General features: G+C 71.4%; 49 protein-coding genes (1 of these 49 only partly in view). 14 read left to right on the top strand and 35 right to left on the bottom strand.

Features of this window, described 5'->3' with window-relative positions:
* The 3 genes in view from ABD951_RS20485 to ABD951_RS20475 are tightly spaced (each overlapping or abutting the next) and all read right to left on the bottom strand, a layout consistent with a single transcriptional unit that may run on beyond the window.
* On the bottom strand, nucleotides 1-1,475 hold the 5' portion of the coding sequence (locus tag ABD951_RS20485) for a serine/threonine-protein kinase (protein ID WP_345349349.1). Its footprint begins 511 nt before the window's first position; the window shows 1,475 of its 1,986 coding nt (coding positions 1-1,475); the start codon lies at nucleotides 1,473-1,475; its stop codon lies beyond the left edge, outside the window.
* On the bottom strand, nucleotides 1,472-2,296 hold the full coding sequence (locus ABD951_RS20480; RefSeq protein ID WP_345349346.1) for a hypothetical protein: 825 nt from the start codon (nucleotides 2,294-2,296) through the stop codon (nucleotides 1,472-1,474). Before ABD951_RS20480 ends, ABD951_RS20485 begins: the two co-directional genes overlap by 4 nt.
* Nucleotides 2,293-3,600 carry a hypothetical protein gene (locus ABD951_RS20475; RefSeq protein WP_345349343.1) on the bottom strand — a complete coding sequence of 436 codons (1,308 nt, stop codon included), beginning with the start codon at nucleotides 3,598-3,600 and terminating at the stop codon, nucleotides 2,293-2,295. Before ABD951_RS20475 ends, ABD951_RS20480 begins: the two co-directional genes overlap by 4 nt.
* Before the next feature lie 334 nt (nucleotides 3,601-3,934).
* Between ABD951_RS20475 and ABD951_RS20470 the strand changes: the two genes are divergently transcribed.
* Genes ABD951_RS20470 through ABD951_RS20460 form a run of 3 tightly spaced genes read left to right on the top strand, consistent with a single transcriptional unit; the run spans nucleotide 3,935 to nucleotide 6,416 of the window.
* The gene (locus ABD951_RS20470; RefSeq protein WP_345349340.1) at nucleotides 3,935-4,570 is read left to right on the top strand and encodes an FHA domain-containing protein; all 636 of its coding nucleotides are present in this window, start codon (nucleotides 3,935-3,937) and stop codon (nucleotides 4,568-4,570) included.
* Nucleotides 4,571-4,625: 55 nt separating this feature from the next.
* On the top strand, nucleotides 4,626-5,117 hold the full coding sequence (locus ABD951_RS20465; RefSeq protein ID WP_345349337.1) for a MarR family winged helix-turn-helix transcriptional regulator: 492 nt from the start codon (nucleotides 4,626-4,628) through the stop codon (nucleotides 5,115-5,117).
* A gap of 45 nt (nucleotides 5,118-5,162) precedes the next feature.
* Complete coding sequence (locus tag ABD951_RS20460) at nucleotides 5,163-6,416, top strand: MFS transporter (protein ID WP_345349334.1); 1,254 nt, start codon at nucleotides 5,163-5,165, stop codon at nucleotides 6,414-6,416.
* A gap of 85 nt (nucleotides 6,417-6,501) precedes the next feature.
* Here ABD951_RS20460 and galK read toward each other — a convergent pair whose 3' ends face one another.
* From galK to ABD951_RS20405, 11 genes are all read right to left on the bottom strand, one after another.
* Nucleotides 6,502-7,689 (bottom strand): galactokinase, encoded by a 1,188-nt coding sequence (galK, locus tag ABD951_RS20455; protein ID WP_345349331.1) that lies wholly within the window; start codon nucleotides 7,687-7,689, stop codon nucleotides 6,502-6,504.
* Entirely contained in the window at nucleotides 7,686-8,813 is a 1,128-nt protein-coding gene (gene galT / locus ABD951_RS20450; RefSeq protein ID WP_345349578.1) for a galactose-1-phosphate uridylyltransferase, read from the bottom strand. The genes galK and galT overlap by 4 nt, the downstream gene beginning before the upstream one ends.
* A 90-nt stretch (nucleotides 8,814-8,903) precedes the next feature.
* Nucleotides 8,904-9,434 carry an orotate phosphoribosyltransferase gene (gene pyrE / locus ABD951_RS20445; RefSeq protein ID WP_345349328.1) on the bottom strand — a complete coding sequence of 177 codons (531 nt, stop codon included), beginning with the start codon at nucleotides 9,432-9,434 and terminating at the stop codon, nucleotides 8,904-8,906.
* Between the two features lie 59 nt (nucleotides 9,435-9,493).
* Nucleotides 9,494-10,096, bottom strand: coding sequence for a LemA family protein (locus ABD951_RS20440; RefSeq protein WP_345349325.1), 603 nt, complete (start codon nucleotides 10,094-10,096; stop codon nucleotides 9,494-9,496).
* 108 nt (nucleotides 10,097-10,204) lie between these two features.
* Complete coding sequence (locus ABD951_RS20435) at nucleotides 10,205-10,894, bottom strand: type III secretion system chaperone family protein (protein ID WP_345349322.1); 690 nt, start codon at nucleotides 10,892-10,894, stop codon at nucleotides 10,205-10,207.
* Between the two features lie 60 nt (nucleotides 10,895-10,954).
* Nucleotides 10,955-12,007 carry a hypothetical protein gene (locus tag ABD951_RS20430; protein ID WP_345349319.1) on the bottom strand — a complete coding sequence of 351 codons (1,053 nt, stop codon included), beginning with the start codon at nucleotides 12,005-12,007 and terminating at the stop codon, nucleotides 10,955-10,957.
* A gap of 137 nt (nucleotides 12,008-12,144) precedes the next feature.
* Nucleotides 12,145-12,849, bottom strand: coding sequence for a FadR/GntR family transcriptional regulator (locus ABD951_RS20425; protein WP_345349316.1), 705 nt, complete (start codon nucleotides 12,847-12,849; stop codon nucleotides 12,145-12,147).
* Between the two features lie 454 nt (nucleotides 12,850-13,303).
* A complete protein-coding gene (clpB, locus tag ABD951_RS20420) occupies nucleotides 13,304-15,856 on the bottom strand; it encodes an ATP-dependent chaperone ClpB (RefSeq protein ID WP_345349313.1) in 2,553 nt (850 codons plus the stop codon).
* A gap of 247 nt (nucleotides 15,857-16,103) precedes the next feature.
* Nucleotides 16,104-17,942 carry a hypothetical protein gene (locus ABD951_RS20415; protein WP_345349310.1) on the bottom strand — a complete coding sequence of 613 codons (1,839 nt, stop codon included), beginning with the start codon at nucleotides 17,940-17,942 and terminating at the stop codon, nucleotides 16,104-16,106.
* Nucleotides 17,943-18,032: 90 nt separating this feature from the next.
* On the bottom strand, nucleotides 18,033-18,725 hold the full coding sequence (locus ABD951_RS20410) for an alpha/beta fold hydrolase (protein WP_345349307.1): 693 nt from the start codon (nucleotides 18,723-18,725) through the stop codon (nucleotides 18,033-18,035).
* Nucleotides 18,726-18,751: 26 nt separating this feature from the next.
* Nucleotides 18,752-20,335 carry an AMP-binding protein gene (locus ABD951_RS20405; protein ID WP_345349304.1) on the bottom strand — a complete coding sequence of 528 codons (1,584 nt, stop codon included), beginning with the start codon at nucleotides 20,333-20,335 and terminating at the stop codon, nucleotides 18,752-18,754.
* A 160-nt stretch (nucleotides 20,336-20,495) separates the two neighbouring features.
* On the opposite strand from ABD951_RS20405, the gene ABD951_RS20400 reads away from it, so the two are divergent.
* Nucleotides 20,496-21,272: an FAD-binding oxidoreductase gene (locus ABD951_RS20400; protein WP_345349301.1), complete on the top strand. Its 777-nt coding sequence runs from the start codon at nucleotides 20,496-20,498 to the stop codon at nucleotides 21,270-21,272.
* Nucleotides 21,273-21,276: 4 nt separating this feature from the next.
* Here ABD951_RS20400 and ABD951_RS20395 read toward each other — a convergent pair whose 3' ends face one another.
* The 3 genes from ABD951_RS20395 to ABD951_RS20385 are packed head-to-tail and all read right to left on the bottom strand — an operon-like array spanning nucleotide 21,277 to nucleotide 23,882.
* Nucleotides 21,277-22,197, bottom strand: coding sequence for a pseudouridine-5'-phosphate glycosidase (locus ABD951_RS20395; RefSeq protein ID WP_345349298.1), 921 nt, complete (start codon nucleotides 22,195-22,197; stop codon nucleotides 21,277-21,279).
* Nucleotides 22,198-22,252: 55 nt separating this feature from the next.
* Entirely contained in the window at nucleotides 22,253-23,080 is an 828-nt protein-coding gene (locus ABD951_RS20390) for a mycofactocin-coupled SDR family oxidoreductase (RefSeq protein WP_345349295.1), read from the bottom strand.
* A 1-nt stretch (nucleotide 23,081) separates the two neighbouring features.
* Complete coding sequence (locus ABD951_RS20385) at nucleotides 23,082-23,882, bottom strand: mycofactocin-coupled SDR family oxidoreductase (RefSeq protein ID WP_345349292.1); 801 nt, start codon at nucleotides 23,880-23,882, stop codon at nucleotides 23,082-23,084.
* A gap of 146 nt (nucleotides 23,883-24,028) precedes the next feature.
* Here ABD951_RS20385 and ABD951_RS20380 point away from each other — a divergent pair, with 146 nt between their 5' ends.
* From ABD951_RS20380 to ABD951_RS20370, 3 genes are all read left to right on the top strand, one after another.
* Nucleotides 24,029-25,192, top strand: a complete 1,164-nt coding sequence (locus tag ABD951_RS20380) for a PucR family transcriptional regulator (RefSeq protein ID WP_425569897.1) — start codon at nucleotides 24,029-24,031, stop codon at nucleotides 25,190-25,192.
* A 189-nt stretch (nucleotides 25,193-25,381) separates the two neighbouring features.
* A complete protein-coding gene (locus ABD951_RS20375; RefSeq protein WP_345349289.1) occupies nucleotides 25,382-25,933 on the top strand; it encodes a nuclear transport factor 2 family protein in 552 nt (183 codons plus the stop codon).
* Nucleotides 25,934-25,959: 26 nt separating this feature from the next.
* Entirely contained in the window at nucleotides 25,960-26,244 is a 285-nt protein-coding gene (locus ABD951_RS20370) for a putative quinol monooxygenase (RefSeq protein ID WP_345349287.1), read from the top strand.
* 182 nt (nucleotides 26,245-26,426) lie between these two features.
* Here ABD951_RS20370 and ABD951_RS20365 read toward each other — a convergent pair whose 3' ends face one another.
* The 7 genes from ABD951_RS20365 to ABD951_RS20335 all read right to left on the bottom strand — a co-directional run bounded on the left by ABD951_RS20365 (nucleotide 26,427) and on the right by ABD951_RS20335 (nucleotide 34,927).
* The gene (locus tag ABD951_RS20365) at nucleotides 26,427-26,918 is read right to left on the bottom strand and encodes a nuclear transport factor 2 family protein (RefSeq protein ID WP_345349284.1); all 492 of its coding nucleotides are present in this window, start codon (nucleotides 26,916-26,918) and stop codon (nucleotides 26,427-26,429) included.
* Between the two features lie 108 nt (nucleotides 26,919-27,026).
* Nucleotides 27,027-27,755, bottom strand: coding sequence for an ABC transporter ATP-binding protein (locus ABD951_RS20360; protein WP_345349281.1), 729 nt, complete (start codon nucleotides 27,753-27,755; stop codon nucleotides 27,027-27,029).
* The gene (locus ABD951_RS20355; RefSeq protein ID WP_345349278.1) at nucleotides 27,752-29,599 is read right to left on the bottom strand and encodes a branched-chain amino acid ABC transporter ATP-binding protein/permease; all 1,848 of its coding nucleotides are present in this window, start codon (nucleotides 29,597-29,599) and stop codon (nucleotides 27,752-27,754) included. Before ABD951_RS20355 ends, ABD951_RS20360 begins: the two co-directional genes overlap by 4 nt.
* 1 nt (nucleotide 29,600) lies before the next feature.
* The gene (locus tag ABD951_RS20350; protein ID WP_345349275.1) at nucleotides 29,601-30,458 is read right to left on the bottom strand and encodes a branched-chain amino acid ABC transporter permease; all 858 of its coding nucleotides are present in this window, start codon (nucleotides 30,456-30,458) and stop codon (nucleotides 29,601-29,603) included.
* Nucleotides 30,459-30,523: 65 nt separating this feature from the next.
* The gene (locus tag ABD951_RS20345; protein ID WP_345349272.1) at nucleotides 30,524-31,741 is read right to left on the bottom strand and encodes an ABC transporter substrate-binding protein; all 1,218 of its coding nucleotides are present in this window, start codon (nucleotides 31,739-31,741) and stop codon (nucleotides 30,524-30,526) included.
* Between the two features lie 250 nt (nucleotides 31,742-31,991).
* Nucleotides 31,992-33,596 (bottom strand): flavin-containing monooxygenase, encoded by a 1,605-nt coding sequence (locus tag ABD951_RS20340; protein WP_345349269.1) that lies wholly within the window; start codon nucleotides 33,594-33,596, stop codon nucleotides 31,992-31,994.
* 167 nt (nucleotides 33,597-33,763) lie between these two features.
* Nucleotides 33,764-34,927: a globin domain-containing protein gene (locus ABD951_RS20335; protein ID WP_345349266.1), complete on the bottom strand. Its 1,164-nt coding sequence runs from the start codon at nucleotides 34,925-34,927 to the stop codon at nucleotides 33,764-33,766.
* Between the two features lie 236 nt (nucleotides 34,928-35,163).
* Here ABD951_RS20335 and ABD951_RS20330 point away from each other — a divergent pair, with 236 nt between their 5' ends.
* Nucleotides 35,164-36,303, top strand: coding sequence for a nitric oxide synthase oxygenase (locus ABD951_RS20330; protein ID WP_345349573.1), 1,140 nt, complete (start codon nucleotides 35,164-35,166; stop codon nucleotides 36,301-36,303).
* A 195-nt stretch (nucleotides 36,304-36,498) separates the two neighbouring features.
* On the opposite strand, the gene ABD951_RS20325 is transcribed toward ABD951_RS20330, so the two are convergent.
* Nucleotides 36,499-37,164 (bottom strand): response regulator, encoded by a 666-nt coding sequence (locus ABD951_RS20325; protein ID WP_345349254.1) that lies wholly within the window; start codon nucleotides 37,162-37,164, stop codon nucleotides 36,499-36,501.
* A 206-nt stretch (nucleotides 37,165-37,370) separates the two neighbouring features.
* Here ABD951_RS20325 and ABD951_RS20320 point away from each other — a divergent pair, with 206 nt between their 5' ends.
* Nucleotides 37,371-37,823, top strand: coding sequence for a hypothetical protein (locus tag ABD951_RS20320; RefSeq protein ID WP_345349251.1), 453 nt, complete (start codon nucleotides 37,371-37,373; stop codon nucleotides 37,821-37,823).
* A gap of 56 nt (nucleotides 37,824-37,879) precedes the next feature.
* Nucleotides 37,880-38,371, top strand: coding sequence for a hypothetical protein (locus tag ABD951_RS20315; protein WP_345349248.1), 492 nt, complete (start codon nucleotides 37,880-37,882; stop codon nucleotides 38,369-38,371).
* A gap of 76 nt (nucleotides 38,372-38,447) precedes the next feature.
* On the opposite strand, the gene ABD951_RS20310 is transcribed toward ABD951_RS20315, so the two are convergent.
* Genes ABD951_RS20310 through dnaK form a run of 4 tightly spaced genes read right to left on the bottom strand, consistent with a single transcriptional unit; the run spans nucleotide 38,448 to nucleotide 42,545 of the window.
* Nucleotides 38,448-38,849 (bottom strand): heat shock protein transcriptional repressor HspR, encoded by a 402-nt coding sequence (locus ABD951_RS20310; RefSeq protein WP_345349245.1) that lies wholly within the window; start codon nucleotides 38,847-38,849, stop codon nucleotides 38,448-38,450.
* Between the two features lie 50 nt (nucleotides 38,850-38,899).
* Entirely contained in the window at nucleotides 38,900-40,078 is a 1,179-nt protein-coding gene (gene dnaJ, locus ABD951_RS20305) for a molecular chaperone DnaJ (RefSeq protein WP_345349242.1), read from the bottom strand.
* Between the two features lie 32 nt (nucleotides 40,079-40,110).
* Nucleotides 40,111-40,710, bottom strand: a complete 600-nt coding sequence (grpE, locus tag ABD951_RS20300) for a nucleotide exchange factor GrpE (RefSeq protein ID WP_345349239.1) — start codon at nucleotides 40,708-40,710, stop codon at nucleotides 40,111-40,113.
* On the bottom strand, nucleotides 40,707-42,545 hold the full coding sequence (gene dnaK, locus ABD951_RS20295) for a molecular chaperone DnaK (RefSeq protein ID WP_345349236.1): 1,839 nt from the start codon (nucleotides 42,543-42,545) through the stop codon (nucleotides 40,707-40,709). The genes grpE and dnaK overlap by 4 nt, the downstream gene beginning before the upstream one ends.
* A 291-nt stretch (nucleotides 42,546-42,836) precedes the next feature.
* Between dnaK and ABD951_RS20290 the strand changes: the two genes are divergently transcribed.
* On the top strand, nucleotides 42,837-43,418 hold the full coding sequence (locus ABD951_RS20290; protein WP_345349233.1) for a hypothetical protein: 582 nt from the start codon (nucleotides 42,837-42,839) through the stop codon (nucleotides 43,416-43,418).
* 3 nt (nucleotides 43,419-43,421) lie between these two features.
* Here ABD951_RS20290 and ABD951_RS20285 read toward each other — a convergent pair whose 3' ends face one another.
* On the bottom strand, nucleotides 43,422-44,564 hold the full coding sequence (locus tag ABD951_RS20285) for a cytochrome P450 (protein ID WP_345349570.1): 1,143 nt from the start codon (nucleotides 44,562-44,564) through the stop codon (nucleotides 43,422-43,424).
* 303 nt (nucleotides 44,565-44,867) lie between these two features.
* Between ABD951_RS20285 and ABD951_RS20280 the strand changes: the two genes are divergently transcribed.
* The gene (locus ABD951_RS20280) at nucleotides 44,868-45,416 is read left to right on the top strand and encodes a TetR/AcrR family transcriptional regulator (RefSeq protein WP_345349230.1); all 549 of its coding nucleotides are present in this window, start codon (nucleotides 44,868-44,870) and stop codon (nucleotides 45,414-45,416) included.
* Between the two features lie 20 nt (nucleotides 45,417-45,436).
* Here the strand turns inward: ABD951_RS20280 and ABD951_RS20275 are convergent, their stop codons facing one another.
* Nucleotides 45,437-46,258, bottom strand: a complete 822-nt coding sequence (locus ABD951_RS20275) for an MHYT domain-containing protein (protein WP_345349227.1) — start codon at nucleotides 46,256-46,258, stop codon at nucleotides 45,437-45,439.
* 603 nt (nucleotides 46,259-46,861) lie between these two features.
* Entirely contained in the window at nucleotides 46,862-47,770 is a 909-nt protein-coding gene (locus ABD951_RS20270; protein ID WP_345349224.1) for a TetR/AcrR family transcriptional regulator C-terminal domain-containing protein, read from the bottom strand.
* A gap of 179 nt (nucleotides 47,771-47,949) precedes the next feature.
* Between ABD951_RS20270 and ABD951_RS20265 the strand changes: the two genes are divergently transcribed.
* Entirely contained in the window at nucleotides 47,950-49,164 is a 1,215-nt protein-coding gene (locus ABD951_RS20265; protein WP_345349221.1) for an FAD-dependent monooxygenase, read from the top strand.
* Nucleotides 49,165-49,301: 137 nt separating this feature from the next.
* On the opposite strand, the gene ABD951_RS20260 is transcribed toward ABD951_RS20265, so the two are convergent.
* The 3 genes from ABD951_RS20260 to ABD951_RS20250 form a co-directional block, all read right to left on the bottom strand.
* Nucleotides 49,302-50,762: a dynamin family protein gene (locus ABD951_RS20260; RefSeq protein ID WP_345349218.1), complete on the bottom strand. Its 1,461-nt coding sequence runs from the start codon at nucleotides 50,760-50,762 to the stop codon at nucleotides 49,302-49,304.
* Nucleotides 50,759-52,609 (bottom strand): dynamin family protein, encoded by a 1,851-nt coding sequence (locus ABD951_RS20255; RefSeq protein WP_345349215.1) that lies wholly within the window; start codon nucleotides 52,607-52,609, stop codon nucleotides 50,759-50,761. The genes ABD951_RS20260 and ABD951_RS20255 overlap by 4 nt, the downstream gene beginning before the upstream one ends.
* 89 nt (nucleotides 52,610-52,698) lie before the next feature.
* A complete protein-coding gene (locus tag ABD951_RS20250; RefSeq protein ID WP_345349212.1) occupies nucleotides 52,699-55,818 on the bottom strand; it encodes an IniB N-terminal domain-containing protein in 3,120 nt (1,039 codons plus the stop codon).
* 277 nt (nucleotides 55,819-56,095) lie between these two features.
* On the opposite strand from ABD951_RS20250, the gene ABD951_RS20245 reads away from it, so the two are divergent.
* The coding region (locus ABD951_RS20245; RefSeq protein WP_345349209.1) for an Hsp70 family protein at nucleotides 56,096-57,671 on the top strand (1,576 nt) is incomplete at its 3' end.

The following is a 57,671-nucleotide window of genomic DNA, read 5'->3' as shown; positions in this document are numbered from 1 at the left end:
ACGCTCAGCGTGACGGTGGCGGTGTCGCCCGCCACGGGCGCCGCCACGGTCACCGGCGCGGTCGCGGCCAGGTCCAGTGGGACGGGGTCGACGACGGCCGGATCCGCTCCGGCGACGGTCACCGCCCCCGGCGGTGGCGGCGAGACCGCCGGCGATCCGAGCCCCACGACCGCGACCAGCAGCGCGAGCACGGCCAACCCCACGGACACCAGCACCGGCACCTTCGCCGGGGGGACGGTGAACACGGACCGCACCGGCACCAGGTCGGTGTTCGCGACGTCGACGAGCCGGGCACCGCGGGTGTGCACGGTGATCGACGGTCGCACCGTCCTCCCGGCGGTCGCGGGCCCGGCCGGTGCGGTCGGCCCGGGGGCGGCGCGGGTGTCGGCGGGGCCGCCGGCGGCCGTGGACCGCGCGGTGACCGTGTCCCCGGCCGGCGCGGAGGGCGCGGTCGGCTGTGCGGTTGCGGCCTCGGCTTCCCGGCAGGCTCCGCCGTGCGGCCGGGTCATCGGCAGCGGCGGCTCCTCGTCACCCGACGGTGTCGGTCCCGCCACGCGGCCGAGACCGGCCGCGGTCACGATCGAATCCGCCCCCATCACCGGGATCCCCTCCGCGGCAAGCCATCCCGGACCCCACCGTCCGGTGGACGCACCGGCGAGCGCGATCCCGAACTCCTCGGCGGTGGCGTACCGGGCGCCCGGGTCGGTGGCCAGTCCCCGCATCACGACCTCGGCGATCGAGTCCGGCACCAGCGGTGCCGCCTCGCGCAGCGGTGTCGGATCGTCGAACGCGTGCATGAACAGCACCGCCATCGCGGAGTCGCCGGCGGGGAAGGGCAGCGCTCCCGACAGGAGCTCGTACAGCATCGTCGCCAACGCGTACACGTCCGTGGCGGGGGACAATTCGTTTCCCCGCGCCTGTTCCGGGGCGATGTACGACGGGGTGCCGAGAACGTCTCCGGTGCGGGTCGCGAGGGTCTCGTCGCCGCCGACCACCTTCGCGATGCCGAAGTCCGTCACCTTCACCGCGCCGGACGCCGCGAACATCAGGTTTTCCGGTTTGACGTCCCGGTGCAGGATCCCGTGGTGGTGTGCGGCGGTCAGACCGGCGGCTCCGGCCAGCGCGACCGCGACCGCGGAGTGCGCGTTGAACCCGACCGTGGTGAACCGGCTCCACACGGTCCCGCCGGGCAGCAGTTCCATCACCAGCAGGCACAGCCCGTCGTGTTCGACGAAGTCGTACACCGGCACCACGTGGGGATGGTCGAGCGAGGCGAGCAGGCGACCCTCGGCGGTGAACCGGCGTCGGACACCGGGGTCGGCCGCGAACGCCGGCGGCAGTTGTTTGATCGCGACGGGCCGATCGAGCACCCGATGTCGGCCGGACAGCACCACACCCCAGCCGCCCCGCCCGATCTCCCCGCCGACGTCGTAGGCGGGCAACGACTCTCGCACAAGATCCAGGTCGGAGGTCACGGCTGCTCCCGTCCCGTGTGCGGCCCGGTGCCGAGGTCGGCGTCCTCCGCGTCCTCGAGCGCCATCTCCTCCTCGTCCTCCTCGTCCTCCTCGGCGACCGGTGTCGGGGTGAAGTAGCCGACCAGGAAGAACCCGATCGCGAAGCCGGCGGCGACGAGGAGCCACTTGTCGGCGGTCGGCACCCAGACCCGCACCGCGGACAGGGTGAACACCAGCACCAGGCCGATGCCGACACCCGGTGTCAGGAAACGCATTCCGCGCCGCCATCGATTCGCCGGCAGGCGATGCCGGGCCAACGCGAGCGCGGTGTCGACGATGGCGAGCACGGTCAGCACCGCGATCGCGAGCCCGAACAGTCCGTACACCGACACCAGCGACCCGCGCACGTCGATGACGGTCGGGAGGTCGGCGATGTCGGCGCCGCCGTCCCCGAGCACTCGCAGGGAGCCGTTGATCAGACCGGTCGCCTGCCCGTCCAGCCCGGACAGGTCGAGGGCGTACGCAATGGTCTGCGTCGCTCCGGGAGCGACGGTGACGGCGACCGAGGTGTGGTACTCGAAGAAGCTCAACCCGAGGACGTGACCGGTCAGGTCGGTCGCCGCGACGTTCAGCGGTTCCGCGGATCCGTTGGTCAGCGTGATGCTCACCCGCGCTTCGGTGTTCGGATCCAACCGGACCGGGTTGTCCTGGCCGGCGCCGGCGACGTCCTGGCCGTTGATCGTCGCCGACATCTGCACACCCTCGACCGCCGCGGTCGCCGGGGCCTGGAATCCGAGCGCGGCGAGGATCACCACCAGGACTGCGAGCAGCGCGGGCCTCATCGTGACTCCACCGGCAGCAGTCGACGCCGGTACACCAGCAGTCCGACCAGGAGGAAGAACACGATCACGACCGCGGTCGACGTCGCGCCGCCGGAGCGGCTGACCAGAACCACGTCGAGCGGCGCGTTCCGAATCGCTCCACCGCAGTCCGCGGACACCTGGTAGCGACCGGTGTCCACCGACCCGGCCGACAGCGGCGCCTGGAACGCCCCCTTCTCGTCGGCGGTGACGGTACCGGCCGGTGCACCTCCGAAGGTCATCCGGACCGGTCTCCCGGGTGGGCATCCGGCACCGGCGACCGTGAGGCCGGCGCCGGGTTGCGCTGCGGGCGCGCTGAGCACCAGGCCGTTCGCCGCAGGCGGGACGGTCGGGTCCGGGACCGGGAGGGCGGCGGGGGTGCCCGGAGCCGGTGGGCCCGGGATCGCCGTCCCGTTCGCGGGCCGGCCGGCCGGGGGCGGCGGACACGTCGCCGGGTCCGCGGGGCAGGCCGTGCCCGCCACCGGCGGCGGACAGGTCGGTGGGCAACCCTCGATGCCGCTGGTCGGTGGCGCGCACAGGGGTGGGCACGTGACGGTCTCGGTGACCGGCGGCACGCACTTCGCCGGGTCTTGCGGGCACTGCAGCTCGGGTGTGGACCCGCACCCGGGCAGCGATGAACCGAGCCGGCACGGGTCGCACAGGGCCGGGTTCGTCTCGCACGAGTCGGGGACGGTGCGCCCGTCGGTCTCCCCGCCTCTGCAGTAGTTGTTGTCCGCGTTGCAGATCGGCCCGGGGTCCGGGACCGTGGGCACCTCCCTGCCCTTGCAGTAGTTGGTCTCCGGCCCGCAGATCGGTCCGGGGTCCGGGACCGTGGGGGCCTCCCCACCCCTGCAGTAGTTGTTGTCCGCGTTGCAGATCGGCCCGGGATCCGGTGCCGGACAGTCCGGTGAGGTGCCCGGGACACAGAGCGAACGACCCTCGGAGCCTCCACGATCCGGCCCGGGGTCGGGCCGGTCGTGGGTGCCCGGCGAGTCGTAGGTGCCCGGCGAGTTCTGCGGCAGACCACCGCCGCCGGGCGCTCCGCCCTCGGGGACGATGCCGCCCGGTGGGAGGTCGCCGCCGGGAATGCCGCCGCCACCGGGGAGCCCCGGAACGAACGCCTGGGCCGGAGGGACCGGAATCGGCCCGAGTTGCCCCGGACCGGCCGCTTCACGAGCCCCGGCCTGGGGCGCGAGCACGGCGGGACCGGAGACGATCCAGATCGCTGCCATCAGTCCGAACACCGCGCCGAGCGCGCGCCACAGCCGGGTCCTTCGGGGCCTCATCCACCCCACCCCCTCAGCTCCGCGCTGTGTTGCTCCAGTGTGCCCCGCCCGATGTGCGGGATCAACAGCGTCGGACGGCGATTCCGGCATGCGGTGGCCATGATGCCCTCGGTTTCCGTTCTCTTCCTTCACCATTCGAGATCACACCCGAGCACGGTGCGACACCAGCGTGCACCGGGCGCATCACCGGGACCACCGCCCCTGGGGTGGAAATCGTTCACCCCTCACGACCCTGGCCCGACGCCCACCGCGGAACTAGACTGAGCCTGCCGAGGCGGTTCCGACCCGGAGGCACCTCGACGGCTGAAGAGTGTTCGCCGACGGATCCGATGCCATGAATCATCCCGTGCCGCACCATGAGTACCTCCCCTCACTCCGCTACACCGACCTCGAGGGCCGACCGCACGAGAGGGCGTTGCCGGAGGACAGGCCGCAACTCACGCTCGGCCGGGCACCCGAAGCCGACGTCGTCCTGCACTGGGACACGAACGTGTCCCGCCTGCACGCGACGATCGAGCGGATCGCCGCGCAGTGGACCATCGTCGACGACGGACTTTCCCGCAACGGCACATTCGTCAACGGCGAGCGGATCACCGGCCGGCGCCGGCTGCGGTCCGGCGATCACATCCGGGTGGGGTCGTCGGTGCTGACGTTCCGGTTCCCCGAGAACGTCAGCGGCGACATGACCGGCGTCGCCGACGCGATGCCGACCCGGACGTCACTGACCGAGGCGCAGCGCGCGGTGCTGCTCGAACTGTGCCGCCCGTACAAGCGCCCCACGACCTACGCCAACCCCGCATCCAACCAGCAGATCGCGGCCCGGCTGTTCCTGTCCGTCGAGACGGTGAAGACCCACCTGCGGGCACTGTTCGGAAAGTTCGCCGTCGAGGATCTCCCGCAGAACGCGAAGCGAGCGCGGCTCGTCGAGCGGGCGATGCAGAGCGGCGTGGTCACGGATCGGGACCTGTAGGAGCCGGCCCATCGGCCTGTTTACATACATAGTTTACCTATGCAATAATTGCCGGGTGGCAACGACCAACGACCCCGAGACGAGTGCCGATCCCCACACCGGAGACGACACCGACCCGCGGCTACGCGTCGTCCTCGCGGAACTGGTCACCAATGCGTCCCGCCTGACGCGCCTCGCGTCGTCGATCGCCGGCGGCGACCGGCCCCGGCCCTGGTTGCGCGCACTCTCCCTCCTCGAGGAGTACGGCGGGCTGCGGATCAGCGAGATCGCCCGCCTCGACAGCTCGTCCCAGCCGACCGCGACCGCGTTGGTCAAGCAACTCGTCGACGCGGGGCTGGTCCGGCGTCAGCGCGACCCCGACGACTCACGCGCCGTCGTGGTCGAGATGACCGAGTCGGGCCACCACTGGCTCGCCGCGGCGCGCGACGACATCGGCGCATCCCTCGCCGAGCGCATGCGGGACCTCGACGCCGAGCGGATCGCACGGCTGTCCCGCAGCCTCCACGACCTCCGCGAGTTCCTGAAGGACCCGAGAACCAGCGGCTAACGAAAAATTATCGACACCAACCTATTTCACGTAAAGGAGGTGACCGTGACCACCACCGCCACGGCCCCCACGACGACGGAGAGTTCCAGCCTCTTGCACCAGCCCAAGGCGGTGTGGGCGGTCGCGTTCGCGAGCGTCATCGCCTTCATGGGCATCGGCCTGGTCGATCCGATCCTCAAGCCCATCGGCGAGGAACTGCACGCCACCCCGTCGCAGGTGTCGCTGCTGTTCACCTCGTACATGCTCGTCACCGGTGTCGCGATGCTCGTCACCGGCGCCATCTCGAGCCGGATCGGGCCGAAGCGGACGTTGCTGACCGGCCTGGCGATCATCGTGGTCTTCGCGGCGCTCGCCGGCACGTCCGACACCGTCGGCGGCATCATCGGCTTCCGCGCCGGGTGGGGCCTGGGCAACGCCCTGTTCATCGCCACCGCACTCGCGACCATTGTCGGTGCCGCCTCCGGCGGGGTCGCGAAGGCGATCATCCTCTACGAGGCGGCGCTGGGCATCGGCATCGCGACCGGCCCGCTGGTCGGCGGCGTGCTCGGCAACATCAGCTGGCGCGGACCGTTCTTCGGTGTCGCGGTGCTGATGGCCGTCGCCTTCATCCTGATCGTGGTGATGCTCCCGGCCACCCCCGCCCCGAAGTCCGGCCACACCTCGCTGGCGGCACCGTTCCTGGCGCTGCGCCATCGCGGCCTGCTCACCGTCGCGATCACCGCGCTGCTGTACAACTACGGCTTCTTCACCCTGCTCGCCTACACCCCGTTCCCACTCGACATGGGCACGTACGCAATCGGTTTCATCTTCTTCGGATGGGGTGTGGCGTTGGCGGTGTCGTCGGTGTTCCTGGCGCCGCGACTGCAGCGCCGGTTCGGCACCCTGCCGATGATGATGCTGGCGCTCGCCCTGTTCGCGGCCGACCTCGCGGTGATGGCGATGTTCACCGAGAACAAGACCGTGCTGATCACGTGCGTCGTCCTCGCCGGACTCTTCCTCGGCGTCAACAACACGCTGATCACCGAGACGGTGATGATCTCCGCGCCGGTCGAGCGCTCCACCGCCTCCGCGGCGTACAGCTTCGTCCGGTTCGCAGGCGGCGCCGCGGCTCCGTGGCTGGCCGGCAAGCTCGGCGAGCACCACGCGAACCTGCCGTTCTGGGTCGGCGCGGTGTGCACCCTCGCCGCGGTCGCGGTGCTGGCCACCGGACGCCGGGTCCTGGCGCACATCGACGACCACGACCCCGCTCCGCACAGCATCGAGGAGGCCACCGCCCTCACGGTCGGCGACGCCGACTGACCCCCACCTCCACCGTTGAACGGGGGTTCCTGTGCCAATCCGGCGGGCCGGACGGCACAGGAACCCCCGTTCACTGCATCGGGACTCAGCGGAGACGCGTCGCGGGGCCGCCGGCGACGTCGACGCACAGGAAGGCGGGGGAGACGAGTCCGCGCGACCGGGCCGCCGACGACACCTCGCAGGCAACCCGATCGACGTCGGACGCCTCGACGAGCGCGATCGCGGAGCCGCCGAATCCGCCGCCGGTCATCCGGGCACCGTGCGCGCCCGCGCCCAGGGCGGCGGTGACGGCGCTGTCCAGCTCCGGGCACGACACGTCGAAGTCGTCCCGCAGCGACACGTGCGACGCCGTCAGCAGGGGTCCGATCTCACGGAACCGACCGGACGCCAACAGGATCTGTGCCTGCCGCACCCGTCCGATCTCGGTGACGACGTGCCGCGCGCGCCGCACCAGCTCGGGATCGTCCAGCACGGCGACGTCGACCCCCTGGTCCGCGGCGACCCGCAACGAGGACACCCCGAGCGAGGACGCCGCCGTCTCCACCGACGTCCGGCGTCGCGCGTACTGTCCGTCGACGAGCCGATGCGGGGCCCGGGTGTCGATCACGAGCAGCGCCATACCCCGCCCCGCCAGGTCGAACGGTACCGGCGCCACCGAATCGTCCGCGGAGTCGACGAGCAGGGCGTGACCGGCGGTGGCGCGCAACGAGATCGCCTGATCCATTCCCCCGGTGGGGGCGAGCGCGATCTCGTTCTCCGCGGCCACGCAGCACGACGCGAGGCGCGCCCGCCCGCGGTCGTCGGTGGGCAGACCCGCCAGGTCGGCGACGGCGAACGCCAGCGCACACTCGAGAGCGGCCGAACTCGACAGCCCGGCCCCGATCGGGACCGCGGACACGACGGCGACGTCGACTCCGAAGTCACTGCCCAGAAGACCGTCCCGGTGCATCGCCCACACGACCCCGGCCAGGTACGCGGCCCAGCCCGGCGGGTTCCCCGGGGCGACGTCGGCGACGGCGCCGTCCCAGGGCGCCAACCCCGACCGCACCCGCAGCCGCCCGTCCCCGCGGCGGCGGACCGCGACGGCGGTGCGGTGCGGCAGCGCGATCGGCAACGACAGCCCACCGGCGTAGTCGACGTGCTCGCCGATCAGGTTGACGCGGCCGGGTGCCGCCCACACGCCGTCGGGCTCGCCGCCGAACTCGGCGCGGTACAGCGCGGTCGCGGCGTCGGCCAGACCGGCATCGGAGAGCGCGGCGAGCCAGTCCGTCACGGCGTGCCCCGATCGGGTGCGACGGCCCGGAAGCGGGCCGCGATCGCCTCCGGGGTGGTGTCGGAGATCCAGGCACCCATCCCGGACTCGGAGCCGGCGAGAAACTTCATCCGATGTGGGGCCCGCATCAGGGAGAACACCTGCAGGTGCAGCCGACCCAGGCCGCGGTCGGCCCCGATCGGCGCCTGGTGCCACCCCGCGATGTACGGCAGCGCGGTCACGCCGTCGAAGTAGCGGTCCAGCCGGGTCAGGATGTCGCGGTACAGGGCGGCGAGTTCGTCGAGTTCGTCGTCGGTCAGCTCGGTCAGGTCCGGGACATCCCGATGCGGCGCCAGGTGCAGTTCGACCGGCCAGCGCGCCGCGGCCGGCACGTACGCGCTCCAGTGCTCGGCCTCGATCACCATCCGGGTGCCGGCGCGCCGTTCGGCGTCGAGGACGTCGCGCAGCAGCACCCGTCCGGTTCGCCGGTGGTGCGTGCGCGACTGCCGCAGCAGCGCCTCGGTGCGGGCAGGCAGTGCCGGGTAGGCGTAGATCTGGCCGTGCGGGTGCCGCAGCGTCACGCCGATCTCCTCGCCGCGGTTCTCGAAGCAGTACACCTGGGCGATCCCCGGGAGGGCGGACAGGGCCCGGGTCCGGTCGACCAGCGCGGCCAGCACGGTCCGCACCCGCGACACCGGCAGCTGCGCGAGCCCGCGGTCGTGGTCGCTGGTGAAGCACACCACCTCGCACCGGCCCGCCGCCGCCCGCTGCGGCCACAAAGCCTCACCGTCGACGTGTTCGGGCGAGGGCGGCTGCGCGCCGAGCGCGAAGGAGGGGAAACGGTTCTCGAAGACCGCGACGTCGTAGTCGTCGGCGGGGATCTCGGTGGCGGGCCGGCCCGGCCTGGTCGGGCACAGCGGGCACTCGTCGGGTGCGGGCAGGAAGGTGCGGCTGTTGCGGTGGGAGGCGAGGGCGACCCACTCCCCGGTCAACACGTCGTAGCGCATCGTCCCGGTGACGGCGACGGGGGCCGGGTCGCGGCTGTCGCGCAGTTCCCGGGTCGCGGTCCCGCCGACGTACGGCGCGGTGTCGTCGAAGTAGATCAGCTCCCGACCATCGGCGAGCGTGGTCGTCGTCTTGCGGATCGGCACCGGCCCACGATAGGCGGCTGCGCCGCCCGTGACCGACTTTCACCCCGGTGGGGATACACATCACTCACGGGCGGCGGTGCCGCGTCAGAGTCCGATGTCGGCGAGGCCGAGGAGGGCGCGGTACTCGACACCCTCGGCGGCGATCACCTGGTCGGCGCCGGTTGCCCGATCCACGACGGTCGCGACACCGACGACGGTCGCACCGGCGTCGCGCAGCGCCCTGACCGCGGTGAGCGGCGAGTTGCCGGTGGTGGTCGTGTCCTCGACGACGAGGACACGCTTGCCGGTGACGTCGGGGCCCTCGATCTGCCGCTGCATGCCGTGGGACTTGGCCGCCTTGCGCACCACGAACGCGTCGATCGGCCGACCGGCCGCGTGCATGACGGCCAGGGCCACCGGATCGGCGCCCATCGTGAGGCCACCGACGGCGTCGAAGTCCCAGTCCGCGACCATCTCCCGGAGCAGTGTGCCGATCAGCGGACCGGCGCGGTGGTGCAGCGTCGCGCGACGCAGGTCCACGTAGTAGTCGGCCTCCTTGCCGGACGACAGGGTGACCTTTCCGTGCACCACGGCCAGCTCGCGTACGAGCCCGGCGAGCTCAGCTTTCTCGGTCATCGACCACTCCTCCTCGCGTGCGGTGTCGGCATACGAGCCTAGGGCACCGCGCGGCGGGTCTAGACCGCGGCGCCCTCGCCGGCCGGCACCGTCTCGACGCCGGGCTCGTCGGGGTCGGCGATGTCGAGGGCGACCGGAGTCGCCTCGAACAGCGGCGCCCGGTGCACACCGAGGATCCGGGCGACCGCACCGGCCGGCACCTTCCCGACCAGGACGTTGATCCGCGCGGCGTGGTCGTTGTAGACGCGTGCGGCCCCGGCGATCCGCTCCTCGGTGACCTGCAGGTCGAGCACCGGACGCTGAATGGTCCAGTCGTTCTTGTGCTTCGGCTCGTGCAGTGCCTCGATGATCACCCGGTGCAGCGCGACCGAGAGCGCGTTCTCCGACCCGGCCTGCTCACCGAGCGTCAGCCCCTGGTCCCGGACGCCGATCGCCAGCGACCGGGCACCGGCGAGCGGGGCGACGACCGCGGAGTCCATTCCGGCCGCGCGGGCGGCGGAGACGAGGCCGTCGGTCTGTGCGTAGCGGCGGGTGAGTTCGGTCTCGAGCAGGTGCCGGCTCGCGGCCAGGGTCGCCTCGGACCGGCGGAGCCGGCGGACGACCGCCGCGGCCCACCCGATGAGAACAACGGCAACAACAACCACTACCGCCACAACAGTCACGTGCGTGAAATCTACTCAGAACGGACCACTCACGCCACACGGACCCCGTGCGTCACACCCGTAGCCGCGGTCGTCCGGCCGAGGTCGGTGGATCGAGTGGAGTGCCGGTCAGTCGTCGCGCAGGTCGAGCGGATGCGGCAGCGGCCGGCCCGGGTCGTGCGCGGTGTCGGCGGGAATGCTCGCGGGTTCCGTGACCGGCGGGAGCACGTGCAGGATCCCGGACAGCCGCGACACCGCGTCGATCGCGGCGTCCCAGTCCCGCCCGGTGCTGGTGATCGGCAGCGACCCGAGAGTCCAGTCACCCTCGCTCCACAGCATCTGCACCTGCGGGGGCACCGTCTCGGTGAAGGTCACCATCCGCTGATCGCAGACGCGACGGGCGATGTCGAGATCGGTCGCGAACACCACCCGAGGACCGATCGCACCGAGCAGGTTCAGGTCGGAGTCCTTCGGCGGCGGTGTCGACTTCAGCCGCAGGTCGATGTCGACGTCCGAGCCGACGCTCCGCTGCACCGCGATGATCGTCGCGGCCTCCGGCAGATCGAACAGCACGAACGTCTCACCGCGGCGGGTGCCGTGGACGACGTCGACCGCACCGAGGTATTCCTGGCGCGCGAGTGCGGCGCGGTGCCAGTTCGACGGCAGCTGGTCGTCGGACTCGTTGTAGATGTACCCCTGGGCCTTCGCCCAGATCTGCCGAACGCGACCGTACTGCTCACGGCGACTGCGGTCGATGTACAGCAACACGATCGCGCCTGCGAGCGCGATCGCCGAGAGTCCGAACCAGATGAGCGTCATTGCACGTAACCATATCGAGCGGATCGCCCGCGCGCGGCACTCGGCTCGAAGTCGTCGCGATCAGTTGCCACCCGCGCGCCCCAGATCCGGGAGGGCGGTGCTGATGATCACGCGCGCGGCGACGGTGCCGTCGGAACCGCGGTCGCCCTGGACCAGGACGGTCTCCCCGGTCTTCAGGTCCGCGACCGACCTCGCGCCGAGCGCGATCACCCGGGTCGACGAGTCGGTGGTGACGGTGACTTGGGAACCCCCGATGCCGTCGAGGATCAGCGTGGACCCGTCGTTGCTCTTCACGCTGCCGACCGCGGCACCGGCCGCGCCGATCGCCTCTCCGACACCACCCGGGATCCGCGACAGGTCGGGCGGGGTGATCTCCGGCTGCGTGGTGCGCGGCGGGGTGGTCGGGCGTGGGGTGGTCGGGGCCGCCGCATGCGACGTGGTCGGCGCCGATGCGGTGGAGGAATCGGTGCCCCCGGACCCGAGCAGGGCCACACCGAAGCCGATGACCGCGGCCAGCAGCAGACCCGCCACGGTGAACGCGGCTATCAGCACACCCTTGCCGGGCCCCTTCTTCTCCTCGTCCACCGGCGTCGGTCCGGATCCCTCGTACGGCTGATACGCCTGCGTCGGGTTCGGAGCCTGCTGCGAGTCGTAGGTCGGGTACGCCTGCGTCGGGTACGCCGCCTGCTGCGCCTGGTACGACTCGTACGTGGGGTAGGCCTGGGTCGGGTTCGCCGCAGGCGGCGGGTAACCCTGCGTGGGGTAGGCCCGCGTCGGTTGCTCGCCGTTCTGGGGCGGGTAGGCCTGGGTCGGGTAGGCCTGCGTCGGTTGCTCGCCGTTCTGGGGCGGGTAGGCCTGGGTCGGGTACGCCTCCGTCGGGTAGGCCTGGGTGGGGTGGGCCTGCGTCGGATGCTCGGCCGGGGGCACGCCGCCGTACGCCTGGTACGGATCGGAGGTGTACCGCGCCCCGTCGAACTGTTCGGTCGGCTGGTCGGGCATCGGCCGCGACCCCCGATTCGACCACTCGGCGGTCGGATCGGGGCCGACCGGCAGCGCCTCGGTGCCGTCGGGCGTGCGCTCGTCCGGCCTGCGCGGATCGTCCGGGTTGCTCATCTGTCGGCCCTGCTCTCTCCAACGGACAGTCCGCCCCGTCTCGGGTGCGGTTCGGGTGTCCAGGGTAGTGGCGCCGGCTGAGACCCACCTGAGTCGGACGACGACCGCTGGTTCTCGCCTTCCCAGGGGCGCGAAAACTACAGCATCGCGTCCCAGGTGATCGGTTTCGCCAGCGCGTCCGGGAACTTCTTCCGCAGGTATGTGGCGAGTTCGAGGACGTGCGCGCGCATCGCCTCTTCGGCGGCGTCCGGGTCGCCGGCGACGATGGCGTCGAGCACGGCGGTGTGCGCCTCGTGCACCCTCGCCCGGCGCTGCGCCGGGTACTCCACGCCCAGTGTCACCCCGGCGAAGATGCCGTCGACCGCGTCGATCAGGAGGCCGAACAGGGCGTTGCCCGACGCCCACGCGACGACGTCGTGGAACGCCTTGTTGGTTTCGAGGAACACCTCGAGGTCCCTGAGGTTCTCCCCCATCTTCGCCACCGATTCGGCGAGCAGGACGCGCTGCTCGTCGGTGATCCGCTCGGCCGCCAGCCGGGCCATCGGCGGCTCGAGACCGACTCGCGCCTCGACGATCGTGGAGAACGGCGCCCCCTCGAACTGGAGAACCAGGCCGAGACTGTTCATCAGGTGCGAGGCGTCCGGCTTCTCCACCGTGGGCCCGCCGCCGGGTCCGGGCTTCAGCGAGATCGCACCGGACAGTTCGAGATAGCGGAGCGCTTCCCGCAGGGTGCCGCGGCCGACCTGGTACTCGTCGAGCATCAACTTCTCCGCGGGCAGCCTGTCCCCGGGCTGCAGGCCGCGGCGGTCGATCTCCGCGATGATGCGCCGGGCGATGATCATCGCCGTCTTCTGTGGACGACCTGACCTGCTCACCACTGTGTATGCCCCCTGATGTGCGCTCTGTCCCCTACCTACGCGGCGGTAAGAACTGTACAGTCGTTCAGACGCACACCGAGGCCGATCAGTCGGCGTGTGGCGTCCGCCTCACCTCGACACGCACACGAAGTCCACTTTGTCGCGTCCCGACATACGTGAGATGTGTCTCATTCGCGGTCGCCGTGAGCCGTTGCATTGTGCCGAATGATGCCGATAGTTTCGACCAGGCGCCCGAGGCGCACCGAGCACCCGGCCCCTAGGCCTCGCCCCTCACGAGCCATAGCCGGGTCGCTCGACAGAACACGGGCGCACGGTCTGCGATCCCCCCTCCCGGACCGTGCGCCTGTGCTGTTTTCCCCTGCCGGACAAGAGCTCCCGGGCCGTGCGCGATCGCGAGCGGTCGCGCACGGCGTCGACGTCAGCCCAGCACGAGGTGGTCCCCGTCTCCGGAGACGGTCACCGGGACGGTGTCCCCGTCGTGCACCTCGCCGGCGAGCAGCTTCTTCGCGAGCTGGTCGCCGATCGCCTGCTGAATCAGCCGGCGCAGCGGGCGCGCGCCGTACAGCGGGTCGTACCCACGCACCGCCAGCCAGAAGCGGGCCGAGTCGGAGACCTCGAGCGTCAGCCTGCGCGCGGCGAGCCGCGTCGACAGCTGGTCGAGCTGGATGTCGACGATCGACTCCAACTGCTCCTCCGACAGCGGGTCGAAGATCACGACGTCGTCGAGCCGGTTGATGAACTCCGGCTTGAACTTCGCCCGCACGGCCGCCATCACCTGGTCCCGGTCACCACCCGCACCGAGGTTCGAGGTGAGGATCAGGATGGTGTTGCGGAAGTCCACGGTCCGGCCCTGGCCGTCGGTGAGACGACCGTCGTCGAGCACCTGCAGCAGGATGTCGAACACGTCCGGATGCGCCTTCTCGACCTCGTCGAACAGCACCACGGTGTACGGACGGCGCCGCACCGCCTCGGTGAGCTGGCCGCCGGACTCGTACCCGACGTAGCCGGGAGGTGCACCGACGAGCCGGGCGACCGAGTGCTTCTCGCTGTACTCGCTCATGTCGATGCGCACCATCGCACGCTCGTCGTCGAACAGGAAGTCCGCCAACGCCTTCGCGAGCTCGGTCTTGCCGACACCGGTCGGGCCGAGAAACAGGAACGAGCCGGTCGGCCGGTTCGGGTCGGCGACCCCGGCCCGCGCCCGGCGCACCGCGTCCGACACCGCCTGGACCGCCTCGGTCTGACCGACCACCCGCTTGCCGAGTTCGCTCTCCATCCGCAGCAGCTTCGCGGTCTCGCCCTCCATCATCCGGCCCGCGGGGATGCCGGTCCACGCCGCGACCACGTCCGCGACGTCGTCGGGTCCGACCTCCTCCTTGAGCATCACGTCGCCGTCGGAAGCGGCGGTCGACGCGGCGGCGGCAGCCTCGAGCTCCTTCTCCAGCTGCGGGATCCGGCCGTAGCGCAGCTCGGCGGCCTTGCCGAGGTCGCCGTCGCGCTCGGCGCGCTCCTCCTCGCCGCGCAGCACCTCGAGCTGTTCCTTGATCTCGCGGACCGAGTCGATGGCCTGCTTCTCGTTCTGCCAGCGCGCGTTGAGCTGGCTGAGCTTCTCCCGGTCGTCGGCCAGTTCCTCGCGCAGCTTGGCGAGACGTTCCTGGGAGGCGGCGTCGGTCTCCTTGGTCAGCGCCATCTCCTCGATCTCGAGCTGGCGGACCTTCCGCTCGACCTCGTCGATCTCGACGGGACGGGAGTCGATCTCCATGCGCAGCCGCGACGCGGCCTCGTCGACCAGGTCGATCGCCTTGTCCGGCAGGAACCGGGAGGTGATGTAGCGGTCGGACAGCGTCGCCGCCGCGACGAGAGCCGAGTCGGTGATGCGCACGCCGTGGTGCACCTCGTACCGCTCCTTGAGCCCGCGCAGGATTCCGACGGTGTCCTCGACGGACGGCTCGCCGACGAGCACCTGCTGGAAGCGTCGCTCGAGGGCGGCGTCCTTCTCGATGTGCCGGCGGTACTCGTCGAGGGTGGTGGCACCGACGAGACGCAGCTCGCCGCGGGCGAGCATCGGCTTGATCATGTTGCCGGCGTCCATCGCGGACTCACCGGTCGCGCCTGCGCCGACGATGGTGTGCAGCTCGTCGATGAACGTGATCACCTGTCCGGCGCTGTTCTTGATGTCGTCGAGCACGGCCTTGAGGCGTTCCTCGAACTCGCCGCGGTACTTCGCGCCCGCCACCATCGAACCGAGGTCGAGCGAGACGACGGTCTTGCCGCGCAACGACTCCGGGACGTCGCCGGCGACGATCCGCTGCGCGAGGCCCTCGACGATCGCGGTCTTGCCGACACCGGGCTCGCCGATCAGGACCGGGTTGTTCTTGGTGCGCCGGCTCAGCACCTGCACGACGCGGCGGATCTCGGTGTCGCGCCCGATCACCGGGTCGAGCTTGCCCGCCCGCGCCGCGGCCGTCAGGTCGGTGCTGTACTTCTCGAGCGCCTGGTAGGTGCCCTCCGGGTCCGGGCTGGTGACCCGCGCGCTGCCGCGGACCGCGGTGAACGCCTCCCGCAACGCCTGCGGCGTCGCACCGTGTCCGACAAGCAGTTTCGCGATGTCGGAGTCGCCCGACGCGAGCCCGACCAGGACGTGCTCGGTGGAGACGTACTCGTCGTCGAGTTCGGTCGCCAGGTGCTGGGCGGCGGTCAGCGCGGCGATCGCCTCGCGACCGAGCTGCGGCTGCGTGGTCGCGCCGGTCGCCTTCGGCTGCCGGTCGACCAGGGTCTGCGCCTCGCGGTGCACGACCGTCGGGTCGACGCCGACGGCCTTGAGCAGCGGCGCGGCAATGCCGTCGGTCTGGTCGAGCAGGGCCGTCAGCAGGTGCGCCGGACGGATGTCCGGGTTGCCGGCGGCGGACGCGGACTGCAGGGCGGCCGTCAGCGCCGCCTGAGTCTTGGTGGTCGGAGAGAACGAGTCCACTGAGTCACCCCTTCGGAAGACGTAGGTCGCCGCGTCTGTCACGGCGACAGATCTCATCGCCGTCGAGCCTAGGTCTGGCCGTTCGGCGTTGTCATACGGACCAACGCACGAAATGTTGAGTCTGTTCCGCTCAACTCTGACAAATTTCGACGACGTCCGGCTCCGGGTCGGCCGGCCAGGCGTTTCGCCCGGCCGACGCCGCGACCGGGCCCGCATCCGGTGCGGTGCCCGGGCGCCCGCAACCCGGTCAGGGCACCGTCACGGTGCCCTGCACCACGACCCCGACCGGACCGGCCCCGACGCAGAGTTCCAGCCCCGGGGTCAGCGGCCGCACCGACAGCTCCGTGCCGGTGCCGTACATCCGCACGTACGCGCGGTTCAGCCCGCGGCGCACCGGCACCGTCACCGGTTCACCCGCGCCGAGGCCGACGGCGACGGTTCCGTCCACGGACGCGAAGTAGTTCAGCTGCGCGGTCCACTCCCAGATCATCACCGGCCCGTCGAGCGGCACCGGCGCGCCGGCCTGCCCGATCCGGGTGCCGCACCCCGGCTCCGTCCCCGGCCCGATCCAGCGCACCGCCCCGATGGTCGCCTCCACCAGCCGTCCGGACTCGTCGAGGGCTCGCAGCTCGGGTGTCGAGGAGGCGAATTCGGGGCGGTCGGCCAGCGGGGCGAAGACGTGCGCGGCCGAGTTCCACGGCGCGGCCACCGGCAGCAACGTCATCAACGACACCGGCTGGTCGAGCAGCGGGACGTCGCGATGCGCCGCGAGCGAGGCGCGGGCGGTCGCCAGATAGTCGGCTCCGGGGTTGTCGTGCCAGCTGCGGGCGAAGGTGACGGTCGACCACAGGCTCGAGGCCACCAGGCCCAGGACGATCGCGGTCGCCACGACCGGCCTCGTCAGGTGCCGGGCGACGGCGCCCACCCGACCGGCGTCGGCCCGCCGCGGCGCCCGGACGATCAGCGCGAACCCGAACGCCAACACGACCGCGCCGTCGCTGGTGTAGCGCAGGGTCTGCGCGATCTCGTAGGTGGTGCCGGGCCCGGACCGTGCGAGCATCATCGCGGCCTCGGACGCCGCGACGTACGCGGCCGCCGCCGCCCACACCCACCCGGTCCGCTGCGTGCAACGGAGGGTGACGACCAGCGTGCCGAGCAGCACGATCCAGCCCGCCACGACCAGGCCCGTGGGCGGGTTCGCCCACGGCGGCCCGGGAGGCCACCGCTCCCACCGCCACGGGCCGCCGAGCATCGCGGGAACCACACCCAGCGACGTTCCGTGGTGCGCGAACTGCGCGGCCTCGGCGGGCGCCGGGACACGCATGCCGGTCGTGGCGACCGCGAGGTAGCAGGCCGCCCACACCGCGACGACGGCCGCCGCGGCGAGCCACAGCCGGCGCCCCTCCCGCCACGCCGTGCGCAGCGGCGCGGCGACACCGTCGACACGCAGCGTGAGCGCGAGCAACGCATATGCGGCGAACGGCACGAGCACCGACTTCTCGAAGAAGGCCAGGGCGACCACGGTGACGACCGTGCCGGTCACCGCATAGCGGCGCCGACCGGTGCGGGCGAGCAGCAGGGCGTCGCCGGCGACCCACGCGAGGGCGGCCTGCAGCGGCAGCGAGTTCAGCCCGGCCGCCCACCACGCGAAAGCGGGCAGGGTCAACGGCGCGAACAGGTACAGCGCCAGCACCGCGAGCAGCGCCGGGCGCGGACCGAGCAGCAGCCACAGCACGCGCAACACCGCCAGCGCCGCCAGCAGTTGCAGCCCGATCAGGGTGGCCGCGGCCGCCCACCACTGCAGTGGGGCGAGCGCCGTCGTCACCCCGGCGGTCAGGAACGCGGCCGGCATGAAGTGGCCGTCGTGGTTGTGGAACAGGAACTCGGGCGACAGCAGCGGCAGCGCGGTCGCGCGGCCGGTCAGGATCAGGTCGTCCCAGTACAGGTTCCCGTCGACGGCGAGCACGCCGCGGGTGATCGTCTGCGCCAGGACCAGCAGCAGCGCGACCGCGAGGACCCGCCGTGCCGTCGGCGTCGACGCTGGTGGGACGCACGGGTCGCGGGGCGCGACGACGTCGGTCCCCACCGCCAGCACCGTGCTGCCACCGCCTCTCCCCCGGCCGCGAGTCCACGCCGCCGGACCGGTGAGAAGCCTAGTCCCGGCGAACCGCTGCGGTCAGGTCGTCCGGGCGGCGTACGTCTCGAGTCGTTCGACGAGTTCGGCGGGCCGGGCCAGCGCGGGCAGGTGCCCGCAGTCGATCTCGTCGGGTTCGATTCCGAGCCGCTCGCGGACGAGCCGTCGCTGGAACTCGGCCGGAAGGAACCGGTCCCGCAGGCACAGCAGGAAGCGGGTCGGGACGTCGGGCCAGGCCGGCAGCGGCAGCGGCCGCTCGAACGGCGTGTTCGACTGCGACCGGGCACCCCCGGCCAGGGCGACGGCCAGGGCGTCCGCGGGGAGGTCGTGCAGAAACGTTGTCACCGGGTCGAATTCGGCATCCGGGTCGCGTCCCTCACGCAGGTCGAGGTCGCGGCGGGCCTGCCGGTGCCCGGTGCCCGCCCACCAGTCCCCGGGTGACTCCCCCTCGGCAGGGACCATGGCCGCGACGAGCACGACCAGGTCGACGGGGATCCGCGTACACACCAGCGGGACGAGCAGACCCGCCATCGACTGCGCCACCAGCACGACGTCGCGCCGGCCTGCGGCGGCGTCGACGACCCGGTCGGCGTACTGCACCAGACCCGCGGTGTCGTCGTCGACGGGCAGGTCCGGTGCCACCACGTCGTGCCCGCGGTCGCGCAGCATCGGCGCCACGAACTGCCAGTACGAGGAATCCGAGCCCGCACCGTGCACCAGCACGTACGTCGCCATGCCGCGCAACGCTACGCCGCCGTGCCCTACACCGCGCGGGCTGCGCCCTCCCAGTAGCGGGCGCGCAGGGCCTTCTTGTCGAGCTTGCCGATCGGGGTCAGCGGCAGCGAGTCGACGAAGTCGACGGACTTCGGCGCGTGCACGGCGCCCTTCGCCTCCTTGACGATCGCGGCGAGTTCCTCGGCGGCGACGTCCTGCCCGTCGCGGAGGACGACGCACGCCTTGACCGCCTCGCCCCACTTCTCGTCCGGCACACCGACGACCGCGACCGACGCGACCGCGGGGTGCGCGGAGATGACGTCCTCGATCTCACGCGGGAAGACGTTGAAGCCGCCGGTGACGATCATGTCCTTCTTGCGGTCGACGATGTACAGGAAGCCGTCGGAGTCGGCGCGGGCGATGTCGCCGGTGTGCAGCCAGCCGCCGCGCAACGCCTCCTCGGTCTCGGCCGGCTTGCGCCAGTACTCCTTCATCACCAGCGGACCGCGGACGCAGATCTCGCCGAGCTCGCCCTGCGGAACCTCGTTGAGGTCGTCGTCGAGCAGCTTGACGTTCAGCCACGGCACCGGCCGCCCGCACGACGCGAGCCGGTCGAGGTCGCCGCTGGTCGACGGTTCGACGAGGTGTTCCTCCTTGCGGAGGACGGAGATCGTCATGCCGCACTCGGACTGACCGAAGTACTGGAAGAAGATCGGGCCTAGCTTCTCGATGCCCTCCCGCAGCCGCGCCGGCGACATCGCCGAGGCGCCGTAGTACAGGGTCTGCAGGCTGGAGACGTCACGGGTCACCAGGTCCGGGTGGTCGAGCAGCATGTAGATCATCGTCGGCACCAGCATCGTCGCGGTGATCCGGTGCTTCTCGATCGCCTCGAGCACGGCGGCGGGTTCGAACGCGGGCAGCACCACCAGCGACCCGCCGCGCATCAGCGTCGGGACGAAGAACGCCATGCCCGCGTGCGAGAGCGGGGTGCAGGCCAGGAAACGCATCTCGTCCGGCCACTGCCACTCGGCCATCTGGATCTGCGGCAGGGTGACGCCGGAGGCGAAGGTGTTCACGACACCCTTCGGCTTGCCGGTGGTGCCGCCGGTGTAGACCATGCTCGACGGATCGTCCCCGTCGACGTCGGCGGCGACGAGCCGCGCGGGGGCGAACTCCTCGGCCAGGGCGAGGATGTCGACGCCGATCTCGGACGGGCCGAGGGAGAAGAAGTTCTTCAGGCTCGGGACCGCGGCCTTGAGCTCGGCGGCCCGCTGCTCGAACGCGGTCGGGTCGAAGATCAGGGTCTCGATCTCGGCGTCACCGAGGATGTAGGCGTGGTCGTCGACCGATCCCATCGGCGCGAGCGCGGTGTTGCGACATCCGAGGATCATCTGCGAACCGACGCTGATCAGGACCTCGGGCCGGTTCTTCGACAGCATCGCCACGGTCGAGCCCTTGCCGATCCCCTGCGCGGCGAGCGCCTGCGAGAAGCGGCTGATCTGGTCCCGCATCTGACCACCGGTCAGGACGACGTCACCCAGGTACAGCGCGGGACGGTCGGCGTTGCGATCGAGCGCGGTGATCAGCAGGTCCGCCAGGAACTGCGGCCGATGCAGGGCGTCGGTGGTCATCTGTTCTCCGCTCTCGGTTCTCGGTGCCTCGGGTGGTGTGTCTCACCCTAGTTCGAAAACTGACACATGTTCTAGATTTACGCAAGAGGCACTCGTTCGTTCGTGCGGCTTCGCCCTCCGCGCGCGCACCACCGCGGCGCCGCCGCATAGGCTCTCGCGCATGGGCACCGAACACGCGCATCAGCAGCACCACGAGCCACAGCTGGACCTGTGGCCGGCGACCGTGGTGCAGCACCACCGGCTGCGCGAGGACCTCGCCGTCGTCCGTCTCGAGGGCGAGTTCGTCCCGTTCACGGCCGGCCAGTCCGTCGGCGTGATCGTGCCGCAGAACCCGAACCTCGGCCGGCGCTACTCCCCGGCGCTGCCACCGTCGCTGGACGGCAAGCTGGAGTTCCACGTCCGCGCGGTGCCCGCCGGATGGCTCAGCGGCGCCATCGTCACCGACACCGCCGTCGGCGACACCTGGCAGATCGGCGCGCCCAGCGGACGCCTGTCCGTCGACGCCGACGCCCGCGAGGTCATCATGGTCGCGGGCGGCACCGGTCTGGCACCGCTGCGCGCCCTGATCCTGGACCTGATGCGACGGCCGCAGCCGCCTCGGGTGTTCCTGTTCATCGGCGGCCGGTACCCGCGCGACCTGTACGCCTCGGACATGCTGTGGCTGCTCGACGAGCAGCTCGAGTGGCTGACCGTGATCCCGGTGGTCGAGGAGGTCGTGGACCCGGGCTGGAGGGACGAGTGGTACGAGCGGGTCCGCGGCGCCGACGGATACGGCGAGGACCACTACATCCAGGGCACCCTCGCCGAGGTGGTGAGTTCCTACGGCGCGTACGTCGACCACCAGGTTCTGGTCGTCGGCTCGCCGGCGATGGTGCGGGCCACGGTCCGCGCCCTCGTCGACACCGGCACGCCCGCGGGCGCGATCCAGGTCGGGTAGGTCGTCAACGCTCGCCGGCGAGGGCCGTTGCGACGGCCCCGGCGAGCTCGACGTTGCCCCGGTACACCGCCACGTTGACGTCCAGACTGCGACCGCCGGTGGCCCGATGGAAGTGGTCGAGCAGGAACGGGGTGAGGTCCTTGCCGACCACGCCGTCCGCCGCGGCGCGCTCCTCGGCCTCCGCGAGCACCCGCGCGTGGACCGCCGGGTCCAGCTGGGCCGCCTCCGCCACCGGATTGGCAAGCAGCACCGCGGATCTCAGACCGAGCGCGTCGCGGGCGCGGGCAATGTCCGCGACCTCCCGCGGTGACCGGGCGGAATGCTCGACGCGACAGCCGCTGTCGCGGACGTAGAAACCGGGGAAGGACGTCGTCCGGTATCCGACGACCGGGATGCACAGGGTCTCGAGCCGCTCCAGGGTGGCGGCGACGTCGAGAATCGACTTGACACCCGCGCTGACCACGACGAGCGGCGTCGTCGACAACGCCAGCAGGTCGGCGGACTCGTCGAACGTGCTCCGTGCGCCGCGGTGCACGCCGCCCACCCCACCGGTCGCGAAGACCCCGACGCCGGCACGGTGCGCCAGATGCGCGGTGGCCGCGACCGTGGTTCCACCCGAGATCCCGTGCGCCACCGCGACCGGAAGGTCGCGCACGCTGAGCTTCGCGGGCCGCTCGCCCGTCCCGAGCGCGTCGATCTCGTCGGTGCTCAACCCGACGACCGGGACCCCGCGCACCACGCCGACCGTGGCCGGCACGACGCCCGCCGCCCGGAGCCGTGCCTCGGCATCGAGCGCGACCTCGACATTGCGGGGCCGGGGCAGCCCGTGCGTGAAGATCGTGGACTCCAGGGCCACCACCGGCCGCCCGGCGGCAACGGCGGCCCGCACCCGGTCCGGGATCCGGATCCCGCTCGCATCGGCCATCCCGCCCCCTTCCGTCGCGCTCAGGGTAGCCCGTCGGACGGGCGCCGACGGTGCGTCAGCGCCGGGTGGATCCGGCGTCGACGGGGAGGGAAACGGAGGTGATGTAGCGGGCCTCGTCGGAGGCGAGGAACAACGAGGCGTTCGCGATGTCGACGGGCTCGACCCACGGCACCGGCAGCATGTTCATGGTGACCGCGGCCTCGGCGAATTCCTCGCGGGTCGGCGCGTGGTCCAGGTCGGGCCGGAACTTCGACCGCACCGCGTCGTTCTGGATCATGTCGGTGTCCACGTTGGTCGGGTGCACCGTGTTCACCCGCACCCCGTGCGGTGCGAGTTCCTTCGCGAGCGACCGCATCAGCCCGACGACACCGTGCTTGGCGGCCGTGTAGTGCGCGACCCCGACGAGCCCGCGCAGCCCGGCGATGGAGCTGGTCAGGATCATCGACCCGCCGCCCCGTTCGATCAGGTGCGGCGCCGACACCGCGCACGTCTGCCACACCCCGGTCAGGTTGACGTCGAGCATCGTCTGCCAGGCGTCGGGGGTCAGTTCGAGCGCCGGCGCGGACGAGGTGATCCCGGCGGTGGCGCAGACGACGTCGAGTCCGCCGAACGCGGCGACCCCGGCGTCGACGGCGGCGGCGAGTGCCGCGCGGTCTCGGACGTCCGCAACGAACGTCTCGATGCCCCTTCCGGTTTCACGGACGAGTCGCGCGGTCTCGGCGAGGTCGTCCGGACCCGCGGGTGGCGTGACGGTCGTGTCCACCCGCTCGCACACGTCGACGGCGATGACGTCGGCGCCCTCCTGCGCGAACCGGACCGCCTGCGCGCGACCGATTCCCCGCGCCGCGCCGGTCACCAGCGCCACCTTGCCCTCGAGCCTCATGTCACACCTTCTGGGTCAGGCCGGCGTCGACCACCAGCTCGGTTCCGGTCACGTACCGGGCCTCGTCGGACGCGAGGAACAGCAGCGCGTTCGCGACGTCGACGGAGTCGACCCACGGCACCGGCAGCAGATGGTTCCGGCTCAGCACCTCCGCGACGTCCTGCTCGGTCGGGTTCTCGAGGTCGGGCCGCAGCCGGGCGAACGTCGCGGGATTCAGCGTCATCGCGGTTCCGACGGCACCGGGCAGCAGGGCGTTGACGCGAATCGACTTCGGACCCAGCTCGTTTGCCAGAGTCCGCATCAGGCCGATCACCGCGTGCTTGCTGGCGGTGTAGTGCGCGGCGCCCGCGACCGCCTTCACGCCGGCGGTCGAGCTGACGATGACCACCGATCCCCCGGTCGCCCGCATCGCCGGGACGGCCGCGGTCACGGTGTGCCAGGCACCGGTCAGGTTGACGTCGAGGGCGAGGTTCCAGACGGATTCGTCCATCGTCCACGCGGGTCCGGGATTGTTGCTGATGCCTGCGTTCGCGACCACCACGTCGAGCGGTCCGAGGTCCGCGACACCCGCGGCGACCGCCTCGCGCATCGCCGTCAGGTCCCGCACGTCGGCATACGCCTCGACCGCACCGCGCCCGAGCGCACGGACCTGCCCGGCGGTCTCGGCGAGATCGTCGGCGGCCGTCGGCAGGTCGAGCGCGACGATGTCGGCGCCTTCCTGCGCCAGGCGCAACGCGTGCGCGCGACCCATGCCGTTGCCCGCTCCGGTGATCAGCGCGACCTTGCCCGCCATCCGCGACATCGGGCTCTCCTCTCCGTCGCCACCGACGCTAGGGCGGGGTGCACACCGGTGGACACGGCGGCTCCCGCGCAGTGGGAGATCCGCGTGCGCGGCCGCCGATCTCCGGCACCCTGGTTCTCGACCCCGGACGGAAAGGGCAAGCGGACGTGACGGATCCGGAACCCGGTCGACTGCGCCTGTCGCATCTGCCCGACGACACGGCGGCGGCGCTGGCGCTGGTCGAGCACTTCGACCGACTGTCCGAGACGGGTGCGAGCCCGGACACCCTCGTGCGGTCCGCGGCACTGGTCGCCGAGTGCCCGGTGTGGGCGTCCTGGTCCGGACGCCGACTGCGCTACGACGCGGCGGGCGACCCACTGCCCTCCCCCGACGGCGAACCGACCGCCCGCATCACCGACGGCGTACCGACCGTCCGTGTCGAGCGCGCCGGGCAGGCACACCCGCTGGACGGGGTTCTCGCGCAGCGACTTCGCCACACCCTCACCCTCACCGCCGGGTCCGTCGGCCCGTCGCCACGGTTCGGCGACCCCGCGTTGCTCGAGGTGAGCCTGTCGTCGCGACACGGGATCGAGGACCGCACGAGGGCGTTGCGCCTGCTCGGCTTCGACTCGGCGCGACCGCTGCGGGTCCTCGCGGTGGCCGGGCCGCTCGGCCTGCCACCGGCCCCGCGGGCACTTGACGTCGTGCGGGGTGCGCTGCCTGCCGGTGTCGTGCACACGGTCCGGCTCGGCACGGTCACCGCGGTGGTGCTGCAGACCGCCGATACCGCACTCGACGCGGTCGCGCTGCACCGGACCCTCGAAACCACCTATCCGGCAACCGCTCTCGTGCCGAATGCGGAAGGCCCGTGGGTGGGAATCGGAAGCCGTGTGGCGGCGTCGGACGCACCCGAATCCTGGCGCCAGGCCCGCCGCGCGCTGCGGTTCGCGTCCTCGACGGCCTACGGACGACGGTGCATCGCCTACGACCGGATCGGGTCGCTCGGGTTGCTCGCGGACCTGCCCGCGGAGCGGCTGCGCGCCGACCCCGACGTCCGCGCCCTCGACGCGCTGGCCGGCACGGCGTCGGGTCGGGTCGACATCGTGACGTTCGAAGCGTTCTGTATGTACGGCTCGCTGCGCCGGACCGCGAACGAACTGCACGTCCACCACACCACCGTCGCGGCCCGGCTGGCGCGGGTGGAGCGGGCAATGGGGTGGCACCTCGACGATCCCCTGGACCGGTTCAAGGCGATGCTCGCGCTGATGGTCCGCCGGATCGCGCTCACGGCAGCGGAACTGGACAACGGCCGGTGCGCGCCCGATCCGTGACCCACCGCGGTGCAGGCCTCCCCGCACCGCAGCCGAGGGCTGCCGGTCGCCGGGCCGGCGCCGGGCCACCCGACACGCGTCGGAGCGCCCACCCCGATCCGCCTACGGGTGTCGGCTGACTCGAACGGCGCGCACCGGAAGCATTCGACGTGACAGTGAAGCGTCACCGATCCGGGAAGGGACATCGACATGGCGATCATCGATCCGAGCCGCACCTGGGAGGTGCTGCAGCGCAGGCTGGACGAGACCACGAATCCGCGACACCGCGTCGTGCTCTCGGCGGTCCTCGAGCACATGCAGGCCGAGGAACGTCCCGATCTCGACGCGCTGATGGCCACCCTGAGTCCGCAGCCGGCGTACCACTTCTGGAACTCCGGACAGGACGTGGGCCCGAAGGGAACCAACGGTGTCCGCGACTACTACAGCTGGTTCATCGGCACGCAGACCAACGTCCTGGAGTTCGAGCTGGACCGCCTGGTCGTCGACGACCACTGCGTGGTGACCGAGGGTTTCCTCAAACAGGTCTACCCGGGCGCGTACGCGGCGTCGACGGGACTCGACGTCGACGACGAGTCGGCCGACTACCTGGTCGTGAACCGGCAGCTGATCCTGTGGCCGGTCGACGAGAACGGCCTGATCCAGGGCGAGGACTCGTACCAGTCCGGCCCGGTGAGCGTCACGAAGATCGCCGCCGCGGATCTGCCCCGCAAGTACGTCGACATGATGAACACGCCGGCCTGAACTTCCACCACGACAGGAGAAGTCACGTGCACACCGCATTCATCCGGGTGAAGGTCGCGCCGGAGGCGGCCGACCGCGCCGCACGCGCCATGCTGGACCTGGTCGAGCCGACCCGCGCCGAACCCGGCTGCGTCACCTACGAGTTCTATCGGGACCACGACGACCCGTCGCTGTTCCTGTGCTTCGAGCACTGGGAGTCGCGTCAGGCGCTCGACGACCACGGCTCGACGCCGCACGTCACCGCGTTCCTCGCCGAGTTCGGACCGGTGATCGAACTCTGGGAGTCGAACCACACCTCCGCACTCGTCTGACGAGCACGCCGCCGAGCCCTCCCGCCCGTGTGGCGGGAGGGCTCGGCGACACGCCCCCGCTCGGCGCGACGCACCCGATGTCGTGGCGGCATTTTTTTGTCATTTCATTGCGTAACGACCAGCAGAGCCCGGTTCGGTCCGCGGCCGGGGTGTGCGTTCGTCGCGACTCCCCGGCCGGGCGGTCAGTACGAATGGAAGAAGCCTCGGTCGCGTCGCACGGCCTGTTCGCGCCGACGGCTGATCCGCCAGCCCTCGGGCGTGCGCCGGTACTCGACGGTGTAGTGCCCGGCGACGTGGGCGTGCCGGGTCTCGGTGTCGCTCTGGAATCCGGAGCGGAACTCGAAATGCACTCGCGCCGAGGCGGTGTCACCGTCGACGGCGATCGCGGGGGTGTTGAGCAGATGGATTCCGGTGGTGTGCGCGGTGAACTCGGCGCAGAAGCGGCGCAGCTCGTCGCGGCCCCGGATCGTGAGAGCGGGGGCGTCACCGACGGCCACGACCTCGAACACGCCGTCCTCGCAGAACAGCTCGGCCCACGCCCGCGCGTCCCCGGAGTCCCAGGACGGCGAGTAGGCACCTTCGAGACGCAGGATCGCGAGAGTGTCCTCGACCGCGGTCAACCGCTCCTCGACGGAGCCGGTCGCCGGTGCCGGTGGCTCCACATACGACGGCATCAGGTCCCTTTCCTCGCGCCTCGATGACTGGAACAGGGGTTCCTGGCTCGGTTCGGACCCGAAATCGAGCCAGGAAGCCCCGTTCGATGGATGCGGTGGGGCAGGTGATCAGACGCGGCCGAAGTAGGCGTCCTTGAGCACCTCGAGGTCGTCGATGCCCTCGGCGTCGGAGTCCATGACGACCTTGCCGATGTCGAGCACGGTCACGTGGTCCGCGACGCTCATCGCGGCTTCGACGGCCTGCTCGACCAGCAGCACCGCCAGGCCGGCCTCCTTGAGCACCTGCACCCGTTCCATCACCTCGTTGACGATGACCGGGGCGAGGCCACCGGACGGTTCGTCGAGCAGCAGCAGCTTCGGCTCGGCCATCAGAGCCTGCCCGATCGCCAGCATCTGCTGCTGACCGCCGGACATGGAGCCGGCGAGCAGGCCACGCTTGTCGCCGAGGATCGGGAACAGGTCGTAGATCCGCTCGACCTCCTTGCGCAACGCCGACCGCCGCATCCGGCGGACGTACCCACCGAGGACGAGGTTCTGCTCGACGGTCTGCCGGTGGAAGACCCGCTTGCCCTCCTGGACGTACGCCATGCCGCGCCGTACCCGCTGGTGCGCGGGCAACTTGGCGATGTCCTGGCCGTCGAACTCGACGGATCCTCCGGAGACCTTGTTCAACCCGGAGATCGCGCGCAGGGTGCTTGTCTTGCCCGCACCGTTGCGCCCGAGCAGCGCGGTCACCTTGCCCGGCCAGACGTCCAGGGAAACGTCCCAGACCACCCGGAGGTCGCCGTAGCCGGACTCCAGGTTCCGAACACTCAGCAGGGGTTCCGTGCCAGTCATGACTTCACCTCTTCGGAGATGGCGGCCTCTTCGTCGGCGATGGTGCGCGCACCGGTCTCCTCGACGCTCACGCCGAGGTACTCGCTGAGAACCCGCGGGTTCTGCTCGATCTCGGCGGGGCTGCCGTCGGCGATCACGGTGCCCTGGGCGAGCACCACGATGCGGTTGGCGAGCGAGAGCACGAGCCGGAAGTTGTGCTCGACGAGCACAACCGTCGCACCGGCGTCCCGGAGGTCGCGGATCAGGTCGGCGAGCCGCTCGACCTCGTCCTCGTCGAGTCCGGATGCGACCTCGTCGAGGAGCAGCACCCCGGGCTTGGCGACGACGGAGCGGGCCACCTCGAGCAGCCGACGCATGCCCAGCGGCAGCGCGGTCGCGGTCTCGTTGGCCAGGTGGGACATCCCCACCATCGCCAGCGCCCGCTCGGCCTCGGCGATGTCGGCCGCGCGGACCTTGCGGAAACGGGGCAACCGCAGCACGGTCGAGAACATCGATGCGCGGTCGGTGCTGTAGCGGCCGGAGGCAACCGCCTCGAGCACCGTCACGTGTTCGGGGACGTTCGGCGTCTGGAACGTGCGCGCGACGCCGACTCGCGCGACGCGGTCCGGGGACAGGCCCTGGACTTCGCTGTCCCCGATCAGGATTCGTCCCGAATCGGGCTTGTAGAAGCCGCAGATCATGTTCAGCGTGGTGGTCTTGCCCGAACCGTTCGGCCCGATCAGCGCGGTCACCTCGCCGGGTTCGGCCCGCAGCTGCACGTTGCTGAGGGCCTGGTTGCCGCCGAACGCCTTCGAGATGCCGTCCACGACGAGCGGCTGCCCGGCCATCGGGTCGACGGCCTGCCGCGGTGCGTCGGGCTCGGCCTCCCGAGCGCCGGTCAGCCCGGCCGCCCGGTCCAGCCGCGCGAGGCCCGCCTTCGCCAGCTTGGCCAGGCCGCCGCTGAGCAGCACACCGCCGACGATGAGGAAGCCGCCGTAGAACACCAGCGCGTACTCCTGGAAGTCTGCGGACTGGTTGGGGCCCAGCTGCATGATCGCGGCACCGACGGCGGCACCGTAGACGCTCGCGGCACCACCGAGGATGCAGGCGGCGAGAACCGCTGTGGCGAACGTGAATCCGAACGCCTCCGGCGAGATGTACAGGTCGATGTTCGCGAACAGCGCACCGGCGAGGCCGGCCGGGAACGCACCGATGGCGTAGCCGAGCAGCTTCATCCGGAACACCGAGACACCGACCGAGGAGGCCAGCACCGGGCTCTGCTTGAGCGTGCGGAATGCGATGCCGTGCCGCGACACGACGAGGTTGCGCATCACCGTGAACCAGGCGATCGCGACGAGCACGACCACCATGTAGAACTGGTCCGAGTCGAGCAGCTGACCGAACAGCGTCGCCGGCTCGAGGCCGCTGAGTCCGTTGCGGCCGCCGGTGGTCTCGCCGAACACCGCAATGATGTCCGGGACGAGGAGAACCAGGAAGAAGGAGGTCATCGCCAGCGACCAGCTGCCCAGGCGCAGACCGGGAATGCCGGTGACGAGGCCGACCGCGAGGGCGACGAGGCCGGAGACCACCAGCTGCAACAGGATGTCGGTGTACCCCGCGATGGACATCAGCCCGGCCGTGTAGGCGCCGGCGGCGTACATCGCGGCCTGACCGAGCGCGAGTTCACCCGCGTAGCCGAGGCTCAGGCTCAGGCCGCTGACGACGAGCGCCAGGATGCAGGCGAGCTGCACCTGCCGGGTCATCGCGAATCCCATGCCCAGGGTGGGCAGCAGCAGGATCAGGATCCCGCAGGCGAGCGGGTACACCCAGCTGGGCACCGCACGCAGCGAACGCCAGATCGTCATCTCACACCACCCTTTCGCGGACCCGGCCGAACAGACCGGCCGGCCGCACCATGAGGATCGCGATCAGGACCACGAACACCGCGATGTTGCTGTACTGGCTGCCCAGCTCCAGGGCCGCGTACGACTCGACCAGGCCGACGGTGAGACCACCGACGAGAGCGCCCGGCAGCGAGCCGAATCCGCCGATCGCCAGGGCGACGAAGCCCTTGATCGCGAGTGCGGACCCCAGCGTGGCCACCGCAAAGGTCTTGGGCCCCACGAACAGTCCGAGGAACCCGGCCAGCGCGCCCGACGCGGCGAACGCACCGAGCGCCAGCGCACGGACGTTGACCCCGCGCAGCATCGCCGCTTCCCGGTCCTCCGAGATACCCAGCAGCGCAAGCCCGGTCACGGTCTTCTTGCTGAACTGGCTGAGCACGACGACCAGGACCGTCGCCAGGACCAGCAGGGCGATCTCGACCGGATAGGTGCGCCCACCGAGCAGGGTGATCGGATCGTTCGACCCGAAGAACGGCACGGTCAGCGGTTCGTTGCCCCAGATCAGCTGTGTCGCACCGCCGATAAGGGTGGCGGCACCCAGGGTCGTGACCAGCTGGTTCTGATGGTCGTGCACCGGCCGGACCGCGATGATCTCCTCGAGGCCGGCCAGGATCATCACCGTGACCGTCGCCATCACGGCGACGACGAGCACCGGCAGTTCGAGGGTAACGAGTCCGGTGTACGCGACGAACGTGCCCACCATCATCAGCTGCGCCTGCGCGAAGTTGAAGGTGTTGGACGAGACGAAAACGATGTTGTAGCCGATCGCCACCAGCGTGTAAACAGCGCCGAGCGCCAGGCCTGACCAGAGAATGGTCATGTTCTCCACTCCTCCCGAGGGTGCGGCCGCCGCTCGGCGGCCGCACCCTCAGTCGAATTCAGCGATCAGGCGGCCGGGTTGCCGTACTGGCCGTTGAGCAGCTTGCTCGGCGGCACGAACTTGTTGACCCCGTCGCCCAGGTTCGGGGCGTGAGACTCCGCCGAGTAGTGGTAGCGCGGTAGGAAGGCGGTCTTGGCGTTGTCGAGCACCTCCTGGTTCTCCAACGCCTCGGCCAGCTTCTGCGGGTCACCCGACGACCCCACCTTCTCCGCGGCCGCCGCGACCAGACCGAACGGGTCGTAGTTGTCGGCCAGGATCAGGGTCGAGGGGATCTGTCCCTTCGCGGCCATCGAATCGACCATCGCGTTCACGGCGCTGTCGTTGGCGTCGAACACGGTGCTCGGGTACATCTGCATGACCAGGTTCGCGGTGGCGGGGGTGCCGAGCACGCCCTCCGGGGCGGGCTTGGCGACCAGCGCGGTGCCGGCGACCGAGGTGTTGCCGATCAGCGGGATGTTCCAGTCCAGCCGCTGCAGGCTGGTCAGCAGGTAGCCGAGCGGCGCGCCGTAGGCATCGACGACCAGAGCCTGGGTGCCCTTGTTCTTCAGCGACTGCAGCTGCGCGGTCATGTCGAGCGCCGCGATGTCGTACTCCTCCGAGCCGGTGGCGCTGACGCCCTCGGCCGCGAGGGCGGAGGTCATCGCCTTGCCGAACACCTCGCCGTACGCGCTGCTGCCGTGGATGACGCCGACCTGCTGGTAGTTCTTGCTCTTCGCGTAGCTCGCGATCGCCGCCGCGTTGTCCGCAGGCCCCGGGGACAGATCGAAGTTGAGCGGGAAATCCTTGGGGTTCGAGGAGTTCTCGGTCGGCCCGACGTTGAACGAGAGAATCTTGTTCTGCTTGAGGATCGGCAGGGTGGCCGCCGAGACGGTCGAGGGACCCGAGTTGAGGTAGAGGTCGGGCTTCTTGCCGGACGCGACCGCCTCTCGCAGGTTCGACACCGCCTTCGTCGCGTCACCGCCGTCGTCGACCACGGTGAGTTCGACCTGGCGACCGCCGATTCCGCCGGCGGCGTTGACCGCTTCGGCGCCCGCCTTGGCCGCCAGGATGGAGGTCTGCGAGTTCGCGGCCAGTGCGCCCTGACCGCTGACCGCACCGGTGATGAGCACCCGGTACGGGCCGTCGGCGGTGTTCTCGGCCTCGGAGGTCGAGCCGGAGCAGCCGGCGAGCGCGACCGCGGACACGGCGAGAGCGGCCACGAGGGCGGCGTGCCGATTCTTCATTCAGGTCTCCTCGGATCATTAAGCAAGCATTTGCTTGGCACGGAGCCTAAAGGTGTGACCCAGATAACGTCAATCACCTTCCCGCCCGCTGGGAACCCGAATAACCCGGAATTGCAACATGTTTCAGCGGTCACGCTGCGGAAACGCCGGAATGCCGGGCTCCCCCGAGGGGGCGCCCGGCATTCGTCGGTGTCACGGCTCTCCGCTGTAGCCGATCAGGTGTTGTACCGCCTGTTGGTGTGCCGTAAGGTCACTCGGCCGCCGCGACGACGTCGAAGCCCGTGTAGCCGTCGGCCGCGACCTTGGCGATGAGGTCGCCGTAGACACCGAACCCGCCGAGGAACGGCATGAACACCCGCGGCCGGCCCGGGATGTTCGCGCCCAGGTACCAGGAGTTCGCGGTCGGCATCAGCGTCGCCTCGGCGCGGTCGGAGCACTCCTTGACCCATGCGTCGGCCGACTCCTGACGCGCCTCTAGCGCGACCGCTCCCCGCTCGTCGAGGTGGGCGATGGCGTCCGCCACCCAGTTCACGTGCAGCTCGGAGTGCAGCACCATGTTCGCCAGCACCGAGACGCTGCCCGGGCCGGTCATGTTGAACAGGTTCGGGAACCCGGCCACCGAGAGCCCGAGGTAGGTCTTGGGGCCCTCGGCCCAGGCCTGCTTGAGGGTCTCCCCGCCGCGGCCGACGATGTTCAGCTTCTCCATCGACCCGGTCATCGCGTCGAACCCGGTCGCCAGGATCAGCGCGTCGAGGTCGTAGTGTTCGCCGGACGTCTGCAGACCGGTCTCGTCGATGCTCTCGATCGGCGTGGCCTTCAGGTTCACCAGCGTCACGTTGTCGCGGTTGTAGGTCTGGTAGTAGTTCGCGTCGGTGCAGATGCGCTTGGTGCCGATCGCGTGGTCCTTCGGGATCAGCAGCTCGGCGACCTCCGGGTCGTCGATCACCGCGCGGACCTTCTCCTCCCAGAACAGCCGGGCGGTGTCGTTGGCCTCGAGGTTGGTCACCTGGTCCGGGAAGGTCTTGCTGTAGAGCACGCCGCCGAGCTGCCACCGCTTCTCGTAGGCCGCGCGCCGCTCCTCCTCGGAGACCTCCAGCGCCGACTTCGGGTGCGCCAGGTGCGGGGAGCCGCCGCCGCTGGCGAACGAGAGCCGCCGCCGCTCCTCGTAGTTCGCCTTGTGCGCGGCCCGGTCCTCGTCGGTGAGCGGGACGTTGCCTGCGGGCACGCTGTAGTTGGCGCTGCGCTGGAACACGTACAGCTGCTCGGCCTGCTTGGCGACCTCGGGGATGGTCTGGATGCCGGAGGAGCCGGTGCCGATGACACCGACCCGCTTGCCGGTGAAGTCGACGCCCTCGTGCGGCCAGTGCGCCGTGTGGTACAGCCCGCCCTCGAACGAGTCGAGGCCCTCGATCGCGGGGATGTTCGCGTTCGACAGCGGGCCGACCGCGAGCACGATGAACCGCGCGGAGACCGCGTCACCGGCGTCGGTGCGCACGTCCCAGCGCAGCGTCTGCTCGTCGAGCACGATGTCGGTGACCCGGGTGCCGAACTTGATGTCGCGGCGCAGGTCGTACCGGTCCGCGACGTGGTTGACGTACTTCAGGATCTCCGGCTGGGTGGCGTACTTCTCGCTCCAGTTCCACTCCTGCTGGAGCTCGGGGTCGAAGGAGTACGAGTAGTCGACACTCTCGACGTCGCAGCGCGCACCGGGGTAGCGGTTCCAGTACCAGACGCCGCCCACGCCGTCACCGGCCTCGAAGACCTGGACCGTCAGGCCGTCGCCACGCAGCTTGTGCAGGGCGTACAGGCCGGCGAACCCGGCTCCGACAACCGCTACGTCGACCTCTGCGGTCACGGTTCCGCTGGTCGCTGGGGAAGTGGCGTTCACGATGCCTGCCTTTCGCTGAAGGTTATCTGCGAAAGACGCTATGGCGGATGCAATACCACCGCCTACCACCTCTCCCGCTGACCGGACCAGCCGGTGTGGCTTTCCCAGTCAGCGGTCGGGGGCGATGCCCGAGCTCAGAGCAGCGGGTCGTGCCGGATGTTCTCCACCGGCGTGCCCTTGGCCTGCAGGCGGTACTTCGTGGCCTGCACCATCGACGGCGACCCGACGATCTGGATGTCGCGGTCCTCCCAGGCGCCGAACGCGGCGACCACCGCGCCGAGCTTGCCGGTCAGCCGCTCGTGCATGCCGGGGGGTGCGACCGGGGTCGGGTCGAGATGCCACCACGGGTTGGTGTCCTCCTCGGACACCGGGATCACGGTCAGCCACGGGTTGGTCCGGGCGAGCTGCCACAGCGTCTCGAGGTCGTAGAGGTCGCACGGGTAGACGCCGCCGACGAACAGGTGCACCCGGGGGTTGTTGCCGCGCATCGCCATTTCCATGACCTGGGCCCGCAGCGGGGCGATCCCGGTGCCCGAGGCGATCATCAGCTGATCCCGGTTGCGGGACCGGTCCACACCGAGCGCGCCGAGCGGGGACGAGATCAGCCACTCGTCCCCCAACCGGGTCTGGCCGACCATCGCCGGGCTGACCCACCCGCCCGCGACACGGCGGACGTGGAACTCGATCTGGCCCTCGCCGTTGGACGGGATCGACGGCGAGAGGTACCGCCACATCCGCGGCCGGCCGGGCACGCTGACGCTGACGTACTGGCCCGCGCCGTACTGCATCGGGCGATCGAGCTGGAGTCGGACGACGGCCACGTCCCGGAGGATCTGCTTGTGCTCGACGACGCGGCCCACCCGGGTCGGCGGACCGGACTCGGCGTTCGCGGCCTCCATCATCACCGACGCGATCAGGGCGATCGCCTCGCGCCACGCGAGGTCGACCTCGTCCGTCCACAGCTCGTTGCCCGCGAAGTCCTCGAGCGCGGTGATCAGGGCGTTGCCGACCGCGATGTAGTGCTCGTCGGTGATGCCGTACTTGCGGTGGTCACGACCGAGCTGGGCGAGGAACGGCAGGATCCGCTCGGCGTCCTCGAGATTCTCGACGACGTAGCCGATGGCCTTCAGCAGCCGGTCCCGCTGGACGTCCATTGCGGCGGGGAAGAACTCACGGGTCGCGGGGTAGTGCGAGAACAGGATCGCGTAGAACGACCGCGCCAGTCGTTCCGGGCCGTCGTCGACGGCCGCGACGGCCTTGAAAGTCGTCCGGACAAGCGAGATCTTCGTTGCGTCCACCGCACAGTCCCCGTTCCGAGCACGAACGACGACCAGTCGGCGTCCCGAGAGAGCGCAGACTCGGCGGCCGCCGATGGGTTCGAGGAAGTGTAAGCGAACCCCGTAGCAGAAGGCCACCGGGGTCCGGTCACCGGCCGAGCGCATGTGAGCGAGCCCACTAGGCTGGGCGACAGGTGCTGCTGTACCGCGTACGAAAGGACTTCGGAGTCGTGACTACTGTCGTCGGGGACGACCACCTGGACAAGGCGAGAACGGCGCCCCCGCCGGGGGCGGTGGACGAGGTGGAAGCGCGGCTGCGTGAGTGCGCCGAGTTCTTCGCCCTCCCCGAGCTCGCACACCTTCCGCCCACCCGCGGCAGACAGGCACTCGACGAGTTCGCGCTCACCGGCGGCTACGACCACACCGCGGAGGAACTGCTCGTCGGCGCGAAGCTCGCGTGGCGCAACCACGCACGCTGCGTCGGCCGCAAGCACTGGCGCACGCTCAAGCTGATCGACGCCCGCGACGCCGTCACCGCCGATCAGCTCGCCGACGCGTGCTGGGAGCACCTGCGGGTCGCGACGAACGGCGGCGCCCTGCAGTCCGTGATCACCGTGGGGCCGCGCCCGCTGCCCGACGGCCGCGAGTTCCGGATCGTCAGCCCCCAGCTGATCCGCTACGCCGGCTACCGCAACGCGGACGGCACCGTGACCGGGGATCCCGCGCACGTCGACATCACCGAGACGGTCACCCGGCTGGGCTGGCGGGGCGAGGGGACCCGCTTCGACGTTCTGCCCCTGCTGATCTCGACACCGGACGAGCCGTTGCGCTGGTTCGACGTGCCACGCGACCTGGTGCTCGAGGTGCCCCTCTCGCATCCGAACTACTCGTGGTTCGCGGGCCTCGGCCTCAAGTGGCACGCGGTTCCGGCGGTGGCGAACATGGACCTCGAGGTCGGCGGGCTGCGGTATCCGTGCGCGCCCTTCAGCGGCTGGTACGTCAACACCGAGATCGGGGCGCGGAATTTCTCCGACCCCTACCGCTACGACATGCTGCCGACGATCGCGAAGAAGCTGAGGCTGGACACCAGCTCGAACCGCACCCTCTGGCGCGACCGTGCGCTGGTGGAGCTGAACCGGGCGGTCATCCACAGCTTCCGGGAGGCCGGCGTGATCATGGTCGACCACCACACCGTCGCCGAACAGTTCGTCGACTTCGTCGAACGGGAGGAGGCCGCGGGCCGGCGCTGCCCCACCGACTGGTCGTGGGTGAATCCGCCGATGTCGGCCTCGCTGACGCCGACGTTCCACCGCCTGTACGACCCGCCGGATCTCGACGTGCGGCCGAACTTCGTCACCAGATCGCCGGGGTCCGGATGTCCGGTGACCGGCGCGTGAGGGCCCGGCGCGGCGCGGCCGTCCGGAGCCCGCTCAGGGGGCGCTGACCTCGACCCGGGTTCCGCCGCACCGGATCCGCGATGACGCCGCACCGGCGCTCGCGACCCGCAGCGCCGGCGAGGCCGGCCCGGGTCGGCGTCGGGTCGGCGGTGCGGACGTGCGCACGGCGGTCGACGTGCGCCGGCGCCCGATCGGTCACTCCAGCAGCCCCCGGCGCATCGCCTCGGCGACCGCGGCGGCCCGGTCCGAGACCCCGAGCTTCTCGTACAGCCGCTGCACGTGGGTCTTGACCGTCGACGGCGCGAGGTACAACTCCCCGGCGATCGCGGGGATGCTCAGCCCGCGGGCGATACCGGCCAGGACCTCGCGTTCGCGGGCGCTCAGCGCGGGACCTGCCGGCTCCGCCCGCCGGCGCACCTCCCCGACCAGCCCGGCCGCGACCTCGGCGGGCAACACGTCCCGCCCCTTGGCACAGTCGAGCACCGCGGTCACGATCTGCGACCGGGTCGACTCCTTCGGCAGGAACCCGGCCGCCCCCTCCTGCAGCGCGTGGTAGACGATCGCCGACTCGTCGTGCGCGGACAGCAGCAGCACCCGGGTGCCCAGATCGTCCCGCCGGACCGCCGCCGCGACCTGCGCACCGTCGAGGTGCGGCATCCGGTAGTCGAGCAGGGCGACCTGCGGTCGGTGGGTGCGGATCATCTCCAGCGCGGCCGCCCCGTCGTCGGCCTCGCCGACGACGTCGACCAGGCCGCTGCCGGTCAGCGCCCGGACCACGCCCTCACGGAACATCGGGTGGTCGTCGCCGACGATCACCCGCACCTTCGCCACGTTCGTGCCCGCAGACCCCTGACCGGCCATGACCCACCCTCTCACGGCCCGCCGTGCCCGGCGCGGGGTTTCGGGCGGTGCAGTCGCGCCGGGCGGCGTCCCCCGATCGGGGGACGGCCGATTCGTCCGGCCCACGGTCCGCACGGGGGACGCAGCCGAGGGTGCGATCGGCGCACAGTTGTCCCATCGCCGGAACAGGCACCAACCCCTCACCCGGAACCTCAGGAGAGCCCACCATGAAGACCAGTACCCGCCGGATCACCCGGTACCTGGCACTGCCCGTAGCCGCCCTCACGGCCACCGGCGCCGCGGTCGCGTTCGGAGGGGTCGCGACCGCGAGCGCCCTTCCCACCATCTCGATGACCATCACCAACGACTCGAACGTGCCGATCCATCTGGCGAACCAGTCGTCCGGATTCGGCTGGTGGAGCACCGGCCCGCACGACATGATCCCGCCGCACACCACCGAAATCCTCACGGCCACAACGCAGGAACCGGGCGGCACCGTCGACGTCACCTACCAGTTGCCGGGCGGCGCCCAGGCCACGTTCACGGCCAACAACTTCCGGCCCGGCGTCGACCTCGACGGGACCGGCGTCAGCGGCGGCGGCCGCTGGGGCATCGACCGGACCGTCCGCGCCGGCTACCCCGACATGTCCGCCACCTACAACCTGTTCGGCACCCCGTGACCGTGCCGTCCTCACCCACGACCCTCGACCGTCAATCCCGACAAGGAGTTCACGCCATGATCACCACCCCGTCCCACCGTCTCGCCCGCTACACCGCCCTGCCGCTCGCCGCCCTCGCGATCGCAGGCACCACCCTCGCCACCACCGGAGTCGCCAACGCAGGCACCCTGCCTGCCACCGGCCCGACCGTCGCGATGACGATCACCAACAACACGAACGACCCGATGATCCTGCAGGGGTCGGACAACCCGTACGGGCAGTGGATCAACGGGCCGCAGGCGATCATCCCGCCGCACTCGCAGTCGATCGTGACGGCGGCCGACAACGACCCCGGCGGCATCGGCGTCGACGTCTCGTACTCGCTGCCGGGCGGGTCGGCGGTGTTCATGGCCAACAACTACAGCTACAACGGCGGCGACCTGAACGGCACCCGAATCGAGGGGCAGGCCGGCGGCCACTACCGGCTCGACAGCCGCATGGACACCGGCTTCCCGTACCTGAACGCCGGCTACACGGTCGCCCCGGTGTCGTTGTTCGGCTCCAGCTGACCCCGACGAGAAGTTCCCCGATGTCACATCGGCTCACCTGAGGTGAGCCGATGTGACATCGGGGAATTGCGGGCGGTCAGCGCTGGTGCCGGGGCTTCCAGACGACGATGGAGTTGTTGCGGGGTACCGGGACCAGATCACGGCGGAATCCGGCGGCGAGCCGGGCGATCTCCGCGGCCATCTCGGTGACCCGGTTCTCGAGGGCCTCGACCTGGTTGGTCAGTTCGATGATCCGTTTGATGCCGGCGAGGTTGACTCCCTCGTCCTGGGACAGCCGCTGCACTTCACGCAGCAGCGCGACGTCCCGTGGCGAGTAACGTCGTCCCCCGCCGGAGGTTCGTTGCGGGGTGACGAGGCCGAGACGGTCGTAGTTGCGCAGTGTCTGCGCGTGCATCCCGGCGAGTTCGGCCGCGACCGAGATCACGAACACCTGGGCGTCGGGGTCGAGCGGCTCGTTCTGGTTGGGGTTGTTGGCCATGACTCACCTCCCGTCGGAACCGTCGGTGTGGTCTGCGCGGTGCGGGTGCATCACGCACCCGCCCAGCCCGCGCGCGGATCGAATCCGCTGCTCTTCTCCGCCTCGAGATACGCGGTGAGCGCCTCGGTGGCGTGCTGGTCGAGGTTGGTCGGCACCGCGACCTTGACGGTGACGAGCAGGTCACCGGCCCCTCCGGACCGCTTCGGGACACCGCGACCACGGACCCGCAGAATGCGTCCGTCGACGGTGCCTGCGGGCACCTTGACGCCCACGCGCCCTTCGAGGGTCGGCACCGACAGCGTGGTGCCGAGCACCAGTTCGCCGTAGCTGACCGGCACGATGACGGTCAGGTCGTCGCCGTTGCGGCCGAACACCTTGTCCGGCTTGACGTGGACGGTGACGTACAGGTCACCGGACGGCGCGCCGCGCAACCCGGCCTCGCCCTGCCCGGCGAGCCGGATCTTCTGGCCGTCGCTGACGCCGGAGGGAATGCGGACGGTGATCGTGCGGGTGCGGTTCTGCACACCGGTGCCGTGGCAGTCGGTGCACGGGTCGTCGATGATCGACCCGGTGCCGCGGCAGTCGTCGCAGGGTTCGCTGAACCCGAACGCGCCCTGGTTGCGGCTGACGATTCCGGATCCGTTGCAGCGCGGACACACTCGCGGGCTGGTGCCCGGCTTGGCGCCGCTGCCGTGGCAGGTGGTGCACGACGCGGGACTGGTCAGGCGCAACGGGACGGTGACGCCGGTGGCCGCCTCCCGGAACGGGAGGGTCGTCTCGGCCTCGACGTCGGCGCCGCGCTGCGGGCGGGTGGCGGTGCGGGTGCCACCACGACCGCCGCCGAAGAGGCCGCCGAAGATGTCCCCCAGACCGCTGTCGCCGGCACCGCCGCCGAACAGGTCGCCGATGTTGAACTCGGCGCCGCCGAATCCGCCGCCGGTGGTGGTGTAGGTGCCGCCGGGCGCGAAGCCGCCTCGACCGAATCCGCCGCCGGCGAACAGTCGCCGGGTCTCGTCGTACTCCTTGCGCTTGGCGGGGTCCGACAGCACGGCGTTGGCCTCACTGACGGCCTTGAAGCGTTCCTCGGCGGCGGTGTCGCCGGGGTTGGCGTCGGGATGCAGGTCCCGTGCCAGTTTCCGATAGGCCTTCTTGATCTCGTCGGCCGAGGCGTCGGAGGAGACGCCCAGGTCCTTGTAGAAGTCCTTCTCGATCCACTCCCGCTGACTCACCGGGCGCCTCCTCCTTCCGTCGTTGTTCTGTTCTACTGCTGTGCGGGCTGTTCCGCGGCAGGCTCGCCGTCGGTGACGGTGACCATCGCGTGCCGCAGTACCCGGTCACCGAACTTGTACCCCTTGCGGAGCACGGTGCCCAGCACCGGGTGGTGCCCCTCGCCCTCGTGCTGCACGGCCTCGTGCAGTTCGGGGTCGAAGGCGTCGCCCTCGTCACCGAACGGGGCCAGTCCCAGCCCCGAGAACACGGCGGTGAGCTTGTCCGACAACGCCTTCAGCGGGCCGGTCTCGAGATCGCCGTGCGCACGGGCCCGGTCGAGGTCGTCGAGCACGTCGAGGAACTGCCCTGCCACCGACGCCTTCGCGGCCTCGACGGCAGCCTGGCTGTCCCGCAGGGACCGCCGCCGGTAGTTGGCGTACTCGGCGGTGACCCGCTGCAGGTCGGCGGTCAGTTCCGCGACCTGGTCCCCCGCGGGGGCCGCGACCGAATCGGCCGCCGCCCCTTCGGGTTCGGTGGCGAGAGCCGAGGCGGCGTCGTCCGCCGCCGGCTCCCGCACCGCACCCGTGTCCGGGTCCACCCTGCGCTTGTCCTCGACGGTCACCAGTTCGCGCTCGGCGTCCGACTCGCTCACTTCTTGTCCTGGTCGGCTGGCTCGTCCACGACCTCGGCGTCGACGACGTCACCGTCGTGCGCGGGGCCGGCACCGTCGCCTGCGGACTCGGCCGCCTGCGCCTGGTAGATCGCCTCGCCCAGGGCCTGGGACTCGGTGGCGAGCTTCTCCACGGCGGACTTCACCGCGGCGATGTCGCTGCCGGCGAGCGCGTCGTTGGCCTCCTTGATCGCGGCCTCGACCTTCTCCTTGACGTCGGCCGGCACCTTGTCCTCGTTGTCCTTGATGAACTTCTCGGTCTGGTGCACCAGCGACTCGGCCTGGTTGCGGACCTCGGCCTCCTCACGGCGGGCCTTGTCCTCGGCGGCGTGCGCCTCGGCGTCCTTGACCATCCGGTCGATCTCCTCCTTGGACAGGCCGGAGCCGTCCTGGATCTTGATCGTGTTCTCCTTGCCGGTGCCCTTGTCCTTCGCGGTCACGTGGACGATGCCGTTGGCGTCGATGTCGAAGGTGACCTCGATCTGCGGCACGCCGCGCGGGGCCGGCGGGATGCCCGCGAGCTCGAAGGAGCCCAGCAGCTTGTTGTGCGAGGCGATCTCGCGCTCACCCTGGAAGACCTGGATCTGCACGGACGGCTGGTTGTCGTCGGCGGTGGTGAAGGTCTCGGACCGCTTGGTCGGGATGGTGGTGTTGCGCTCGATGAGCTTGGTCATCACGCCACCCTTGGTCTCGATGCCCAGGGACAGCGGGGTGACGTCGAGCAGCAGCACGTCCTTGACCTCGCCCTTGAGGACGCCGGCCTGCAGGGCGGCGCCGACGGCGACGACCTCGTCCGGGTTGACGCCCTTGTTGGGCTCCTTGCCGCCGGTCAGCTCACGGACCAGATCGGTCACGGCCGGCATGCGGGTCGAGCCGCCGACGAGGACGACGTGGTCGATGTCGCCGACCGCGATGCTCGCGTCCTTGATGACCTGCTGGAACGGCGCGCGGGTCCGGTCCAGGAGATCGGAGGTGATCTTCTGGAACTCGGAGCGGGTCAGCTGCTCGTCGAGGAACAGCGGGTTCTTGTCGGCGTCGACCGTGATGTAGGGCAGGTTGATCGAGGTCGACTGCGACGACGACAGCTCGATCTTCGCCTTCTCCGCGGCCTCACGCAGACGCTGCATGGCCATCTTGTCCTTGGTCAGGTCGATGCCCGACGTGCCCTTGAACTTGTCGACGAGCCAGTTCACGATGCGCTCGTCCCAGTCGTCGCCACCGAGGTGGTTGTCACCGGAGGTCGCACGAACCTCGACGACACCGTCACCGATCTCGAGCAGGGACACGTCGAATGTGCCGCCGCCGAGGTCGAAGACCAGGATGGTCTGTTCCTTCTCGCCCTTGTCGAGGCCGTACGCGAGCGCGGCCGCGGTGGGCTCGTTGACGATGCGCAGCACGTTCAGGCCGGCGATCTGGCCGGCCTCCTTCGTGGCCTGACGCTGGCTGTCCTCGAAGTACGCGGGGACGGTGATGACGGCGTCGGTGATCTCCTCACCCAGGTACGCCTCCGCGTCGCGCTTGAGCTTCATCAGCGTGCGGGCGCTGATCTCCTGCGACGTGTACTTCTTGTCGTCGATGGACACGGTCCAGTCGGTGCCGATGTGGCGCTTGACGGAACGGATCGTGCGATCGACGTTGGTGACCGCCTGGTTCTTGGCGGGCTGGCCGACCAGCACCTCGCCGTTCTTGGCGAAGGCGACGACCGACGGAGTGGTGCGGGAGCCCTCGGAGTTGGCGACCACTACGGGCTCGCCGCCTTCGAGCACTGCCACGACCGAGTTGGTGGTCCCGAGGTCGATACCGACCGCACGAGCCATAGTGAATCCTCCTACGTGTTGCAGCACGCCCGGCCAGGGTGCGGCCGGGCTGTCTGTGCTGATTCTTCTCGGCTTCTCACCCTAAGTGAGTGCCACACGCTCAAGTCTGCATGGCCCCTCATTCGGAGTCAAACCAAACTTGAGCGACCCTCACTCAAGGCTGTCGTGATGCTCAACGGGCACCGTGTCGGATTTGTTCCCGGCCGGAGGGCGTGACACCGGGTGGTCGTCATTCCGCAACCGGCGCCCGGGGTGATCCGGCGCCGCATCCGCTCCGCATACGATCGCGGCATGGACGACGCACGCGAGCAGGACGCCGGCGCTCCCAGCCACCCCGGGCTCTCGCACCGCCCCCCACCGCCGCGTCCGGAGTTTCACGTTGAACCCCGCCGACCGGACGTCGGTGACGCCGCGCCGCGGCAGTTGACGGTCGCGGCGTGGTGCTGGATCGCCTCGTTCGCGGTGCTGATCGGGATCGCGGCCGCGACGCTGCTCGACCTGGCCGACGTGCGGGACGCGCTCGAGGCGGCGCTCGCCGGCGAGAGCCCGACCACCTCGCAGCGGGACATCGCCGACGCGGTGTCGCTGACCCTGCTCGGGTGCGCGGGAACCGCGGCGGTGCTGGTCGTCGCGGCGCTGATAGGGCTGCAGTTGCTGCGGCTGCGGCGGCCGGCCGGCCGCATCGTGCTGACCGTGGTCGGACTGCTGTCGGTCGGTGCCGCCTTCGCGTTCTGGTCGCTGCTCGCCGACGCGGCCGACGCCACGGGTGGTGTCCTGCAGTGGGCGCCGGCGTTGTACGCCGCGCTGGTGACGATCGGCGTGGCGCTGCTGTTCACCCCGGCGGCGACCGCCTGGCTCCGCTCGCGACGCTGACGGTCACACCGACAGCAGCAACTCGGTGTGCCTGCGCACGAACAGGCTCGGCGCCCAGGTCGCGTCGACGAGCTCGACGTGGTCGCTGCGGTCGAGGAGCAGCCGGACCGCCACCCGCGCCTCCATCCGGGCCAGCGCCGCGCCGACGCAGAAGTGCGTGCCCTTGCCGAACGCCAGGTGCGCCTTGAGATTCGGACGGTGCAGGCGCAACTCGTCGGGATCCTCGAACACCGCGGGGTCGCGGTTCGCCGACCCCCACAGCAGCATCAGGTGATCGCCCTCGGTGAGCGGCACGCCGCCGAGCGTGGTGTCGCAGGCGACGTGCCGGTGATGGCCCCGGAAGGGCGACTCGAACCGCAGCATCTCGTCGAGGAACGGAGCGATCAGGTCGGTGTCCGCCCGCAGCCGGGTCTGCAGTCCCGGCCTGGTGGCGAGCGCGCGTGCGGCCGACCCGATCAGCCCGGCCGTGGACTCGCCGCCCGCCCCGACCAGCTGCACCAGCATCAGCACCGCGACGTCCTCGGTCACGGCGCCCTCCGCGCTCGCGCGGACGAGGTCACCCAGCAGGTCCTCACCCGGATCACGCTGCGCGCGTTGGAAAGCCGCGTGCAGGTACCCGGTCAGTTCGACCGCGGACCGCGCGAGCCTCGGCAGGTCGGCCGCTGCGATCACCCCGCCGAGCATCTCGGTGCTGTCGTACGACCACGCCAGCAGTTGCGGTACGTCCGCATCGGGCAGGCCGATCAGCCGGGCCACCATCGTCAGGGGCAGGCGGTCGGCGATCGACGCCGCCCAGTCGATCCCGCGGCCGTCCCGGCCGGCGTCCCAGAGCTGCTCCGCGAGACCGCGCACCTGCGGTTCCAGCGCGCGGATTCGCTTGGCCACCAACGTCGGCAGCACCAGTGTGCGGTGCGCGGCATGGGCGGGGTCGTCGGCCGTCGCGAGCACGTGCACGGCGCGGCCACCGCCGCCGACGTCGAAGGTGGACGGGCCGTCCGGACCGTGCACCAGCGCGCCGGTCAGGTTCGACGAGAAGTCCTCGGTCCGCGCGACCGCCTCCGCGACGAGTGCCACGGTCGAGACGAGATGGAAGTCGGTGCCGGGGATCCGGTACACCGGGGCATGCTGCCGCAGCCGGGCGTACATCGGGTAGGGGTCGTCGAGCACGGCCGGTGCGAACACGTCGGGGGCGGACTCGCCTCCGGCGAAAGCGTCGATTTCCACTGCCTCGGTCACGGCCGGCGTCCTTCCTCGTCACTGCGGTCCGGGCAACCGTGGCAGCGCCCGATCGCCCTCGTCAAGACCCCCGACGAAACTGAGAAACCGCAGGACAACACCACTGGGGGCGCTGTCTCACCACGCAGGCAACCGCGCACGTCGCTATGGACACCGCACCTGAATTCGTCTCACAATGAGACAGATTTGCACAACCAGTATCAGGAGATGTCCGTGCCCGATCGCACCGACTGGCTCACCGGGAGGGCCCGCGGCGAGGCCGCCACCGAGCGCATCCTCGCCGCGGCCGCGGACCTGCTCACCGAACGCGGCTTCGACGCCGTCACGGTCGACGCGGTCGCGCACCGCGCCGGCTGTTCACGCGCAACGCTGTACCGGCACGTCGGCGGCCGGCAGGCGATCGTCGACGGGGTGCTCGCCCGCGCCGCGGCGGACGTCGCGCGCCGGGTATCCGAGGCCGTCGCGGGCCGGTCCGGCACCGACCGGATCACCGAGGCGATCCTGGCGTCCGTGATCGCGATCAGAGGCAGTGCACCACTGCACAATTGGGTGACCGGAGACCGGTCCCGCGAGGTCGACGACCACCTCGCCGGCTCGCCGCGGCTCGGCGAGATCGCCGCCGCGCTGACCGGGCTGAGCCCGACCGGCGAGGCCGCGGCCTGGACGGTGCGGGTGGTGCTGACGCTCCTGACCTGGCCGCTCCCCGACCCGGAGTCCGAGCGGCGACTGGTGCGCCGGTTCGTCGCACCGGGGTTCGGGTGAGGTACGGGCGGTCGAGGGGCTCAGACCGAGCGTGACACCGGCGCCGGCTCGGGCTCGGCGGGCGACGACACCCATCTGGTGATCTGTTCGTCCAGTTCGACGTCGGCCTGCGACGGTGTGAGCAGCAGAATGACCGCCGCCGTCCCCAGGACCACCATGCCGAGGCCGAACGCCGGAAACAGCAACTGTGTCACCGACACTCCGACGGGCGGCGCCGCGGCCGGATCCACATGGACCCGCACCCCCGCCATCCCGGTGTAGTGCAGCGAAATCACCGCCACACCCATCAGCAGCGCGGCCGGCACCCGCAGGTACCACCGGCCGGCCACCTGGGAGAACCACAGCGCGGCCGTCGCGGCGACCACACCGATCACGATCGACGCGATCACGAACGTCGGCTCGTGGTCGATCGACCCGCGGATCCGGATCGCCCACATGCCGGTGTAGTGCATCGCGCTGACCGCCAGGCCCATCACCACCCCGGCCGCCACCAGTCGCACGCCCCGTCCCGGCCACGAGGCCCGGGACCCGACCACCACCAGGCCGAACCCGGTCGCCCCGACCGACAGCACCATCGAGAGCACGGTCAGCGACAGGTCGTACCGCACCGCGGATCCCGGGATGTCGAACCCGGTCATCCCGAGGAAGTGCATGAGCCAGATCGCGACCCCGCCGATCGACAACGCAGCGCACGCGGTCAGCCGCCACCGCACCGACCGGTCGGCGGCCGCCATCGCGTGCTGGACGCAGATCAGACCGACCAGCGAACCGATCACCGACACGGCGTAGGCAAGAAAGAGCACCCACAACCCCATCGAGAAATGGTGCATCTCGTGCGACATCGCGACCTTCCCACAACAGACTTCGGACAGCCGCCACCCGCGGGCAATCACTCACCCACGCAGCGCCGTTCGGCGGAATCGCCTCCCGCGGTCCGGTTCGGATCCACCCGGCATCGCCACCGCTCGGCGCGGCAACCGTAGCGACCATAACCCCGGGCCCGCCATCCGCGAAAAGTGGAACACGTTCTCGCCGATGGGATTTCCGTCGCACTGTCCCGGACTTTGCCCCAGCCGCCGGGATGCGCTAGCGTGCCGCCCCACTCGCCCGCCGTCCGGTCGTGCGCCACGACCCCGGCCGTCTCGGGCTGCACAGTCCCGTCAGGTGTCCGAGGCGGCGGGGCCGACGCCGGCGGCGATTCGGCCGATCCGGTCCGGCACTCGCCCGAACGGGGCTCCCGAGCACCCGGGCTCGGGAGGGGGACGCCACCTCGCCGCAATGCGGCGGATCTCCGGCCTCACCGCGGACGAGCCCCTCGACGGACGGCGCCGGCGCTGCAGACCGGGCCGCCGACGGACGCCACCGCGGAACGAAACCCGGTGCAGCGCTTCGTCACACCGGCGGTCGCCCGACCGCGGTTCGCCCGGTCCCGACAGCGCCGCCCGTCACGATCTCGCCACCCGTGCCTCGACACCGTCCAGCACCGTGGCGAGCGACGACGCGAACAGCTCGTCGAGGTCGAAATCGACGACCGGGTCGAGGAAGATCCGCGCCGAGAACGGGTACGCACCGGATCCGATCAACGCGACACCCCGGTCGTTCATACGCCGCATCCAGCGGTCGGGATCGACCCCGGTGGCGGTCTGTTCGGTCACCTCGGCCTCGAGACTCGCGGCCGAACCGTGTACCAGGTTGAAGAGCGTGAGGTGCACCAGGAACACCGTCCTGGTGTCCAGCCCGAGCCCGGACAGCACCCGCAGGTTCCACTCGGAGTACTGCAGCTGGTTCGGCCCGGGATGCGGCCGGGTGAGCGACAGCGTCCTGGCCAGCCACGGATGTCGCCGGTACACCGACCACAGCGCGGTCGCCGCGAGCTCGAGCTGTTCCCGCCAGGACCCTTCCTCGACCGCGGGCAGCGGCACGTCACCGAACGCGGCCTCGCGCATGAGCAGCAACAGGTCCTCCTTGCCCGCCACGTGCCGGTACAGCGACATCGGGGCGACCTCCAGTTCGGCGGCGATCCGGCGCATCGACACGGCCTCCAGCCCCTCGGCATCGGCGATGCGCATGGCGCACTGCACGATCGGGGCCTGCCGCTGCGCGACCGGAGTGTCCACGGGATCGTCGCCTGCGCCGCCGTCGGGCCGTTCGGCCACCACGGTCCCGACACCGGGGAGCACCTGCACCAGCCCCTGATTGCGCAGTTCGGCCAGCGCCTTCGTCGCCGTCGCCATGGCGACACCCCACTCGGCGACGATCCTCCGCGTCGACGGCACCGGCTGGCCCGGCCGCAGCGATCCCGACAGGATTCGTTCGCGCAGCGCCTCGGCGATCCGTAGGTACGGCGGGTTCACGTCCACTCCTCTCGCTCACCGCACTAGTGCGGTGCGTACACCGATCGCGAGTGCACCACGACCGCACTAGTGCACCAACATCCATTGCGGCAACAATTCCTACGTAGACCGCTGGTAGTGCACTCGCGTACATCGTAATTTCGAGGTCGAACCGGAACAACAACAAGAGGGAGCCGACCATGTCCCGTCAGCGCAGCGTCCTGATCAGCGGAGCCGGCATCGCCGGCCCCACCCTTGCATACTGGCTCGCCGCCCAGGGGTGGTCCGTGACCGTCGTCGAGACCGCGCCGGGTGTTCGCCCCGGCGGGCAGACCGTCGACCTGAGGGGCGCCGGCCGCACGGTGTTCGAGAGGATGGGCCTGATGCCCGCGGCCCGCGCGGCGAGCGTCGAGCAGCGCGGCATCGCCTGGGTCGACGCGGACGGGCGGCACCGGGCCGAGATGCCCGTCGACGCGTTCGGCGGAGACGGCATCGTCAGCGAGATCGAGATCCTCCGCGGCGATCTCGCCGACATCCTGTACCGAGCGACCGCCGATCGCGTCGAGTACCTCTTCGGAACCCGGATCACCGCGCTCGACGAGGACGCCGACGCGGTGACGGCGACGCTGTCGGACGGGACCGCCCGCACCGTCGATCTCGTGGTCGGCGCGGACGGTCCGCATTCGGCGGTGCGGCGCATGGCGTTCGGATCCGAGGAGGATTTCGTCCGGCCGGTCGGCGGCTACTCCGCCTGGTTCACCGCACCCGACCACGTCGGGCTCGACGGCTGGTACGAGATGCACAACTCCCCCGGTGGTCTGGTCGTGTCGATGCGCCCGGACACCGCTCCCGGCCTGGCCAAGGCGTCGTTCTCGTTCGCGTCCGAGCCGCTGGATCTGGACCGCCGCGACGTCGACTCCCAGCGCCGGGCGGTCGCCGAGCGATTCGCCGCCGTCGGCTGGGAGGCGCCGACGCTGATCGACGCGGCACTGACGGCGGACGACTTCTACTTCGACGCGATCGTGCAGGTGCACATGGATCGCTGGGCGCGGGGTCGTGTGGCGCTGGTCGGCGACGCGGGCTACTGCCCCTGCCCGCTGACCGGCATGGGCACCAGCCTGGCACTGGTCGGTGCGTACGTACTGGCCGGGGAGCTGACCGCCGCCGGCGGCGACCACGTCCGCGCGTTCGGTCGCTACGAGGAGGTGCTGCGCCCCTACGTCGAACGCGGCCAGCAGATTCCGGGCGGGGGCATGGGCATGTTCGCGCCGCAGAGCGCCCTGGCCATCCGGCTGGGGCGGCTGGTGACCCGGGCCATGGTCAGCCGTCCCCTCCGACCGCTGGCGCGGCGGGCGTTCTTCGCACACCCGGACGACATCGCGCTTCCCGAGTACCCGGTCACCGTCGCGCCCTGAGCGGACTCTCCCCCTCCCCGATCGATCGAACGGGGGTTCGTGTGCCGATTCCGTTGCGGCGGATGACCCATGAACCCCGTTCGATGCCTGGGGCGGCGAGCGGGCTGGTGGTGGCGATGTGGGGGGGGTGGCAGCGGTCAGGCCAGGTCCGCGAGGACACCCTCCGCGCTGCGGGCCGCGACCGCGCACGCGCGCGCGGTGAAGCTGTCGACGAGGGGGTGTTCGGCGAGGAGCCGCCAGTACCGGACCGCCGCGAGCGCGGTGTCGCGTTCCCGGACGACACCGGCGTCGGGGGCGAGCCCCAGTCGTTCGGCGGCCCCGATGCCCTGCCCGCCGATGAGCCGCTGCAGGTGCGCGGCGTCCTCGTCGGACAGCGTGACCGGCGTGGACCGGAGCCGGCCGAGCAGCCGGATCTCCTGGAAGCCGTGCCCGTCCGACAGCGCCCGGTTGACCGCCGCGAGCACCCGGCCCGCCTCGCGTCCCGGCTCGGCGGCGAGCACCCGTTCGAGACCGAGCAGCGCGGAGTGCGCCTTCAGCTGGTCGGCCCGCTGACCGAACTGCACGTCGATCACCTGACGCAGCTCGTTCAGCCCGCTGCGTTCCACCAGTTCGGCGGCGAGGGCCGAGGAGTCGCGGGTGCCGAGTTTGATCAACGCGACCGCGAGTCGAATCCCGAAGAGCCCGAATCGATGCGCGAGCTGGGCGCGCAGCTCCGGGTCGACCGGGAGCGCGATGTCGCGGCGGGCGAACCGGTCCGCCGAGAGCATCGCCACCTGCAGGTCGTCGGCGGGGACCTCGGCGAGCGCACGGAACGCCGTGTACTCGCGCTCGCGGAGCGTGCGAGCCCCCAACGCGAGCAGTCCGGCCACCGGCACCACGGCCTGGCACAGGCCGGTCCGTTCGAGTTCGGTCGCGAACCGGGCCGCGACGTCCTTCGCGGACGTCATCGCGTCGATCCGGCCGGCACCGACCTCGTCGGCGCGCGAGACCACCCCGACGACACCGAGCGGGCCGGACTCGCCGCCGACGTGCGCCCCGATCTGCCCGAGGAACTGGACGTCCGACGCGCCGAGGGTTCGCAGCAGGTACACCACCGCGTCGGCGCCGGAGGTCGCGTGCTCGGGGGTGAGCATCTTCAGGGTGCGGGCCGAGACGTCCCGCGACAGGGACGACGTGCCCGGGGTGTCGATGATCGTGGTGTGGTCGAGCGCCCGCGCCGGCCACTCCACCTCGAGCCGGTCCACCTCGTCCGCGGTGAGCGCGCCGAGGTCGAAGGTGAGGCTGCCGTCGCGGCGCTGCACCGGCACGTTGACGGTGCGGTCACCGTCGTACCAGGCGGTGACGGTGGGTGTGGCACCGCTGCGGTACCACGTCACCACACGGGTGCACTCGGTCGCATCCGTGGGTGCGATGTCTTGCCCGACAATCGAATTGAGCAGTGTGGACTTGCCCGCCTTGAGCGATCCGGCGAGCGCGACCCGCAGCGGCTCCTCGAGCCGGCGTGCACACTCGTCGAGGTGGGCCCGCGCCCCGGGACCGACGATCCCGCGTGCCGCCCCGATCAGTTCCCGCGCGCCCGCGAGTGCGGCACCGCTCACTCGCCGGCCCCCACCGCGGCGACCGACTCGCGGATCCGGGCCAGGACGCGCATCTGCTCCTCGAGCTCGGCGATCCGCCGGGTCCGCTGCGCGGACTCGAGGTTCGCGGCCTCCTGCGCGGCGCGCAGCGACTCGTTCAGTGACCGCAGCGTCTGTTCGGCGATCACGGTGAAGTGGTCGCGGAGCAGGCGCTGGATCAGCCGCAGCCGATCCTTCGACTCCTTGCCGACCTGGAAGCTGACGTCGTCGACGAACCGGCGGATCGCCATCTTGGCCTCGCTGCGCCGCTTGAGGATTCGCCCCTCCCGGTCCTCGCGGTAGGCCTTGGTGCCCAGCAGCAGACCGGCGCCGACGGAGATCGGGTTCACCAGGGCCATGCCCATCATCGTGGTGATCAGACCGAACATCAGCACACCGCCGTAGGAGCCGCGCATGCCGACGAGCACCTTCTGGGTGATCCCGATCCGTCCCGCCTCCAGATCGGACAGGGACGCAACGGGTTCGAGGACGCCGTCGAGGTCCGCGACGTCGAGGTGCGGCAGCTCCACCGCACCGGAGTCGGCGAAGTGACCGGCCACGACCTCGGCCAGCCACACCGAACGGTCGTGGGCCCACACGAAGTTGTCGCCGATCGACGTCGCCACCTGCTCCTGCAGCCACTCGCCGAGCTGCTCCCAGTCCTTGCCGGGGTCGCCGTCGTCGACGGCCTCCTCCGCCTCCCTGGTCACCCGGCGCAGGCGGTCGCGCAGGTCGTGGTCGATGTCGGCGGCCAGGTCGGTGATGCCGTCCGCCAGGGTCTGCTGCCACAGTGCGGACTTCTTGTGCAGCTCCTCGGCCGCCACCTTCGCCTTCTGCAGCTCCGCGACCGCGGCGGCACCCTTCTCCGGATCCTGCAGGGCCGCAAGCTCACTGCCGAGGCTGAGGGTGAGGTGCTCGGAGGTGGACCTCAGGTCGAGCGCCACGGAGGTCCGGGTGGCCGCCGCGGTGCGGCCGCGCACCTGCTCGCGCAGGAAGTCGTACAGTGCCGCGAATCCGGACTCGGCGTTCAGCTCGGCGTCCTCGAGTCGCAGCGCGTGGGAGCGCAGCACCGAGGACACCGGGATCAGCGGGACGTCGAGCCCGGCCCGGTCGAGATGGCCGCGGTCGGCGGCGACGATCTCCCGCCAGTGCGGGTACAGGTCGGTCTTGCTGATCAGGCAGGCCACGGCGGGACACAGGCCGAGAACCTGCCGCAGGAACGCGAGCTCCGGTTCGGTGAACTCCTGGCTGGCGTCGGACAGCACGAGTACCGCGTCGGCAGCCGGAAGGAGGCCGAGAGTGCTTGCGGCGTGCGGGTTTCCGTGACCACCGACGCCGGGTGTGTCGACCAGGACGAGCCCGTCCGCGAGCAGCGGGCTGGGCACGTTCACCTCGATCCGCAGCACCTCGCGGCCGCCGGCGTGCGGCGTGGCCGGGGTGATCGCGGTGAGCTCCTCCAGCGGAATCGGCACCCGGACCGGGTCGAGGCCGGGTTCGGCGAGCACGAGTTCGGCGGACGGCGTCTGGGCGTTCTGCACGACCGTCGGCACCGCCGTCGTCTCGTCGTCACCGACCGAGCACACGGTCAGGTTCAACAGCGAGTTCACGAGCTGGCTCTTGCCCTGCTTGAGCGGGCCGACGACGACGACCCGCATCCGCGGGTCGAGAACGCGGTTGCGCGCGCCGTCCAGTCTGGCCACGAGGTCGGCTCGTCCCGCGGCGCGGGCAACCGCCCCGACCGCATCGAGCATCTCGACCATCGGCAGCTCCGACGCCGAGGGCACCACCGGACCGGCCGGCGCCGTCGTCGTACCGGATGCGTTGTCCATTACCCCGACTCACACCCTTTCCGCGAGGACCGGCCCCGCACGGGGATAACCGCGTGCGGGGCCGGTTTCGTTACAGCCGGACCGTCACCTCAGTGGTGCATCGGGTCCCCATGCGTCGTGGCCTCGCCCGCCGCGTGCGAATCGACGACGCCGGTGGCGGAGTGGTCTTCGGTGAACAGGCTGTCGCCGGAGTTCGAGAACAGCCCGCTCCCGCTGTGCGACTCGGTCCCGAAGGTGTTCGACGCGTCCAGCGACGACCAGGCGTTGGTCAGGCCGGAGGTCGCGCCGTGCAGACCGGAGGTCAGACCGCCGACGAGTCCACCGTCGGCGCCCGCGGCACCGGAACCGGACGCGTGGGCGGCACCCGAACCGGACGCCTCGCCCGAACCGGACGCGGTACCGGACCCCGACACCGCACCCGTGCCCGACGCGCCACCGGAGACCGCTCCCGTGCCGGACGCACCACCGGCGACCGCACCGCCCGCGGCGGCACCGACGGCGCCGCCGAGGTGGCCGCCGAGGTTCGCAGCGGCGTCGAGACCGGAGGTCAGGCTCGCGCCGGCGTCGGCGAGCCCGGACACCGCGCCACCCAGCCCGGCACCGGTGTCGGCGAGACCCGAGACCGCGCCGGTCAGACCGGCACCGGCATCCGCGACACCGGAGACCGCACCGCCGAGGCCGGCTCCGGCGTCGGCCGCGGTGTGCAGCGTGCCCGCCACGTCCGCGCCGAGCCCGGTGCCGGCGTCGATCAGGCCACCGAGACCGCCGCCGAGGCCCGCGGTCAGGCCCGTGCCGAGTCCGGCGACGGTGTCGATTCCGCCGTTCGCCGCTCCGGTCAGCGCGGTGTTCAGGTCCGCGGCCGCCCCGCCGCCGGCCCCGACCGCGCCGTCCAGGGCGGTACCGAGGCCACCGGTCAGCCCGGCACCCGCGTCGACCAGACCGCCGAGGCCACCGGCCGCGCCGAGCAGCCCGTCCAGGCCGCCGGTGAGTCCGCCGCCGACGCCGAGCGCCGAGTCGAGCGCCGCCCCGAGCGCGCCGCCCGCCTCGCCGCCGGCGCCGAGGGCACCGCTCAACGCGGTGCCGAGGTTCGCCCCGGCACCGAGGTTCAGGTCGGTGGCGAGGTCGCCACCCAGTCCGGCGCCGAGCACCCCTCCGAGCGCGGCGCCGAGATTGGATCCGGCCTCGCCACCGACCCCGAACGCGCTCTCGAGCACGTTCGACAGGCCACCACCGGCAGCCAGGTCGAGATCGGCGACGTTCAGCGCACCGTTGAGCGCCGCACCGAGTTCACTGGTCAGGGCGCCGTCGACACCGAGCGCGCCGCCGAGTGCGGAACTGATCGCCCCGCCCAGGCCGGCCTCGCCGCCGAGCAGACCACCCAGACCGGCCTCGCCCCCGAGCAGACCACCCAAACCGGCCTCCCCGCCGAGCAGACCACCCAAACCGGCCTCCCCGCCGAGCAGACCACCCAAACCGGCCTCCCCGCCGACGACGCCCTCGAGCGCGGTGCCGAGAGCGGCGCCGAGCTGGCCGCCGACGGCGCCGTCCGCGCCGAGCGCCGCGCCGAGGAGCGTGCTCAGCTCGGTACCGAGACCGGCGTCGAGCCCTCCGCCGAGCAGACCCGACAGGTCCAGCCCGGTGAGACCACCGGCACCGAGGGCACCACCGAGGGCGCCGCCGAGGCCGCCGGCGAGATCGCCGTCGATGTCGAGGACGCCGCCGAGCGCACCGCCCAGCGCGGTGCCGAGATCGAGGCCGCCGCCCAACGCGGCGTCGAGGACACCGCCGAGGCCGCCCCCGGCACCGAGAGCCGCACCCAGCACGCCGCCGAGGGCGCCGCCGAGGTCCGCACCGACCTCACCGCCGGCACCGAGAGCGCTGCTGAGCGCGGCGGACAGTCCACCGCCGAGACCGCCGGAGAGGTCGAGCAGCCCGCCCGCGCCGAGCGCGGCGTCCAGGGCCGTACCGAGCTCACCGGTCAGGCCGCCGCCGACCCCGAGCGCTCCGCCGAGGGCCGCGGCGAGGTCACCACCGAGTCCGAGTGCGCCGTCGAGGTCGAGGCCGGCGCCCGTGTCCACCAGTGCACCGAGGACGCCGCCGAGGGCGCCGCCGAGGTCGGCCCCGATCTCCCCGCCCGCGCCGAGCACGCCGCCGAGTGTGGAGCTCAGGACCGCGGACAGGTCGCCGCCGAGTGCGCCGCCGAGACCACCGCTGAGGTCGAGGAGCCCGCCGAGCCCGCCTTCGAGCAGCCCGGTCAGGTCGGCGCCGATGCCGCCGCCCGCACCGAGCGCGGCGTCGAGGGCGCCGCCGAGAGCGGCGGTCAGGTCCCCACCGACACCCAGAGCGCCACCGAGGGCGCCTCCGAGTCCGGCTCCGAGGTCGAGGCCGCCGGCCAGCGCGGACGCCAGGTCCGCGCCGAGGCTGCCGCCGGCCGCGACCGCGCCGCCGAGAACTCCACCGAGGGCGGCACCGAGGTTGGCGCCGAGGTCGCCGCCGACGCCGAATGCCGCTCCGAGCACCGAGCTCAGGTCCAGGCCGCCGCCGATGCCTGCCAGTCCACCGAGGCCGAGGTCGATGTCGGTGACCGCGCCCAGCGCGCCACCGAGGGCGGCGCCGAGATCGCCGGTCAGCTCGCCGCCGACCCCGATCGCGCCGCCGAGGGCCGCGGCGAGCGCAGCGCCGAGGTCGAGTCCGGCGCCGAGGTCGAGTGCGCCACCGAGATCCAGGCCGCCGGCCGCGTGCAGGGCCGCTCCGAGGGCGGCGCCGAGATCGGCACCGATCGCACCGCCGATCTGCAGGGCCGCGCCGAGCGCGGCGCTGAGTGCGGCCGACAGCTCGGCACCCAGGTCGATGTTCCCGCCGAAGTCGCCGCCGACGGCCGCACCGAGGCCGAGTCCGGCACCGGCTCCGAGTCCGAGGCCGCCGCCCAGACCGGCACCGAGGCCGCCACCCAGGCCGCCGCCGAGCGCGCCGCCGAGGTCACCACCGAGGCCACCACCGGCGGCGAGGATGCTCGTCAGCTCGGGGCCGGCGCCGGCGAACAGTCCGGATTCGGCGACCAGCGGGGCCACCGCGGCGATGTCCGCGTGGCAGACGTCGCCGAGGCCGGCGGCCGCGAGCACCGCATCCGGGTTGTGGCAGTACGCGGCCCGGGCCTCGTCGTCGCGCAGCAGGCTGAGGATGAAGTCGAGCAGCGCGTTGGTGGCCATGTCGAACTCCTGACATGTCGTGTGGAGCGGTGTGCGATCCACGTGGGAAGTGACGATGACGACGCTATGCAGCGGGCGGCCGCCGCCCAACGGGGTCGGCTCCCCCATCGCCTCGGCCGGTGTTGGGGCGGGGAACATAGGGGATCCCCCGGGCATAGGGGAAAGGTCCCTCATCTGCGGATTTGGGAACTCAATCCGTAACGGGGAGAGCGCTGGCGACGACACTGGGGACATCGGCGGCACTCACGCGACCGCCCCCAGACCACGGGAGAAGGACATGTCGACAGGACTCGGACTCACCGTCGGTTCGATGAACTCGGTGGCGGTCACCGAGAACGTCACCGGCCCCGAGAGCACCGCCGTCATCGCCCCGACGGCCCTCGCGTTCACCGACGCGGGCGCGACACTGCTGCCCGAGGGGGGACGCCCCGACGGCGCCGCGGTGACGGGCTACGCGCACAGGGTCGGCGACCCGGTCGCACTGATCGCCGAGGACGGAACCACCCACACCGGCGAGGAACTCGTGGCCACCACGATGCGCTGCCTCGCCGACGCGGCGCCGGCCGCCGACGCGGTCGTCGCGGCGCATCCGGCGGTGTGGTCGGACTATCAGGCGGACGTGCTCGCCGAAGCCCTCGACCGGGCCGGGCTGCCCGGGGCCACGCTGATCACCGAGCCGGAGGCCGCGGTCGCGTGGTTGCGGCACACCCGGCCGGACCTGGACGACGCGCCGGTCGTGGTCTACGACCTCGGTGCCCGTTCCCTCGACGTCACCGTGGTTCGCCCCGGTGACACCGCCGAGATCATCGGCACCCCGCTGCGCTCCGAGGACTACTCCGGATCCGAATTCGACTACGCGACGATGCGTTACGTCCTCGACGGTGTGACCGACGCGCACGGCGGTCCGGTGCCGCTCGACGCCGTGGACGCACTCGCCGAGCTGCGGACGCGGTGCCGGCTGGCGAAGGAGGCACTGTCCACCGACACGGCCACGGTGATCGCGGTCGACCTGCCCGGCGTGCAGAGCGACGTCCGACTCGTCCGCGAGGAGCTCGAGGACCTGATCCGGGACCCGCTGGCCGACTCGGTGAACCTGGTGCACGAGGCCGTCCGTGGCGCCGGCCTGGACCTGTCCGACGTCGGGTCGGTGCTGCTCGTCGGCGGCAGCTCGGCGATTCCGTTGGTGGCGGAACTGCTCTCGACGACGCTGCGCCTGCCGGTGGTCGCGGACCTGGACCCGATGAGCACCGCGGCCGCGGGCGCGGCGACCGTGGCCGCAGGGTTGGCGGCGATGACGCCGGCAGCCCAGGACACCGCGGCCTTCGCCGTGCTCGACGCGACGCTGTCCGACGGCGCCGACACCACCGTCCTCCCACCCCTGACGTCGATTCCGGCGGCCGCGGCACCGGCCGCGCCGCGCGCACGCGGCGGCGGACTGACCACCCCGAAGAAGGCGGCCCTCGTCGGCGTGGCGGCCGCGGCGATCGCGCTGCTCGCCGCCGGCGGCCTCTCGCTCGGAACCGGGGCGTTCACCCCGACCGCCGATTCGCAGTCCACCGGCGGCACCACGACACCGGGCACCACCTCCGGCTCCGTTGTCCCGGGCACGATTTCGGCGACCGCGGTCCCGGTCGGGTCCCCGGCCACCACGGATGCGACGCAGGCCGGTGGCCCGCAGGCACAGGTGGCGTCGACCGGGTCGGTGCAGCCCGTCAACGCGGCGAACACCGGAACGGGCGGGGCCGGGGCCGCATCGCCCGCTGCGCCGGCACCCGGGTCCCCGGCGGCGGCGGCTCCCGCACCGGCACCCGCTCCGGCGCCGGCACCCGCACCCGCGCCCGCACCGGCGCCCG

The organism is Rhodococcus olei (assembly GCF_039540555.1).
GTDB lineage: Bacteria > Actinomycetota > Actinomycetes > Mycobacteriales > Mycobacteriaceae > Rhodococcus_G > Rhodococcus_G olei.
The sequence above is the reverse complement of the archived record's forward strand: the minus strand, read 5'-3'. Positions and strand labels throughout refer to the sequence as shown.

Excerpts from the sequence above, each read along its gene's own strand:
- ABD951_RS20480 (WP_345349346.1), bottom strand. The coding sequence starts at position 2,296 with ATGAGGCCCGCGCTGCTCGCAGTCCTGGTGGTGATCCTCGCCGCGCTC.
- ABD951_RS20475 (WP_345349343.1), bottom strand. The coding sequence starts at position 3,600 with ATGAGGCCCCGAAGGACCCGGCTGTGGCGCGCGCTCGGCGCGGTGTTC.
- ABD951_RS20470 (WP_345349340.1), top strand. The coding sequence starts at position 3,935 with ATGAATCATCCCGTGCCGCACCATGAGTACCTCCCCTCACTCCGCTAC.
- pyrE (WP_345349328.1), bottom strand. The coding sequence starts at position 9,434 with ATGACCGAGAAAGCTGAGCTCGCCGGGCTCGTACGCGAGCTGGCCGTG.
- ABD951_RS20435 (WP_345349322.1), bottom strand. The coding sequence starts at position 10,894 with ATGACGCTCATCTGGTTCGGACTCTCGGCGATCGCGCTCGCAGGCGCG.
- ABD951_RS20430 (WP_345349319.1), bottom strand. The coding sequence starts at position 12,007 with ATGAGCAACCCGGACGATCCGCGCAGGCCGGACGAGCGCACGCCCGAC.
- ABD951_RS20425 (WP_345349316.1), bottom strand. The coding sequence starts at position 12,849 with ATGATCATCGCCCGGCGCATCATCGCGGAGATCGACCGCCGCGGCCTG.
- ABD951_RS20410 (WP_345349307.1), bottom strand. The coding sequence starts at position 18,725 with ATGGCGACGTACGTGCTGGTGCACGGTGCGGGCTCGGATTCCTCGTAC.
- ABD951_RS20405 (WP_345349304.1), bottom strand. The coding sequence starts at position 20,335 with ATGACCACCGACGCCCTGCATCGGCCGCAGTTCCTGGCGGACCTGCTG.
- ABD951_RS20400 (WP_345349301.1), top strand. The coding sequence starts at position 20,496 with ATGGGCACCGAACACGCGCATCAGCAGCACCACGAGCCACAGCTGGAC.
- ABD951_RS20395 (WP_345349298.1), bottom strand. The coding sequence starts at position 22,197 with ATGGCCGATGCGAGCGGGATCCGGATCCCGGACCGGGTGCGGGCCGCC.
- ABD951_RS20390 (WP_345349295.1), bottom strand. The coding sequence starts at position 23,080 with ATGAGGCTCGAGGGCAAGGTGGCGCTGGTGACCGGCGCGGCGCGGGGA.
- ABD951_RS20385 (WP_345349292.1), bottom strand. The coding sequence starts at position 23,882 with ATGTCGCGGATGGCGGGCAAGGTCGCGCTGATCACCGGAGCGGGCAAC.
- ABD951_RS20375 (WP_345349289.1), top strand. The coding sequence starts at position 25,382 with ATGGCGATCATCGATCCGAGCCGCACCTGGGAGGTGCTGCAGCGCAGG.
- ABD951_RS20365 (WP_345349284.1), bottom strand. The coding sequence starts at position 26,918 with ATGCCGTCGTATGTGGAGCCACCGGCACCGGCGACCGGCTCCGTCGAG.
- ABD951_RS20360 (WP_345349281.1), bottom strand. The coding sequence starts at position 27,755 with ATGACTGGCACGGAACCCCTGCTGAGTGTTCGGAACCTGGAGTCCGGC.
- ABD951_RS20355 (WP_345349278.1), bottom strand. The coding sequence starts at position 29,599 with ATGACGATCTGGCGTTCGCTGCGTGCGGTGCCCAGCTGGGTGTACCCG.
- ABD951_RS20350 (WP_345349275.1), bottom strand. The coding sequence starts at position 30,458 with ATGACCATTCTCTGGTCAGGCCTGGCGCTCGGCGCTGTTTACACGCTG.
- ABD951_RS20345 (WP_345349272.1), bottom strand. The coding sequence starts at position 31,741 with ATGAAGAATCGGCACGCCGCCCTCGTGGCCGCTCTCGCCGTGTCCGCG.
- ABD951_RS20325 (WP_345349254.1), bottom strand. The coding sequence starts at position 37,164 with ATGGCCGGTCAGGGGTCTGCGGGCACGAACGTGGCGAAGGTGCGGGTG.
- ABD951_RS20320 (WP_345349251.1), top strand. The coding sequence starts at position 37,371 with ATGAAGACCAGTACCCGCCGGATCACCCGGTACCTGGCACTGCCCGTA.
- ABD951_RS20315 (WP_345349248.1), top strand. The coding sequence starts at position 37,880 with ATGATCACCACCCCGTCCCACCGTCTCGCCCGCTACACCGCCCTGCCG.
- ABD951_RS20310 (WP_345349245.1), bottom strand. The coding sequence starts at position 38,849 with ATGGCCAACAACCCCAACCAGAACGAGCCGCTCGACCCCGACGCCCAG.
- dnaK (WP_345349236.1), bottom strand. The coding sequence starts at position 42,545 with ATGGCTCGTGCGGTCGGTATCGACCTCGGGACCACCAACTCGGTCGTG.
- ABD951_RS20290 (WP_345349233.1), top strand. The coding sequence starts at position 42,837 with ATGGACGACGCACGCGAGCAGGACGCCGGCGCTCCCAGCCACCCCGGG.
- ABD951_RS20285 (WP_345349570.1), bottom strand. The coding sequence starts at position 44,564 with ATGTACGCCCGGCTGCGGCAGCATGCCCCGGTGTACCGGATCCCCGGC.
- ABD951_RS20275 (WP_345349227.1), bottom strand. The coding sequence starts at position 46,258 with ATGTCGCACGAGATGCACCATTTCTCGATGGGGTTGTGGGTGCTCTTT.
- ABD951_RS20265 (WP_345349221.1), top strand. The coding sequence starts at position 47,950 with ATGTCCCGTCAGCGCAGCGTCCTGATCAGCGGAGCCGGCATCGCCGGC.
- ABD951_RS20255 (WP_345349215.1), bottom strand. The coding sequence starts at position 52,609 with ATGGACAACGCATCCGGTACGACGACGGCGCCGGCCGGTCCGGTGGTG.
- ABD951_RS20250 (WP_345349212.1), bottom strand. The coding sequence starts at position 55,818 with ATGGCCACCAACGCGCTGCTCGACTTCATCCTCAGCCTGCTGCGCGAC.